Genomic DNA, 54,607 nt, shown 5'->3' with positions numbered 1-54,607 from the left:
CCGCATCAGGTCGGGACCGTCGATGCCGTCGGGGAAGCCGGGGAAGCCGGGGAAGTTCTCGACCTCGGTGGTCGTGGTGAGCGAGCCGCCCACGAAGATCGCGCCGCCGAGGACCAGGGGCTTGAGTTCGGCGCGGGCGGTGTAGAGGGCGGCGGTGTATCCGGCGGGGCCGGAGCCGATGATGACGACCTCGCGCACACCGGAGGCCGTGGCGGCGGGGTCCGGCGCCGGGGTCACGCCTCCTGCTTGGCGTCGATCTCGGCGATCAGGGCCTCGATCCGGGCCTTGATCTCGTCGCGGATCGGGCGGACGGCCTCGACGCCCTTGCCTGCCGGGTCCTCCAGGGCCCAGTCGAGGTATTTCTTGCCGGGGAAGATCGGGCAGGCGTCGCCGCAGCCCATCGTGATGACGTAGTCGGACGCCTGGACGGCCTCGGTGGTGAGGATCTTCGGCTTGGCCTCGGAGATGTCGACGCCGACCTCCTTCATGGCCTCGACCGCGGCCGGGTTGACCTGGTCGCCCGGGACGGAACCGGCGGAGCGGACCTCGATCCGGTCGCCCGCGAGGTGGCCGAGGAATCCAGCAGCCATCTGGGAGCGGCCGGCGTTGTGGACGCAGACGAACAGCACGGAGGCGAGCGGGCTGGAGGACATGGGCTTCCTTCAGGGCGGGGGTCCCCGCCGAATGCGGGGATACGGGTCCCAGAGATCAGTCCAGGCTGGTATCAGCCCGGAGTGACGTGAGAGTATCAGCCCATGATGACGTCAGTCGACACTGATCTGATCCGGGTTCTGGCCGACCCGCTCAGGCTCCAGATCGTGACCCTGCTCGCCCAAGAGACGCTGTGCACCACCCACCTGGTGGAGGAGACCGGTGCCAAGCAGACCAACCTCTCCAACCACCTGAGAGTGCTGCGCGAGGCCGGGGTCGTCGAGAGCGAGCCGTGCGGCCGGTACACGTACTACAAGCTGCGCCCGGACGTCATCGCCACTCTCGCCGGACAGTTCGCCGACCTGGCCGAGTCCGCCCGTACCGCCGCCGACAACAAGAGGGCCTGCCCGTGACCCGCACCGAAGCATCCGCGACCGCCGAGGAGTCCTCGATCGTCGCGAAGCTGTCGACACTCGACCGCTTCCTCGCCGTCTGGATCCTCCTCGCCATGGCCGTGGGTCTGGGCCTCGGCCGCGCCATCCCCGGCCTGAACGGCGCTCTGGCCAAGGTCGAGATCGGCGGCATCTCCCTGCCGATCGCCATCGGCCTGCTGATCATGATGTACCCGGTGCTGGCCAAGGTCCGCTACGACAGGCTCGACGCGGTCACCGGCGACAAGAAGCTCATGGTCTCGTCGCTGGTCATCAACTGGATCCTGGGCCCGGCGGTGATGTTCGCACTGGCCTGGATCTTCCTGGCGGACCTGCCCGAGTACCGCACCGGCCTGATCATCGTCGGCCTGGCCCGCTGCATCGCCATGGTCATCATCTGGAACGACCTGGCCTGCGGTGACCGCGAGGCCGCCGCCGTCCTGGTGGCGCTGAACTCGGTCTTCCAGGTCCTGGCCTTCGGTCTGCTCGGCTGGTTCTACCTCGACCTGCTGCCCGGCTGGCTGAACCTGGGCGACGGCGCACACCTCGACATCTCCATGGGGAAGATCGCCCTGAACGTCGTCATCTTCCTGGGCATCCCGCTGCTCGCCGGGTTCCTCACCCGCCGCGTCGGCGAGCAGAAGCTCGGCCGCGAGACGTACGAGTCCACCTTCCTTCCGAAGATCGGCCCTTGGGCGCTGTACGGCCTGCTCTTCACGATCGTCATCCTCTTCGCCCTGCAGGGGAAGACGATCACCTCCCAGCCGCTGGACGTGGCCCGCATCGCCCTTCCGCTGCTGGTCTACTTCGCCGTGATGTGGTTCGGCACCTTCGCCCTCGGCAAGGCGATCGGCCTGGCCTACGACCGCACCGCCACGCTCGCCTTCACCGCGGCCGGCAACAACTTCGAGCTGGCCATCGCGGTCGCCATCGCCACCTTCGGCGTCACCTCCGGCCAGGCCCTCTCCGGGGTCGTCGGCCCGCTGATCGAGGTGCCGGTCCTGGTCGCGCTCGTGTACGTCTCGCTCGCGTGGCGGCGGAAGTTCACCGCCGCCCAGCGGCTGACGGCAGCGCCGCAGGAGAGCTGATGAGCCGCCGCCCGGGCTGCTCCAGCGCGGCGCGGGAGAGCGTGGCGCTCGGCATCCGCCCGGTCCTGGTCCGCGGTTCATGCTCGGCCGAGCCCCGGGCGTACGCCGCCTGCTGCCCGCAGACCGCCGGCACGGTCGGCACGGTCGGCGCATGACCGTTCACCGGAGCACGGACGTGGTCGTGGTCGGCGGCGGCCAGGCAGGGCTCGCCGCCGGCTACCACCTGCGCCGCCTGGGCGTGGACTTCGTCGTCCTCGACGCCCAAGCCGAGCCGGGCGGCGCCTGGCAGCACACCTGGGACTCCCTGCACCTGTTCTCCCCGGCCGCCTACTCCTCCCTCCCCGGGCGCCTCATGCCGGTCCAGCCGGGGCAGGAGTGTCCGGACGCCGCGCATGTGGTGGCGTATCTGCGGGACTACGAGAAGCGGTACGAGCTGGACGTACGGCGGCCGGTCCGCGTGCTCGGCGTGCACCGGGACGGTGAACTGCTGCGCGTGGACACCGACTCCGGCATCTGGCGTGCGCGGGCGGTGATCAGCGCGACCGGCACCTGGTGGCGCCCCTTCCTGCCCGCCGTCCCCGGGCGCGGAGTCTTCGGCGGTCAGCACCTGCACACCGCCGAGTACCGACGGCCGCGGGACTTCGCCGGCCGTCGCGTGATCGTGGTCGGTGGCGGCAACTCCGGCGCGCAGATCGCCGCCGACCTCGCCTACGACACCGAGCTGCTGACCTGGGTCACCACGCGCCCGCCCCGTTTCCTGGCCGACGACATCGACGGCCGCGCCCTGTTCGACGTGGCCACCGCCCGCCGCCGCGCCCTCGACGCCGGCCGCGCCGACACCGGCGGGGTCGCCTCACTCGGTGACATCGTCGCCGTACCGCCGGTGCGTGAAGCCCGCGACCGCGGCCTGCTCAAGGCGAGCCCGATGTTCACCCGCCTCGTCCCCGGCGGGGTGGAATGGTCCGACGGCACCCGGGCCGAGGCCGACGCGATCATCTGGTGCACCGGCTTCCGCCCCGCCCTCTCCCACCTCGCGCCGCTCGGGCTGCGGGGGCGCCGGGGCCGTATCGCCACATCCGGCACCGCGGTGGTGGACGAGCCGCGCCTGCACCTCCTCGGGTACGGCGACTGGACCGGACCAGCCTCCGCCACGCTCATCGGCGTCGGCCGCCCGGCCAGGGATGCGGCGCGGAAGGTTGCTGAACTGGTGCGTTGACCCGACCCGGGCGGGTTTCCGGCGGCCGGTACAGCTCGGTGAGCCAGGAAGCGTGCGCACTCGACGACGCCCGGTCGGCGTCGATGCTCATCGCGCGGGGCTGCGCCGTTCGACGAGGACGACGTCGCGCCAGCGGCCGTGGTGGCGGCCGATGCGCTCGCGGGTGCCGATGACGCGGAAGCCGGCCCGCTGGTGCAGAGCGAGGCTGGCGGTGTTCTCGGGGAAGATGCCGGACTGGACGGTCCAGATCCCGGCCGCCTCGGTGGAGTCGATCAGCGCCTTGAGCAGAGCGGAGGCCACCCCGCGGCCCCTGGCAGCGGGGGCGACGTACACGGAGTGCTCCACGACGCCGGCGTAGGCGCAGCGGTCGGAAACCTTGGTGGCGGCGACCCAGCCGAGCACCGCCCCGCGCTCGTCGAGGGCGACGAAGCGGTGCTCGGGCAGCTTGGCGGCGTCGAACGCCTCCCAGGTCGGCGCGGTCGTCTCGAAGGTGGCGTCACCTTCGTCGATGCCCGCCTGATAGATCGCCAGGACCTCGTCGGCGTGCGCGGCGGCCAGCGGCACGATGGTCACGGTGGTCGCGGTGGTCGCGGTGGTCGCGGTGGAGCGTATGCCTGGGTTGAACACCCTGTCGTACCCCCATGGTTCCTCGTCCGAGTCAGGCCACCGTCGGTGCGGAGGTGAGCAGCTTGCCCATCGCGGCCAGCACGGACGGCTCCACGCGGTAGTGTACCCAGGTCCCGCGCCGCTCGGAGGTCAGGAGCCCGGCCTCCTTGAGCTTCCTCAAGTGGTGGGAGACGGTCGGCTGCGAGACGCCGACGTCGGAGATGTCGCACACGCACGCCTCACCGGCCTCGTGCGAGGCGACCGCGGAGAACAGCCGCAGCCGTACCGGATCACCCAGCGCCTTGAACATCCGCGCGGCGATCTCGGCCTCCTCCGCGGTGAACGGGCGCTCCGTGAGCGGCGGGCAGCACGGCGCCACGGCCTCGGATCCCTCGGCCTCGATCAGCGGTAGCACCTTGGCCTTCGACATCTATCTATGTTGACACACGTCGAACCAAGTGCGCGAGGGCCCATTCGAGCCCGACGAACGCCAGCCCCGGATGGGCGAGGGAGATACCGTCGCGTCGGCGTGGATGGCCGGCGGTGTCGAGTGCGCCGTCCAGGCCGGCGAGGTAGGGCAGGTCGGGCCGGTAGCCGGTGGCCAGGAGGATGGCGTCCACCTCCTCCCGCGTCCCGTCCGGCCAGGTGACCTCGGCCCCGTCGATGCCGGTGAACAACTCCCGCGGGTCCGGCGCCCCCTGGGCGAGCGCGGCACGGTAGCGGCCGTCGTCGATGACCAGCCGCGTCGGCGCAGTGCGCGCGAGGCGACCGAGGGGAGCCGCGTCCAGGCCGGTGCGGGCGAGCCAGAAGTGCAGGTCGCGGCCGAGGATGCGCTGCCGGGCGAACGGAGCCGGGCCGCGGTAGTCCGCGGCGTGCGGCACCGGGCCGGTGAAGCCCTCCAGCCCCGGCAGTGCGGGCCGGTGCTGACGGCCGAACGTGCCGGAGGCCGCGACCACGGCCCTCGCCGCCAGCCGGCCGCCGCTCTCCAGGTCGACCTCGAATCCATAGCGGTCCGGGTTCCCACCGGAGAACGGCATCCCCGGCAGCGCGCTGTACCGGGCGGGTGAGAACAGGGACCACCGCGTCGACATGCTCCATCACGGCCCCGTTTCGATGTCTGTCTATGTTGACGCCTGTCGAATCAGGTGGGAAGCTGACAGCGCAAGCCATCGACGGATGTCGAATCAAAGGGGAATCTCGTGGCTGTGTCCACTGACAGCGTGTCCACCACCGGCCAGGCGCCCGTCGTCGTCATCGGCGCCGGTCCCGTCGGCCTGGCCGCCGCCGCCCACCTCGTCGAACGCGGCCTCGAACCGCTGGTCCTGGAGGCCGGGCCCGCCGCCGGTTCCGCCGTGCGCGAGTGGGCGCACGTGCGGCTGTTCTCGCCGTGGGCCGAGGTCACCGACCCGGCCGCCGAGAAGCTGCTGGCCCCGACCGGCTGGGTGTGTCCCGACGGATCGACGTACCCGACCGGCGGCGACTGGGCCGAGCGCTACCTCCAGCCCCTCGCCGACGTCCTCGGCGACAAGGTCCGCTACGGCGTCACCGTGACCGGTGTCGCCCGCGCCGGCCGCGACCGCGTCGTCGACGCCGACCGGGACGAGCAGCCCTTCACCGTCCACACCCTGGGGACGGACGGCCGCGAGGAGCGGATCACCGCCCGTGCCGTCATCGACGCCTCCGGCACCTGGTCGACCCCCGGCCCGATGGGCGCCGACGGCCTGCCCGCCCTCGGCGAAAGGACCGCCGGCGACCGCATCTCCTACCGCGTCCCCGACCTGCGGGACCCCGCCGTCCGTGCCCGCTACGCGGGCAGGCGCACCGCGGTCGTCGGCTCCGGCGCCTCCGCCTTCACTGCCCTCGCCCACCTCGCTGACCTGGCGAAGGAGGAGTCCGGCACGCACGCGGTGTGGATCCTGCGCCGCGGCATCACCGGCTCTACCTACGGCGGCGGCGAGGCCGACCAGCTCCCCGCCCGCGGCGCCCTCGGCCTGCGCGCCAAGGCCGCCGTCGAGGACGGCCACGCGAGTGCGGTCACCGGATTCCGTACACAGGCTGTGGAAGGCGAGGGCGACCGGCTCGTCCTCCTCGCCGAGGACGGCCGGCGCCTGGATCCGGTCGACGAGATCATCGTGCTCACCGGCTTCCGCCCCGACCTGTCGTTCCTGCCCGAGGTCCGCCTCGGCCTCGACGAGCGCCTCCAGGCCCCGACCGCCCTGGCCCCGCTGATCGACCCGAACGTGCACTCCTGCGGCACCGTCTACCCGCACGGCGTGAACGAGCTGTCCCATCCGGAGCAGGGCGTCTACCTGGTCGGCATGAAGTCGTACGGCCGCGCCCCCACCTTCCTCGCGATGACCGGCTACGAGCAGGTCCGGTCCGTCACCGCCGCGATCGCCGGCGACCGCGAGGCCGCCGAGCGCGTCGAGCTGACCCTGCCGGAGACCGGCGTGTGCGGCGGCGCGGGCCTGTACGACGACGCCGACTCCGCCGACGCCGCTCCGGGCAGCGACGGCGGTGGCTGCTGCGCCGCCCCGGCCACCCTGCGGATCGGTACCGCCGCCCCGGCCGCATCCGGCGGCTGCTGACCCGTCAACCCGCCGCACCCCGCAGGAGGTATGCCATGTCCCGCGTACAACTCGCCCTCCGCGTCCCGGACCTCGACGCGTCCGTGGCCTTCTACAGCAAGCTGTTCGGCACCGAGCCGGCCAAACTCCGCGACGGTTACGCCAATTTCGCCCTCACCGAGCCCCCGCTCAAGCTCGTCCTGATCGAGGGCCGAGCGGGCGAGCCGACCCGCATGGACCACCTCGGCGTCGAGGTCGGATCGACCGAGGCCGTCCACGCCGCCACCACCCGCCTGAGCGAAGCCGGCCTGGCCACCACCGAGGAGAACGACACCACCTGCTGCTACGCCCTCCAGGACAAGGTCTGGGTGCACGGCCCGGGCCAAGAGCGCTGGGAGGTCTACGTGGTCAAGGCCGACGCCGCCTCCAGGGCGGGTTGAACAGGGTCAGGACCAGGGAAAGCCTTGGCTGAGCCCGAAGATCACGGTGAACAGGGCCAGTGCTCCCAGCGGGACGATCACGAACGAGTCGGGCCGTTCGCGCCGGATCGCGCCCCAGACCAGGGCGGCCAGCGGGCCGGTCAGCGCGGCGGCCATCAGGATCCAGCCCGCGCCCTTGTGACCGACGACGTGGAACGCGACGAACGCCGCCGTGATGAAGCAGAAGGGCGAGGCCCACAGGTGCTTCAGGGCGTCGGACATTTCGCTGGTCACGGGCTCTGCCGTACGCGGAGAGTCGTCGTTGTCGTTGTTCATGTGTGGTCCCCCCGGCCCGAAGGGTCATGCCGAGCCTCGATGCACGGGGAACGTAACACGCCGTAGATCATTTGGCGCGCGCCGGGTCAGTCTGGGCCGGTGTGGCTCGGTGCGGCCTGGCAGGCCGGGCACCACACCGTGGTCCGGCCCCCGACGCGGGACCGGCGCAGGGCGGTGTGGCAGCGCGGGCAGTGGGGGTCGGGGGCGTCCCGGTGGCCGGTCAGCCAGGAGTCACGGGGTGGGACGCAGCCGGCGGTGACCGCGGGGCGGAGGGTGCGGCGCATCTCGGTGTACAGGCGGTGGGCTTCGGGCCGCGTGAGGGCGTTGGCCGGGGTGCCGGGGCGCAGCCTCGCGCGCCACAGGATCTCGTCGGCCAGGAGGTTGCCGAGTCCGGCCAGGACCGACTGGTCGATCAGGACCGCCTTGAGGCGGCCGCGGTGGGACGCGAGCGCGCTCTCGAACTCCTCGCGGTCCACCGTCAGGGCGTCGGGACCCTGCCGGTCCAGCAGTCGTACGACGTCGGAGTCGTCGTCGGCCAGCCACAGGCCCTGGAGTTTGCGCTGGTCGCGGTAGCGGAGCTGGCGGTCGCGGGCGAGGGTGAACAGGACGCGGTCGTGGGGCTCGGGGGCGTCGTCCGGGTGGGCGCAGAGCAGCCGGCCGGTCATGCCGAAGTGCAGGAGCAGCGTGGGGCCGCCGGTACGGGCGAGCAGCCACTTGCCGTGCCGCTCCGCCCCGGTGACGCGCCGGCCCTCCAGGGCGTCGCGCAGCCGCCGCGCGCTCACGCCGTGCAGGACGCCCGCATCCCGCACGTCGACGCGGCGGATGACCCTGCCCTTCGCGCAGGACTGCAGTACGGTCCGGAAACCCTCGACGTCGGGGAGCTCGGGCATGGCGGACGGCCTTCAGCAGGGGATGCCGTACTTCTTGCTATGTGCCCGGTTCCAGGGGGATATTCACCTCGGGTCATTCACCTCGGGTCATTCACCTCGGGTCATTCACCTCCCCGGGGTGGCTCAGCGCCGCTTGAACTCCACCGGCCCCGCGTTCATCTCGACGGTGCCGTCCGGGTGGAGGACCGGGCGGCGCTCGGTCATACGGGCGCTGTAGGCCTCGACGTGGTGGATCGCCGCTCCGTCGGCGTCGGTGAAGTCGACGAGGGCGATGGCCACCCAGTAGCGGGTCTTGGTGTTCTCGTAGAGCGGGACGGTGACGGTGGAGCCGCGACCGTCGGTGACCACGACCTTCGCGCCGAAGCTGCGGAAGGACCCGAAGCCGTTGCTGACCGCGGAGTAGGCGCAGAGCAGGACGTAGCCCTGCTGGTCGGGGCGGACGATACGCAGCGTCTCGCGGCCGGGGACTCGGGCGTCGCCGTCGAGGTGGATGAAGGGGTGGTTCTTCAGGGAGCCGAGGCGCTTGTAGTAGACGACATCCGCGTCCTTGCCCTTCTTCGCCGTGCCCGAGTCGGGCGCGGGGCGCGCGCCCTTCTTCGGTGCGATGAGGGTGCCGGGCGCATGGTCGCCGCGTACCGCCTCGGAAGCCGGTACGAACAGGGCGTACAGGTCGAGGTCGGCGCCCCGCCTGCGGCGCTGGTCGCTGCCGCCGTCCCACTCCAGGGTCGCCGTGACCACGAGTTCGCGGTCCGCCTTGTCCAGGCTCATCGAGACCTGGCTGCCCTTGTCGAGGCTGATCGTGCCGAGCGGGGGCTTGCGCAGGCTCATGGGCGGAGCGGCGGGGGCGGGCGGCGGGGTGCGCCGCGCGGGCTCCTCGGGCTCCGTCGGCGCCCCCGGCTCCTCCGCCACGTCTATCCCGAAGTCGGTGGCGAGGCCGGCCAGGCCGTCGGCGTAGCCCTGGCCGATGGCGCGCAGCTTCCAGGTCCCGCCCCTGCGGTACAGCTCCATCAGGAGCACGGCGCGTTCGCCGTCGGTGAGGGCGGGCGGGCGGAACTGGACCGGGTCGGCGCCGAGTCGGGCGGCGCGGACGGTGACGTCCTTGACCTCGCGGAAGGTGCGGCCGGCGTCGTCGGGATCGCAGCTGCCGACCAGGACGACCCGGTCGACGTCCGCGGGCAGGGCGGCCGGGCTCATCTCGATCCGCTCGGGGCCCTCGGCATCGGCGGCGAGATGACGTACGGCACCGGACTCGGCGGACGGCTGGTTGTAGAAGACCAGGTCGTCGTCGGACCGCACCTTGCCGTCCGCCGCCACCAGCAGCGCGCTGAGGTCGACCGCGCCGCCCACGGTGTGCAGTTCGGCGACGACGGTCCCGGACCCCACCGCGATGTTCTCGCCCTTGCCCAGCTCAGGCATGCCGACCACCCCTCGACGATCCCCCGACGCTCCCAGTCCACCCTGTCACATCCACCCCGGCCCGGAAGGACGTCCGTACGGGTCGACGTCCCCGGTGGCGCCGGACCGGGGACCCCGGCGAACACCAGCCGACCGCCCCGACGGACACAAGTCACCCACGCCCAGCGGACCCAGGCCCACGCCCCAGTGGACACCGAACAGCCACCCTCACTAGGCACAGGCCGGCCACAACCGTAGTGGCCCCAAGCCGCCCACCCCCGGGTACCGACCGGCTCAGCGCGGCTCCCGTACCACCGCCGTCTCCCCGGCCGGGACGCTGACCGCGCCCGGCAACGCCTTGCCCGTGAGCAGTTCCGTGGCGTCGGGGGCGACCGCGACATGGGCGGGACGGTCGGTGTGGTTGATCAGGAAGAGGTAGTCGGCGTCCCGGCCCCGGCGCAGGACCGCCTCCACACCGGGCGCGGTCTCGCGCACCGGCTCGACACCCGCCTCCGTGCGGACGCGGTGCAGGAGCGCGGCGAGGGTGTCCGGGTCCGGCAGGGTGGCCAGGTACCACGTCACGCCCTCGCCGAGTGCGTGCCGGGTCACCGCCGGTACGCCGGTCAGCGGGCCGGTCGTGTAAGAGGTGATCGACTCGGCGCCGGCCAGGCGCACCCGCTCCGACCACAGGGTGCCGCTGCCGCCTCCGTCGAGGCCCACCGACTCTCCCGGCAGCAGCGGGAACAGCTCGTCGGTGCGGACGCCGAGCGCCTCCCGGAACGCGCCCGGGTAACCACCCAGCCGCACATGGCAGTTCTCGTCGACCGCGCCGCTGTGGAAGCCGACCGCCAGCGTGCCGCCCCGCTCGGCGAAGCCCGTCAGGTTCGCCGCGCTCTCGTCGTCCACCAGGTACAGGCTGGGGGCGAGGACCATGCGGTAGGCGGACAGGTCCGCGTCCGGGCGGACGAAGTCCACCGCGACGCCCGCCCGCCACAGCGGCTCGTACCAGGCGCGGACCAGGTCCTGGAAGCGCAGCTCGCCGCTCGGTTGCGAGGGGAGTTCCATCGCCCAGCGGGCGTTCCAGTCCCAGACGATCGCCACCTCGGCCGTGCCGACGCTGCCGCGCACCTCGGCCAACGCCCGCAGATCCGCGCCCAGTCGGACGACGTCCCGCCAGATCTGGCTGTCGGTGCCCGCATGCGGGAGCATCGCCGAGTGCCACTGTTCGGCACCGGCCTTCGCCGCCCGCCACTGGAAGTAGGCGATGCCGTCCGCGCCCCGGGCGACATGGGCCAACGCGTTCCGCCGCAGCTCGCCAGGGCCCTTCGCCCTGTTCACGGGCTGCCAGTTCACCGCGCCCGTGGAGTGCTCCATCAGCAGCCAGGGGCCGCCCGCGAGGGAACGGACCAGGTCACCGCTGAGCGCGACGTCGATCTCGGACTCGGGGTCGGCCGACTGGAGATAGTGGTCGTTGGAGACGATGTCCAGCTTCGGGGCCCAGCGCCAGTAGTCCAGCGCGTCGAAGGCGTGCATCACCATGAAGTTGGTGGTGGCGGGGATGGCCGGGGCCGCCTCCAGCAGCACCTCGCGCTCCGCCTCGTACAGCGACAGCAGCTCGTCGCTGCAGAAGCGGCGCCAGTCCAGCTGGTGGGTGGGGTTCGGGACGGCGCCGGTGGGGCGGGGCGGGAGGATCTCCTCCCAGTCGTAGTACCACTGGCTCCAGAAGCGCGTGCCCCAGGCGTCGTTCAGGGCGGTCAGGTCGTCCGCGTAACGCCGCCGCAGCCAGCGCCGGAAGGCGGCCGCGCTCTCGTCGCAGTAGCACTCCGCGTTGTGGCAGCCGTACTCGTTGTGGACGTGCCACATCGCCAGCGCCGGATGGCCCGCGTACCGTCCGGCCAGCGCCCGAGCCATCCGCAGGGCGGCCTCGCGGTACGCCGGGCTGCTCGGGCAGAAGGTCTGGCGGCTGCCGTACGACAGTCCCCTGCCGTCCCTGTCCACGGGCAGTGCCTCGGGGTGGGCGCGGAAGAACCACGCCGGGGGCGCCGCCGTCGGGGTCGCGAGGTCGGCCGCGATGCCGTGGGCGTGCAGCAGGTCGAGGACGCGGTCGAGCAGGGAGAAGTCGTACGCGCCCTCCTTCGGCTCCAGCAGCGCCCAGGAGAAGATGCCGACGCTGACCATGGTGACCCCGGCCTCGCGCATCAGGCGCATGTCCTCGGCCCAGACCTCCTCGGGCCACTGCTCGGGGTTGTAGTCGCCGCCGTAGGCGATGCCGGGGACGGACAGTTCGCGCTTCATCGGGCCACTCCCCCGAGGAGACGGCGGGTCGTGGTCACGCCCCACTCGTCCAGGGACAGCAGGCGGTCGCTGGACGCCATCAGGCCCCCGGTCGCCTCGACATGGGCGGCCCACTCCTCCCGGGTCTCCACCGCCGGGCGCGCCATCAGGCAGTCGGGGTCGTTGATCCAGAGGCGCCCGTGCTGCCACTGGCGGCCGACGCCCGTGAACTCGGCGGGAGCCTGGCCGGGCTGGCTGTAGTCGTCGTCCTCGGGGCGGCGGTGCGGCGCCGTGTCGGGGCTGACCCGCATCGCGTCGAACAGGCCGATGGACGCCAGCAGGGGCGCCCCGCAGCCCAGCAGGTAGGCGTCCGCGCCGATCGCCTCACGGATCAGGCCGATGCCCGCCCGGTAGGCCGCCAGCGCGTCCACGTCCGTGTCGTGCCGTACGCCGTCCAGGGCGCCCGCGTAGAGGAAGTCGACCTTGAAGTAGTCGTAGCCCTCGGCGCGCAGCGTCCGGAAGACCTCCGTCAGATACGCCGCCGCCTCGGGGTGCGTGGTGTCCAGGACGCGCAGGTCGTGGCCCCAGTTGCGGCCCGCGTGCGCGAAGCCGCCCTCGGTGTCGCGGACCAGCCACTCGGGGTGCTCGGTGGCCAGGTCGCTCGCCGGGTCGACCAGGAAGGGGGCCGTCCAGATGCCGGCGCGACGGCCCCGCGCCCGGATCGCGTCCGCGACGCCCGCGCGGGAGCGGAAGCGGCCGGAGAGGGTGAGCCAGTCGCCGAGGGCCTTCTGGTAGCCGTCGTCGATCTGGACGACGTCGATGGGCAGGTCGAGGGTCTCCATCGCACGCAGGTTCTCGTGGATGTCGTCCTCGGTGACGTCGGTGAAGTACTCGTACCAGGAGCACCACACCGTCGGCGCCGGGCGGGGGGTGGGCAGGTGGAGGCTGTCGGCCCAGTCGGCCAGCGCGGACTGGATGGTGGCGCCCGTCCACTCCTTCACCGGGCCGTCCGCGCCGACCTCCGCCCGGCCGTCCGTCACGTCCAGCCGGATGGAGGGGACCTCACGCGTCGGGTTCACCGCCGCCCACAGGCGCACCGGTGAGCCGTCGCCCGGATCGAGTGCGAGCAGGCCCTCGCCCTGGAAGACGCCCTCGGGGACGGTGACGCCGGGGCGGTAACAGACCGTCGCCCAGTTGGCGTTGGTCGGGCGGTACGGCTTGTCGCCGAGGGCGTAGGCGCCGGTGGGGCTCCAGGACTGCCAGCCCTCCTCGTGGACGCGGGCCTTGGCCTCGTCCACGGGCAGGGACGCGACGGGGGTGAAGGGGTGGTGCACGGGGGTTCTCTTTCGAACGGGGCCGAGGAACGGGGTGGTGGTCAGCCCTTGTTGGCGCCCAGGGTGAGGCCGCTGACGAACTGGCGCTGGAGCAGGAAGTACACGATCAGGACCGGGACGGCGGTGATCAGGGCGCCGGCGGCGATCAGGTTGGGGTCGGTGAAGTACTGCCCGGAGAGGTTGTTCAGCGCCGAGGTGATCGGCATGTTCTCGCCGGTCGAGATCAGTACGAGGGCCCAGAAGAAGTCGTTGTAGATCCAGATGGACAGCAGCGTCGCCAGGGCCGCCATCGCAGGCTTGCACAGCGGCAGGGTGATCTGCCAGTACAGCCGCCACACCGACGCGCCGTCGACCAGCGCCGCCTCGGTCAGCTCGTGCGGCAGCATCTTCATGTAGTTGCTCAGCACGAACGCGCAGAATCCCGACTGGAACGCGACATGGATCAGCACCAGGCCGAGCGCGGAGTCGTACAGCTTGCCGCTCATCGTGATGCCGGGCAGGTCGACGAGCAGGTACAGGCGGTACAGCGGGGTGATGATGACCTGCTGCGGCAGCAGGTTGCCCGCGGTGAAGACCAGCAGCAGGAACAGGTTGACGCGGAAGTCGAAGCGGCTGACGTAGAAGGCGACCATCGACGACAGGAACAGCGTCAGCAGCACGGCCGGCACCGCGATCAGCATGGTGTTGCCGAAGTAGTGCGCCATGTCCGACTGCGTGAACGCGTTCGTGAAGTTCTCGAACGTCAGCTTGTCGGGCCAGGAGACGTAGCCCTTCTCGGACGTCTCGGCGTACGGCCGCAGGGCCGCGTAGACGGCCCAGAGCAGCGGGGCGAGCCAGGCCAGCGCCATGGACGCGAGGAAGACGTGCAGCAGGATCCGGGCCGGGCGGACGGGGGTGCGCTTCTTGACTGCGAGGGCCGTGCTCATGCGCGCCGCTCCTTCCGGAAGGTGGCCACCAGATACGGGATGATCACCACGAGGGAGATCAGCAGCAGGACGACGGCGATCGCGGAGCCGTATCCGATGCGGCTGGACTCGCCGATGATGTTGTTGGTGACCAGGATCGAGAGCAGTTCGGTGCCCTCGGCGCCCTTGTTGAAGACGAAGACCAGGTCGAAGGCGCGCAGGGCCTCGATGATGGTGACGACCAGGACGATGGTGTTCGTCGGGCGCAGGGTGGGGAAGATGACGTTCTTGAACGTCTGCCACTCACCGGCCCCGTCCAGCGCGGACGCCTCCCGCAGCGCGGGGTCGACGCCCTTGAGGCCGGCCAGGTACAGGATCATCATGTAGCCGGTGTGGCGCCAGGACGCGGCGACGAGGATCGCCCACAGGTTGAGGTCCGGGTCGCCGATCCAGTCGATGTACTTGCCGGGCTCGTTGGCCCCGATCAGGCTGTTGATCAGGCCCGTGTCGGGGTTGTAGACGAGCTGCCAGACGAAGCCGATGACGGCCATCGACAGCACGACCGGCAGGAAGAACGCGGTCTGGTAGACGCGGCTGAAGCGGATCTTCTTGTCCAGCTGCACGGCCAGGAACAGGCCCAGCGGTGTCGGGATCAGGATCAGGACCACGAACCAGACGACGTTGTGCTCGACGGCCGGCCAGAACTGCGGGTTGTTGGTGAACAGTTCGCGGAAGTTGTCCAGCCCGACCCACTTGATGGTGTCGAAGCCGATGCCGTCCCAGGTGGTGAACGCCAGCCCGATCGAGGCCATGGCGGTGACCCAGACGAGGGCCACGTGCAGGATCGTCGGCAGCCCGGCCATCAGGCCGAGCGTGAGCCGGTCACGGCGGGTCAGCAGGCGCTTGTGCCCCTGCGGGACCCGCTTGTCGTCGGACGCGGTGCCCGGAGGCGGCACGGCGGCCGCCTCCGAGGATTTCGTGGGGGTGTTGGTCGTCATCTGGATCAGCCGGACGCGAAGATCGTCTTCTTCTGGCGCTCGATCGACGAGAGCATGCTGTCGACCTGCTTGGGGTCACGGATGAACTTCTGCAGCGCGGGCTGCATCACCGTGGAGGTGAAGTCCGGCCGGCTGTCGCGGTCCATGAACTGCGTCAGGGACTTGGCGCCGGAGATCATCTCGTACGCCTTCTTCTGCAGGGGGCTGTAGGAGGAGGTGTCGGCCTTGGTGGAGGCGGCGACGACGTTCGGGTCGGACTTGAGGTAGATCTCCTCGGCGGCCGGGGAGCCCAGGTACTCCAGCAGCTTCACGGCACCGGCCTTGTTCTTCGGGGCCTTGGAGAGCATGAAGCCGTCGGTGGGCGCCTCGACGGTGTCCTGGCCGTACGCCGGGTCGATCTCCGGGAAGGCGAAGAAGTCGAGGTCCTCGCGGTCGGCCGCGTTGGTGAACTGCTGGCCCACGAAGGTGCCCAGCAGGTACATGCCGGCCTTCTTCGACGCGAGCGTCTGGGCGGCGTCCTGCCAGGTGCGGCCCACGGCGCCGTCCTGGTGGTAGGGAAGGATCTCCGTCCACAGGTCGAAGACCTTGCGCACCTTGGCGTCGGTCCAGGAGGCCTTGCCGGCCATCAGCTCGACGTGGAAGTCGTAGCCGTTGGCGCGGAAGTTGATCTGGTCGAAGGTGCCGAGCGCGGGCCAGGCGTCCTTGTCGCCGAAGGCGATCGGGACGAGCCCGTCCTTCTTCATCTGCTTGCACAGGGCGACGAAGTCGTCCCACTTCGTGGGGACTTCATAGCCCTTCTCCTTGAAGACACTCTTCCGGTAGAAGACCGCCCACGGGTACGTGTACAGCGGTACGAAGTAGTACTTGCCGTCCTCGCCCTTGCTGAGCGCCTTCATCGCCTCGGGGAAGTTGCCCCCGATGGTCTTCCACACGTCGTCGATCGGCGTGGCCAGTCCCTTGGCCGCGAAGAACTGCATGCGGTAGCCGGCGAACCAGTTGAACACGTCGTCCGGCGTGCCCTGCAGATACGAGTTGATCTGCTCCTGGAAGGTGTTGTGGTCCTTGGTGTTCACGTCGACCGTGAGCCCGGACTGCTTCTTGAACGCCGCGTAGATGTCGGCGAACGCCTTCTTCGGCACCGCGTCCGACGCGTTGGAACCGACCGTGACGGTCTTCGGGTCGCTCGCGGAGCCCCCGCCGCCACAGGCACTGAGCAGCGGGATGCCCGCGCCGAGCAGCGCGGCGCCGCCGACACCGCGCAGCAGGGTGCGACGGCTGGGCGAGGGCAGGGAGAGACCGGAGGGGGAGAGGTCGTGCATCTACGGCTCCTGAGGGCAGGGTTCGATCATGAGGGTTGGCTCGCCGAAGTCCGTCGCAATCGATCAGAAATCAACTTGACCGAACACGGTGGCGCAATAACACCCGTTTGTCAGGTCATGCGTCAAGGGGTGTCGATCGCCGTTTCGGAAACGTGACTGACATCTCGAACCGGCCATCGACACCGCCGGTGATCGAACTCGCGGTCCTAGCGCACGACCACGGTCGTGGTCTCGCTCACCTGGTCGACCTCGGACGTCCGCACGGTCACCTTCATCTCCCAGGTGCCGGCGAGGGGCAGGTTGAGGAAGCTGTTGCCCCAGTAGCCGCCCTTGTCGGTGAGCTCGGCGTCGAGGGGGCCGATGTCCTTGGCCGGGAGCGTGAAGGAGACCCGCAGCTCGGGGACGACGGACACACCGCCGTCGGGTCCGTAGACGAGGGCCTCGATGGAGTTGTCGCCGACCCGGCCCGGATCCAGGGTGATCTGCACCTTGCCGCGGCCCCCGGGCGTGCCGACGTCGAAGGGCACGTCGGTGACGGAGGCACCGACCACGGCGGGCGCCCCGGCGGCGGCCTCGGCCTCCGCCCGTCCGGGCAGGGTGCTGGTGAGCAGCGTGGTGACAGCCAGCACCGCCGCACCCACGGCGACCTCGACGAGGACGGAGCGGCGCAGGGCCTGGCGGTGCGGGTCCGTGGGCGGCGGTACGTCGGTTCGTGGCGGGTCGGTCTGCGGCAGGTCGGCCCGTGACTGCTCGTTCTGCGGCAGGTCGGCCCGTGACTGCGCGTTCTGCGGCAGGTCAGCCCGCGACTGCGCGTTCTGCGGCAGGTCGGCCCGCGACTGCCCGTTCTGCGGCGGACCCCCGACCATCTCCGGGACCCTCTCCTCCACGACCGCCCGCGCGCCGACCGCCGCCAGCCGTGCCGTCCAGCGGCGGGACAGGGCCGCCGCGCCGAGGAGCAGGACCACCGCGGCCAGCTTCAGGGTCAGGAGCCTGCCGTACGCCGTGCCGGTGAGCGCGTCCCAGGAGCCGAGGCCCCGCCAGGACTGGTAGACGCCGGTGACGACCAGGACGGTCACGGAAGCGAAGGCCAGGCGCGAGAAGCGGGCCACCGCGGCCGGCGTCAGGTGCCCGCGGTACAGCGTGCCCAGCAGGGCCGTGAGGCCGCCCAGCCACACCGCCGTGGCCAGCAGGTGCAGCGCCGAGGACGTCATCGCGGCGGGCACCTGGATGCCCGCGGAGGCGTGCTCGCCGGCGGCCCAGGTCACGGCGAGGCCCACGGCGAGGGCGGCGCCGGACCAGCCGTAGGGCTTGCGGCGCCTGGACAGCTGTACGAGATAGACGGCGACCACCGGCAACAGGGCCAGCCGCGCCAGCAGGACCATGCCCGGGCGGCTGGTCAGGGTGCGGGTGAGGGAGTCGACGCCCAGGGCCCCCAGGGGCCCCTCACCCGTCTCGTACGGGGCGCGCAGCACCAGCAGGGCGAGGGTGGCGGCGAGGAGCGTCCACCAGCCGGTCCGCAGCAGCCTGGCGAGCAACGGGGTGTCCGGTGGGCGGCAGACCGCCATGAACGTCGCCGTGCCGATCAGCAGGGTCGCGGCGAGGTAGGCCAGATAGCGGGCGATGGTGTAGAGGCTCTTGGTCACCGGGTCCTCGGTGGGACCCGTGTCCACGGTGGCCGTGGTCAGGGAGCGTTCGCCGACGGAGAAGGTGAACGCGCCGGAGACCGGGTGGCTGTCGGCCGACACCACCCGCCAGGCGACGGTGTACGTCCCCTGGTCCAGCTTCGCGGGCAACGTCACCCGGGCCGTGTCGCCGCTGCCCTGCGCGTGCCGCGGCTCGCCCGTGCGCAGGCGGCGGCCGTCGGGGTCGAGGACGCGGAAGGAGTCGTCGAGCAGACCGACGGACTCCGTGAAGGTCAGGGTGAGGTGACGGGGGGCGGACTTGAGGAGGCTTCCGTCCTCGGGGTCGGTGGCGCGGAGGGCCGCGTGGGCCGAGGCGGGGCCTGTACCGCCGAGGAGGAACAGGACCAGCAGGGTGCCCAGCAGCACCAGCCTTGGAAGTCGCCGCCGCCCTCGACGCCCTTGCCGTCCGCCATCACACCTCACGCCACTTCTCCGTCGTCGCCCGTGCCACCTCGCGCTTACATACGGATGCGGGGCGTTCCGCGCTCACCCGGGTCACCCGCACATCTCGAACCAGAGCAGCTTCCCGGCACGACGGTCGAACGGGCCGTCGCCGAGGGCCACGCCGCCCCAGCAGTCGGCGTATTCCTGCACGGCGCCCGTACGCGAGGCTGGTGGGAGGAGTACCGCGACAACCTGCCTTCCGGGCTCCTCGATCTGGCGGAACTCGAATACCACGCCACGGCGATCCGCGTGGCCGTCACCGTGCACATGCCGGGGCTGCTCCAGACCTCGGAGCACGCCCGCGCCACGATGCGGGAAGCCGTTCCACCTCTACGTCCGTATGAGATCGAGCACCGCGTCTCCTACCGCGTGAAGCGCCAGGCCATCCTGTTCGAGGGCAACCCCACCCCCTACACGGCCATCGTCCACGAGGCAGCCCTGCGCATGGGCTTCGGCGGCACGGATGTCGCCCGTGCCCAGCTGCGGCACCTACGGGGCAACCCATCACGTGCGCGATCGGCCCTGTCCCACAGCTCGACACAGTGGTCCTGGACACCGACCATGGCTGCGAGTTCCTGGACGCAGAGGCTCAGTTGGACCGCTACCGCTCCGTACTGGACCGCATGGAGTCCCGCGCTCTTTCCGAGCCCGAATCCCGAGACCTGATCCACCGCCTCGCCGCCGAACTCTGAGGAACCCGCCATGTCCGAACTCACCTGGCAGAAGTCCACGTACAGCGCGGAAGCCGCCAACTGCGTGGAGATAGCCACCACCCCGACCACCATCCACGTCCGCGACTCCAAGAACCCGACCGGCCCCCACCTCACGCTCCGGCCCACGACATGGTCAGGCTTCATCTCACACACGATGGCCGCGAAGCTGTAATTCGCGCGCAAGTTCTCGCAAGTTCCTGTCGTCTCTCCGTCGTTGGGCACAAGATCGAGCCCGGACGCCCCACAACAAAGGCGGTGGCCGTGCCGACCTTGAGGACCGGCTGCGGCGCTGCGCCCGTTCCGCCGTCCATCTGGAGATCCGCGACGGGTAGATACGCTCGGACCCCAGATTCGCGGCCCGGCAGAACGGTGTCCGCAACCATCCCGCGGAGAGCGACCCGAAGCGCCGGCCATGGCTACCGCCTCCGCGATCCCCACCTCCAGTCGGCACTCCTGGCCAGCTCCCGCCCACGCAGGTCGGCTCGGCCTACCTGGTCTTCACGGCCGTGGACACCAACGGCAAGCAGCCGTCCGTACCGCCCAAGATCCCACGGGTGCGGTACGGACGGATGCGACCACGGTCGAGCCACGGCTCCATCGGGATTACGGCAGGTTGCGCCCATCACGATGCACTGAACCTGGTTCACCCAGCGTGATCTTTATGCGAGTACGCGCATAGTGGCGTTCCTGCATGGACGACCGTCGGCTCCCCTCATACCGTCGTGATCGGTGGGCCCAACCAGGGCCAGAAACGAGGGGGTTCATAGCCATGGCTCGTGAGGAACTGACCCGGCTTACCGGCAACGGCAACGGCACTTGCGGCGGTGAGGACTGCCCGAACGTCTACCGAACCGCGAGCGGCTCACTCGTCGTCCAGGGGAGCGTTTCAGAAGCCTTCACGCCACCGTCTGGCGAGGCCCTGGTGGAGATCCCGGAAGAAGTACTCAGGGAGGCCGTACATGTTCTTGGATGGTGACGAGTGGAGTCGTCGGTTCGCGGAGATCGAACAAGAGGCGTGGCGGCTTGAGACCCTGCCGCAGTATCTCGTGCCGCAGGAGGCGGAAGAGTTCGCAGCCTTCCGTGAGGGACGGCCACTGCCCCCGTACACGGCTTCCGCATACACAGAGCGCGTCTCACGTCAGCGCGCCGAGGGGAAGTACCACGGCCGAGTGCACATCGTGACACAACCGCTCTCTGACTATCTAAGATTCGAGTTCCGCTACTACGCGGTCCATGTCCGTGCGGGGGACGACATTCGCATTCTCGACGTAACCAATCGACCTAACCCTCTTGAGGGAGTTCCGGACTTCTGGATGTTCGACCGCAGAGAAGTCGTCCTCATGCACTATGAGGACGACGGCAGGCAGATCAACCGCGAGGTCTTCGAGGGAGATGTGTCTCCGTTCATCGAATACCAGCGGATCGCAGTGGCCGAGTCGGTCCCCTTCGAGGAGTACGTGAACGGTGGCCATAGAGCCTGACCAGCTTGACCAGTCGGGTCTGGAACTGGCAGCCATGCTCAAGCAGCTTCGCAAACAAGCCGGACTCTCAGGGGTCCGGCTTGCTGCGCGCTGCCATATGTCTCAATCGAAGATCAGCCGAATCGAAGGAAACAAACTCGGGCTGGACAGGAAGCAACTTGAACTCGCCGGGCTGGAGGCCGCCACCTCAGAATTCCGGTACTTTCTTCTATCCATGACCACGGGCCTGCTGGCGACGCCGGACTACATCAGAGAAAGCATCGCGTACGCTCCGCCGAAGCAGCAGGCAAAGACAGTCAGCCTGAAGCTTGAACGGCAGGCTGTGCTGCTCGATCGCTCCAAGCGCTTCACATTCCTCCTCACCGAGCAAGCCGTCAGATACCCACTGGTGTCACCAGACGCTATGGCCATGCAGATTGATCGGCTGGCCTCGCTCGCCCTGCAGGCAAACATTCGAATCGGCGTGCTGCCAATGGCTGTGAAGTTCAGCAATACCCCGCTAAGCACCTTCACCGTTTACGACGACCGCCTGGCAACCATTGAGACAGACCTTGGTGCGGCCGTCTTTCGAGACCCAAAAGACGTTCGTTCACTCCTCGACCGGTTCACCAGTTACGAGGGACATGCCCTCTTCGGCGACGAGGCACGAGGGTTGCTGAGCGAGTGGGCGTGGTCATTCCGTGAATGATCTTTATTCGACGACGCGAATACTCGGTGACGCCGCCAAGGAGCTGATCAACAAGGCGCTGGTCTTCTGGAGTACCGAATGAGCGCGGGTAACGTAAGCAGGGCTGAAGAAACCCGGACTGCCCGGGCCGGGCTTGTTCCGGCCGACGTGGTTGCGGCAGGTTCCGGGCCGTCACGACACGCTGGAGGCTCCCCCATCCTGATCACCGGACGAGTCAGGAAGGCGGCTGCGCCTGGGCGTCGGGGTGGAGGTAGCCGTAAGCGGCGGGGGCGGACGTAGCTGCTGCCGAGGGCGAATAGCGGCCGTTGCTGCGACTCCAGTCGTAATTCCCCCGGATCCAGCAGCGCAGGGATTCGACGTAGCGCGTGACGTCGGTGCGCTGGGCCTGAGTCAGGGCAAGCGCGCCGCAGAGTTCGGGGATCTGAGCCCTGAGGGTGAGGAACCGGTCGACGATGCGGTCATGGAGAGCGCGCACGACGTCCAGGGCCAGGTCACGGCCGTAGGAGTACTCCGCCATCAGGCAGGTCACCAGGTTCGGATCGCCGCGGGCCTCATCGGCGTCGAGTGAGTAGAAGTCGTTGACGATGAGGATCGAATCACCGGCGCACAGCCGCAGGGATTCAAGGTGGGTGCTGTGCCAGACCAGGGGCGGAATCTCTAGGTGGGCGACCCGTTCGGCAAGGTCGAAGCTGGGACGTACGCCTCCCGAGCTTCGATGGCTGTGCATGCGCTGCTCGGCATCCGGGCGGGTGCCGGCCCGCCGGTCGGCCTCTTCGGTCAGGTTGCCTTCCAAGTAGTCCAGCCAGTTGGCGGCAGCCCGCCATCGGTACCGCTGGGACATGCCGTGTGCCTGTCTGCGCCAGCAGTCGGCGAACGCCACCACGACCGGTGCGGCGCCATGGGCGGGGTCGGCGCCCGGTGGCTGATGCAGCAGGTCGATCAGCTGCTCGCACGCGGTGATCGCCGCAGTGGGCACGGTGCCGTGCGGAACGTCGAACTGGTCGTCGAAGAGGAAGAACCAGCCCATGACGTCGAAAGCGAGATCCAGGTCCTCACCGACCGCGTCGGGGAAGGTGTAGGCCGACAGCTCGGCGACTTGAGAGAACAGGTAGCGCCGGGCCATCTCTTCGCTGGTGATCAGCTGATGACGGCGTGCCCAGGCCAGATTGCGGTCCCGGGCGCCGATCCGGTCGGGGCTGACGGGGTGGGCCGGGATCGGCATGGCAAAGGAGAGTTCCTGCGGCATGGGCGGAGCTCCAGGGGATTACTCGAACGGGGCCCAACAGGCCCGGCGCCCACGACGGTTCGACCCGCGGCGCGGCCGGACCGCGCATGTGCGCGCTACGGCGCGAACGGTGCGCTCGTAGCCCTCAGCTCTATTGACACTCAATCCCCGTGCCACGGCAAGCGTTTTCGCACGCCACACCTCCCGCGCCCGGAGCAGGCTTCCCCCGGAGGGCCCCCGGAGAGCCGCCGGAGAGCTCCCGGAGAACCGGACGGCTGTCGGCGGGCTCGTGAAACCGGCCCGGGTCACCACGCGGCCCGCGCCGACATCCCGCCATCCACCACCAGGTCGTGGCCCGTGATCCAGGACGCCAGCCCCGACGCCAGGAACACGCACGCGTCCCCCACGTCCTGCGGTCGCCCGAGCCGCCCCACGGGAGCCGCCGCACGCCATCTGCGCACCCCCTCCGGCCACGCCTCCCCCAGCCCGTCCCGGTCGATCAGCCCGGGTGACACCGTGTTGACGCGGATTCCGAGACACCCGTACTCCAGGGCCGCCGCCCGGGCGTGCATCACCACCGCCGCCTTCGACGCGGAGTAGTGGGCGTGCAGGGGTGCCGGATGCGACGCCTCGATGGAGGCGATGTGCGTCACCGAGCCGCCCCCGTCCTGCCCCCGCATGACCTCGACCGCGGCCTGCGTGCACGCGAAGACGCTCGACAGGTTGGTGTCCACGACCGCCCGCCACTGCGCCACCGTCATCCCGGCCAGTTCCCGCGTCGGTTGCACACCCGCGTTGTTGACCAGCGCCGTCAACCGTCCGCCACCCCACTCGGCGGCCCCGGCGACCAGCCGCCGGCACGCGTCCTCGTCGGTCAGGTCGGCCCGCAGCACGAGGGCCCGGCCGCCCAGCCCCCGGATGCGCCGCGCCACCTCGTCCGCCGCGTCCACCCCCGTACGGCAGTGCAGCACGACCGCCGCGCCCTCCTCGGCGAACCGCGTCGCGATCCCGCGCCCGATGCCCCCGCCCGCCCCCGTGACCAGGGCGACCTGTCCTTCGAGGAGTCCGCTCATGGGCGGCACAGTGCCGCGATCCGGGCGGCTTCGGCGGGATAGCGCGCCGTCAGCTCCGCCAAGTCGCCGTGCTCGTAGTCCTCGTAGGTGAAGCCCGGCGCCATCGTGCAGCCGAAGAACGTCCAGGACCCGCCCGCCACCACCCGCGCGCCCATCCAGGTCCCGGCGGGGACGGTGAGCTGGACGTGCTGGCCGTGCAGTATGTCGGGGCCGAGGACGGCGGTGCGGGACGTGCCGTCGTGGGCGAGGAGCAGCATCTCCAAGGGGTCGCCCAGGTAGAAGTGCCAGACTTCGTCGGACGGAAGACGGTGCAGGGCCGAGTGGTCGTCGGCGGTGAGCAGGGCGACGATCGCGGTGCCCTGCGGCCGCCCGTCGGGCAGCTCGGGTCCCGTCCAGGTACGACGGAACAGTCCGCCCTCGCGCGGGATCGGCTCCAGCACGTAGTGCGCGACGAGTTCTTCAGGGGTCACTCCGGGAAGGCTACTCCCTGCTGAGGAAGGCGAGTTGGGCGCGCTTCTGCGGGATGTGCACGTCCGGCAGGTCGACCTCCGGCAGCACGACCCGCGGACCCGCCGTGAAGCCCTGCTTCAGGAAGCGGGCGACGGCCTTGGCGTTGCGCACGTCGGGGTCGACGACGACCCGTCGGCGGTCCAGGGTGCCGAAGACGTACGCCGTCATGACGGTCAGCAGCGCCGACGTCCAGCCGGGCCGCGCGCCCCCGCGGCCGGCCGGCGCGAGCAGCAGGTGGACGCCGATGTCGCCGGGGCGCACGTCGTAGCACTCGCCGACACGGTCGGCCTCCGGCTCGTACGTCTGCAGGAGCGCGACCGGCTCGGCGTCCCGTACGACGAGGAAGGCGTGATGGGTGTCGAGGGTGTCCATATGGGCGTAGATCTCGGCCACCTGGTCCTTGGTCAGGCCGTTCATGCCCCAGAAGGCGGCCCGTTCCTCACTGACCCACCCGTGGATCACCTCGGCGTCCCCGTACGGGTCGAGGGGCAGGACGCGGACGGTGCCGAAGCCGTCGACGGCCTGCTCGTGGAGGGGTTCACGGACGGCGGCGCGGTGGGCCGCGGGCTGCTCAGACATCGGTTTCCTCGGTGAGCCGGGTGAAATCGGTGACGACCGGAACCAGCTCTCCCCGGATCCACAGGGGAAGCTGGTCGCGGTGGTGGGGTGAGCCGGGGACGCCGCAGGCGCCGAGCGGGACCACCCAGCGGCTGGCCTCGCGGTCGGCCAGGTCCCAGACGTAACGGGCGGCCGGGCCGCGGGCGCTCAGATCGGTGAGGCCGGGCACGGCGGAGGTGCACAGCACGCAGTCGTGGTCGCCGGACAGGCCGGGTTCGTCGTACGACGTGTCGGCGGGCAGGGCTCGCCAGGGGGCTAGGCGGTGGGTGTCGCCCCAGGTTCGGCGGGTTGCCGCGGACTGTCCGGCTGATTGTCCTGCAGACTGCCCGACTGGCTGTCCTGCAGACTGCCCGGCTGACTGTCCGGCTGACTGCCCTGCAGACTGCCCGGCGGCCGCCCCGGCCACCTCCTCGACCGCCGCGCGTACGGCCTCGGCGCGGTCGATGCCGTACAACTCCTCGGCGCGCAGCAGGTGTTCGAGGGCGAACCCGACGCGCGGGAGCAGAGCCAGCCAGGGGAGGAAGACCTCCGGGTAGGCGGGTGGGGTGGACAGCGCGGCGAAGGCGGGGTGGGCGGCGAGCCGGCGTACGACCGCGCCGCGGACCGCCGCGTAGACGGCGGCGGCCTCGCTGTCCGCATCCATGTGGCGGTCCCAGGCCAGCAGTGTCTGCCGGACGCGGTCGGCCTCGGGGGTGAGGGCGTCGAGGGCGCCCAGGATGTCCAGCAGGGGTTTCGCCGAGGCCAGTCGGGTGTCCATGTGGATCGCCGGCATGTCGGCGGCCGACCAGTGGTCCTTCTCGCCGAGCAGGGCCGTGATGCGGTCGGCGCGATGGGGCGGGGCGAACTCGACGCCGAGCGGGGCGGCGAGGCCGCGCTGGTTGGCCATGGCGGCGACGCCGTCGGTGAGCCCGCCGCGGGGCGTCTCGTGCCAGCCGTGCCAGTCGTGGCCGGGCTCCCAGGCGGGCACCAGCCGGGTGCGGTTGGCCTCCGAGCGCACCGGCACCTTCCCGGCGACCCGGTGCAGCAGACCGCCCTCGGTGTCGGCGGCCTGGACGACGTTGACGGGCTCGGCCCACAGGTCGACGGCACGGTCGACGTCGGCGACCCGGCGGGCGCGCAGCAGCGGGAGGAGGGCTCCGAAGCCGAGGTCGGCGGTGACGCGGGGCGGGTGGCGGAGGGCCAGGGCGAGGGGCGGGGCGAGGGGCGGGGCGAGGGGCGGGGTGTGGTCGTCCCGGGCGTCGGCGAGGCCACCGGAGAAACCTTCCTGCAGGTCGGGGAGACCTTCCGGCCCTCCGATGATCACCGGCCCGCGTTCGGTCTCGATCACCTCGATCTCGACCGGCTCCTCCCCCGCCACCTCCACGACCTCGGTGTGCCGCGTCGCACGCCGCCACACCCCGTCCGGACCCAGGGCCTCCACCCCCGCCCCCGTACGCCGCAGACGCTCCCGGTACAGGTCCTGGTAGTCGGCCATGGCGTTGGTGATGGCCCAGGCGACCGTGCCGGTGTGGCCGAAGTGGGCGATGCCCGGGACGCCGGGGACGGCGAGGCCGACGACGTCGAACTCCGGGCAGGAGAGGTGGATCTGCTGGTAGACGCCGGGGTCCTCGATGAAGCGGTGCGGGTCACCGGCGATGATCGCGTGCCCGGTGACGGTCCGCTCGCCGCTCACCAGCCAGCCGTTGCTGCCGGAGGTGCCGGGGCCGTCGGTGGCGAACAACCCGACCGCGTCGGCGCCGAGATGCCGTACGACCTGCTCGCGCCAGAGCTTGGCCGGGAAGCCCGCGAAGAGGATGTGGATGCCGAGCCAGACGCCGAGCGGGGTCCAGGGCTCCCAACGGCCGGGCGCGAGCCCGGTCCTCGCGAACTCCGGAGTGCGGCGGGCACCTTCGGCCAGGGCCTCGTTCACCCCGTCGACGTACGCCCGCACCCACGCCGCCGTCTCGGGGTCCCGTCTCTCCAGCTCGGCGAAGCAGCGTCTCGCGGTGTCGTCGAGTCGGGCCCGTCTGACGAAGCGGTCCCAGGGCAGGGCCTCGGCGCCGAGGAAGGACGCGGACGTACCCTGGGCCCGGTGCCGCTCCACCTCCAGCTGCCAGGCACGGTCGAGGGCGGTGACACGGCCCTGCACACGGGCGAGTTCGTTCACCCCGTCCGCGCGGAGATGCGGAATGCCCCAGGCATCACGGAAGATCTCGCCGGTCACCTGTGCCCCTCCTTTGCTTTAGGTTAGCCTTGCCTAAGTAATTGGTGCAGGAATCGTACGTGAAGGGTGAAGACGCCATGGGGCAGGGGCACGGCTGGGAGGGCGCGGTCCTGAAGCTGCTGCGCGCCAAGGACTTCGTGTTCACGGTGACGGGCGCCGAGGACGTCACCGAGCACTACCGCCGCGTCCACCTCACGGACGGCGGCATGCTGGCGGTGACCGGCGTCCACCCGACCATGTGGGTCCGCCTCTGGTTCGACAACGCGGGCAAGCCCCACCAGCGCGCCTACACCCTGGTCGACCCGGACCCGGTGGCCGGCACCTTCAGCCTGGAGTTCGCCCTGCACGAGGGCCGCGCCAGCGACTGGGCGCGCACCGCGAAGCCCGGCGACACCATCGAGGCGACCGTCCACGGCACGGGCTTCTCCGACCCCGACCCCGCCCCCTCCCACGTCTTCGCGGTCGCCGACACCGCCTCCCTCCCCGCCCTCAACTCCCTGCTCACCGCCCTGGACGGGGCCCCGGCGACGGTGTGGTTCGAGGGCGAGAGGGACGGCCTGCCCTTCCGCGCCGAGGACTCCCGCCACGACGTCCGCACCCTGCCGCGCCGCGACGCCGGCGCCCACCTGGTCGCCCAGGTGAAGCAGGCGCTGCCCGACCTGCTCAAGGGCACCCCGGACCCGTACGTCTGGATCGCCTGCGACACGGCGACGACCCGGGCCCTCACCTCGTACGTCCGCAAGGACCTGGGCGTGCCGAAGCAGCGGGTGAACGCGCTCGGGTACTGGCGGCCCTGACCCGGCGTCGAGGACCGTACGACTTTCCGAGGGCCGTACAACCATTCCCATGACTCATGCGTCGAGTGGGACATCCGTTGCACGAGTCGAGGAGTCCCGTTGCGCAGAGCAGTCACGGCGGCAGCCGTGCTCACCGCGTCCGTCGCCGTCACGCTCACCCCCGTGACATCGTCCGCCGCCGCCCCCTACAAGGGCGCCAACACGTCGGCCGTCCAGGACGACTTCAACGGCGACGGCTACCGCGACCTGGCCGTCGGGGCGCCGGGCGCCGCCAACGGCACGGTCGAGGAGGCCGGTTCGGTCGTGGTGCTCTACGGCTCGGCGTCCTCGGTGAGCACCACCCGCCGCACGGTCATCACCCAGGCGACCACCGGGATCCCCGGTACCGCCGAGGAGTCCGACCGCTTCGGCAGGACGGTGGCAAGCGCCGACCTGGACCGGGACGGCTACGCCGACCTGCTCGTCGGCGCCCCGGGCGAGGATGTCGGTGATGCCGAGTCGCGGGGCTCGGTGACCGTGGTGTGGGGCGGTCCGAACGGGCTGACGGGCGGCGCGAACATCGCCCCTCCGGCCGGGTACGGCGAGGGCAGGATCTACTGCCGCTTCGGCATGTCCATCGCCGCCGGCGACATGAACGGCGACGGCGCCCCGGAGGTCGGCATCGGCTCGGGCTGCAACATCGCGTCCTACAGCGGCCCCTTCACCCGCACCGGCCAGGCCGCCTCCCGCTATCTGGAGTGGCGGGAGAACGCCCGTGGCGTGGTGATGGGCGACGTGAACGGCGACGGCAAGGCGGAGCGCTTCTACCTGGCCGGCCCCACCGACGGCGACATCCGCGGACCGGTGACCCTCGACGCCGGCGCCCCCGGCTCCGACGACCCCTTCGTCAACCAGGGCGTCGAACTGCCGTACGCCGACGGCCACGCGGGTCAGATCGGCGACGTCAACGGCGACGGCTACGGCGACCTCGTCACCGGTGTCGCGGGCGACGACTCCCACTTCAACGCGCCCACCCCGGCGGCCCGACGCGGCGGCGAGATCCAGGTCCTCTACGGCAGCGCCCAGGGCATCACCGCCGAGCAGAAGCCGAAGGTCTTCCACCAGGACACGGCCGGCGTCCCCGGCAGCGCCGAGTGGGGCGACTGGTTCGGCCAGTCCCTGAGCATCGGCGACGTCGACGCCGACGGGTACGCCGACGTCCTCGTCGGCGCCCCCGAGGAGGCCATCGGGTCGCGCGCCTCGGCGGGCACCGCCGTCCTGCTGCGCGGCTCCGCCGCCGGCCTGACCACCGCCAAGGCGGCCGGCTACACCCAGGACACGGCGGGTGTGCCGGGCTCCGCCGAGACGGGCGACCAGTTCGGCGCGGCCGTCCACCTCGCCGACCTCAACAAGGACGGCAGGGCCGAGACGGTGGTCGGCGCACCCGGCGAGAACACCGACGGCTGCGTCTGGGTCGCCCGCGGCGCGGCCTCCGGCCCGGTCACCAGCGGCTCGGTCAACCTGTGCGGCAAGAGTGCCGGCATCACGGTCCGGGGCATGGACGCCGGCTTCGGCGCCGCGCTCACCAGCCCTCACGTGGAGATGTGACGCAGGCCACGGCATGATCGGGGTCATGGACGTCACCCTTCACCTCGCCCAGGACCCCGAGGCCGACGCACTCCTCGGCCGCAGTCCGCTCGCCGCGCTGGTCGGCATGCTGCTGGACCAGCAGGTTCCGATGGAGTGGGCGTTCAAGGGGCCGCGCACGATCGCCGACCGGCTCGGCGCGGACGACCTGGACGCGCACGACATCGCCGCGCAGGACCCGGACGCCTTCGCCTCCCTGCTCTCGCAGAAGCCGGCCGTGCACCGCTACCCGGGCTCCATGGCCAAGCGGATCCAGCAGCTGTGCCAGTACCTCGTCGAGCACTACGACGGTGACGCCGAGCTCGTCTGGAAGGGCGTCGGCGACGGACGGGAGCTGCTGCGCCGGCTGGAGGAGCTGCCCGGCTTCGGCAAGCAGAAGGCGCAGATCTTCCTGGCGCTGCTGGGCAAGCGGCTGGGCGTACGGCCCAAGGGGTGGCAGGAGGCCGCGGGCGCCTACGGCGAGCCGAAGTCCTTCCGCTCGGTCGCCGACATCACCGGACCCGAGTCGCTGGCCAAGGTGCGGGCGCACAAACAGGAGATGAAGGCGGCGGCCAAGGCGGCGAAGGCGGCCCGCGAGTAGCGTCCGGCGTCAGTCGAGTGGCCCGTCCCGGATGGCGGGGCGGGCGGCCTCGTTCCCAGCATGGAGCATGACCGAGGCACCGACCGGCTCGCCCGGGGGCCGGGACTACGACGACCGCCGGGTCCATGCCGGCCATCCGCACGGGCCCCGGACCTTCCGCGAGCCGGGGACACGCCACGAACCCGAACCGCCCTTCGAGGGCCCCCTGTACGCCCTCTCCCGCGCCGCCTGGCAGATCGTCCTGCTCACCGGTGTCGCCTCCCTGGTCCTCGGCGTCCTCATGCTGGCCCGGCCGGGCGCCTCACTCTTCGCCTCCGGTGTCCTCTTCGGCCTCTACCTCCTGATCAGCGGCGCCTTCCAGCTGGTCGCCGCCTTCGGTACGCACCGGACGACCTCGCTGCGCGTGCTGGCGTTCGTCAGCGGCGCCCTGTCGGTCCTCCTCGGCCTGCTCTGCTTCCGCCGCCCGATGCAGTCCGTCCTGCTGCTCGCCCTGTGGATCGGCATCGGCTGGCTCGTCCGCGGCATCACCCAGACCCTGGCCGCCGCCTCCGACACGTCCATGCCGGCCCGCGGCTGGCAGATCCTCCTCGGCGTCGTCACCTTGGTCGGCGGGATCGTGCTGATCGACTCCCCGATTCGGTCGGTCACCGTGCTCACGCTGCTCGGCGGAGGGTGGCTGGTGGGGGTCGGCGTCGTCGAGATCGTCACCGGCATCCGGATACGGGAGCGGGCCCGGCAGGTCCCGCACGCGCTGTGATACGCGCCGCGCATCCCTACGCCGTGCGGGCGGATCTCACCTCCGACGCGATGACCGCCGTACGGTCGCCGGGGAGATGACCTTCCGTGAGCACCGCGCGAAGCCTCCCGCGCAGCCGTGCCTGGCTGCGGGTCCTCGTGCTGCTGCTCGCCCTGCTCGTGCCGGGCGCCCACACCCAGGCGCACGCCGTGCCCGTCGTGGCCGGTGCCCTCGGCGAGGCCGCCGAGCACGACGTCCTCGACACGGTCCTGCGGCCACCGGCCCGCGCGGACCGGCGCGGCACCGCGGCGCTGCGTCCCGCACCCCTGCCCAGGCCCGCGCCCCCGCCCGGCGTCCCGGTACGCCTCACGCGCCCCGCGCCGCCGCTGCCGCCGTACCTCCCGCCCACCCTCCGCACTGTGGTCCTGCGCTGCTGACCGACCCCGCGACGAGGTCAGTCAGGACGACACGAGGAGCACAGTCATGCCCACCGACCACTACGCCGTCCTGCGCGCCCTGCTGCGCGCGGAGGCCGCTCGCAACGCCCCGAAGCCGCAGGTGAAGCAGGAAAAGCCACAACAGCCCCCGAAGGAACGCCGGCACGGCTGACCCCGCGGCGGCGGAGGCGGGCCCCCACGGGCACTCCCGCCTCCGCCGCACCGCCCCGAAACACCTGCACGCCGGCCCCGGCACCCCCCTGGGGGACGCCCCTGGGGGACGCCCCTGGAACACGAGCTGAAGACGAGCTCCCACCGGCCAACGCCCTCGCGAGAACGGCGACGACCACCGCACACCCGGCCACCCCACCCGGTCGCCGCCCCGAACCGCGGGCAGGCCATGGAAGCAGCCGGCCCTGGACAGAGGGCGCGGTTGTCGCTGGGCGGACACGGGAGACCCGCAAGACCGACCGCGGCCCAAGATCCGATGCCCGCGCCGTCCGCCCGGCCCACTGCCGCGCACGTTCAACGGACCCGACGAGTTCCACGGCGCCGTACACCGCCCGGCCCCGCGCATGGCCCCCGGCCACTCACGCCACTCCACCGGCCGGACGCCCTCATGCGCGCCCGCTCCGCCCCCGGCCACTGCTCCAGCCCGATCCCCACCGGCACCCCTCCACCCACGCCTCGCCGCCCCGGACGCCCCGGTCCCGGTCCGCCCCCGTCCGGTCCCCACCCGCCTCCGTCCCCCACACCCCCGACCGCGCCCCGCGCCGACTTCTGCTGACGTGGGTTCGGGTCCGCGCCGCCATTTCCGCGCCGCCATTACGGTCCGGTCCCGCGCGCTGTCGAATCCTTCGGGCCCTCCGACATCCGGTCGTCCGACATGTGTTCGGTTCGGCCCGAGCCGCCACGTACGGGTTCCGTTCAAGCCCGTTCCGGGTTCCGATCCGGACGCGGTTCCCTCGCCTCACGGCGATTCACCCCGTTTCGCCCCTGCTTTTCCGGCGTCGCACTCCGTCGCCATGGCTGCGCCCGGAACGTCTTGACCGGTAGGCTTTCCGTGTGATCTTCAAGCGCATCGGAAACGGCCGGCCGTACCCCGACCACGGCCGGGAAAGCACCCGGCAGTGGGCGGACGTCGCGCCGCGCCCGGTCCGCCTCGATCAGCTCGTGACGACCAAGGGGCAGCTCGATCTGGAAACCCTGCTCGCCGAGGACTCCACGTTCTACGGCGACCTCTTCGCGCACGTCGTGAAGTGGCAGGGCGACCTGTACCTCGAGGACGGCCTCCACCGCGCCGTGCGCGCGGCGCTGCAGCAGCGTCAGGTGCTGCACGCGAGAGTCCTGGAACTGGACTGACCGGGGCCGGCACCCCGCCCGTCAAGCTGTTGGCCCTTTCGGGTTGGACTGAGCGGCATCTGATGATCATCTAGTAGGCATCGCCGCTCGGGCGCACTACGCTGCGCCCATGAGCATGCTGACTCCCCCGGGCATGGGCGGCCAGTACCGGATCAAGGGGGACAAGTACCCGCGGATGCGCCGTCCTCGGCGGCGCGGCAGGCTCGTCGTCCTCACCGTCGCCTCCGCAGCCGCCCTGGGCATGATCGGCTGGGGCACCTTGCAGCTCATCGATGTCTTCAGCGGCGGCAGAAAGGCTTCGGCAGCCGGTCCGAAGGCCGACTGCGGGACGAAGACGACCCCCTCGGCCGCGGCGACGGCCCCACTGCCCGAGCCGGGCGGGATCACCGTCAACGTCTACAACGCCACCACCCGAAGCGGCCTCGCCAAGCAGACGGCGGACGAACTGAAGAAGCGCGGCTTCAAGATCGGCGATGTCGGCAACGCGAGCAAGGAGTTCGACAAGAAGGTCAAGGGCACCGGGCTCCTGCTGGGCCCCGACTCGTCGCTGAACACCTCACTGCCGGTGCTCGCCACCCAGCTCTCCGCGGCCGAGCGCCGCACCGACGCCGCCCGCAAGGGCAAGGACGTCGACCTGATCATCGGCAGCGCCTTCAAGGAGCTGACGAAGAAGAAGGACGCCGACAAGGCACTGGCCGCACTGGCCAAGCCCGAGCCGACGCCCCGCGCTTCCCGGAATTCCTGCTGATCGCACCCCTGCGGTGAAGGGGCGCTCCTGCTCGGCCCCTACCGCGCGCTACTCGGCCGCGCCGTAGAGACGATCCCCGGCGTCGCCCAGCCCGGGGACGATGTACCCGTGCTCGTTCAGGTGGTCGTCCACGGCCGCCGTCACGACCGTCACCGGCGTCCCCGCCAGCTCCCGCTCCATCAGCTCGACGCCCTCGGGCGCGGCGAGCAGCACCACGGCCGTCACATCGTCCGCGCCGCGCTTGATCAGCTCCTGGATCGCCGCGACCAGCGTGCCGCCCGTGGCGAGCATCGGGTCGAGGACGTACACCTGACGGCCGGAGAGGTCCTCCGGCATGCGGGAGGCGTACGTGGAGGCCTCAAGCGTCTCCTCGTTGCGGATCATGCCCAGGAAACCCACCTCGGCGGTCGGCAGCAGCCGGACCATGCCGTCCAGCATGCCGAGGCCGGCCCGCAGGATCGGCACCACCAGGGGGCGCGGGTGGGAGAGCTTGACGCCGGTGGTGTCGGTGACCGGGGTCGTGATGTCGACCGCTTCGGTGCGCACGTCCCGCGTGGCCTCGTAGGCGAGCAGGGTGACCAGTTCGTCGGCGAGCCGGCGGAAGGTCGCGGAGTCGGTGCGCTGGTCGCGCAGCGTGGTGAGCTTGTGGGCGACCAGGGGGTGGTCGACGACGTGGAGACGCATGTCCACAACAGTAACCGGGCCCGGTGTGCCCGACGTCCCACGCTGAGCGAGCCCAGGGCCATCGCTTGACCCTCGCGGTGGCATCAAACCCCCCATCGGAGGGAAAGTGGGAGGGACGTACCGGGAGGGACGTACCGGGGGTGGTGTGCCTATGCCGAAACCTGAGTCCCCGGCGGATCCCACGCCGGGCTCGCCGGACTCGCCGGAGCAGCCCGACGCGGCGCGTCGCCGGCGCCGCGCCCAGTTCCTGCGGGAGCTCGCCGAGGCCCGCGCCCTGCGGGACCGCGTCCAGCCGCGCCGTGCCAAGGCGGCCCGCCTGCGGCACGCGCTGCGCATGCGAACGTTCCGCTGGTAGAGCGAGGCAGCGGGGAAGATCCGCGGCTTGCCGTGGTGTTGGAGCGGTGGGCGTGCGTGGAACACGTGGAAAAGCCGCGTACGATCCGCACGTGGCGGCGACGAGTGCGCTGGTGAGTCCTTCATGGGCGTGCTCGCGGACCCCCTCGGGGCAACGCGATCGAAACTGCCGGACACAGGGAGCCGAAGACGTCCCCTGAACGCCTTGTTTCTGCCACGATTCCGAGTGGGTGGGGCTCGGACCCCGAGCCTGACCGCCCGCAACCTCCGCCGGGGGGACCCCCAACCGGCACGCCTATGACCAGTGGGAGAGTCACGGTGTACTTCGCCGCACTGCTCGCGCGCACCGAAGACGGGTGGGAAGCGAGCGACACAGAGCTCGACGATGTGGAAACCCTGTCGGATCTGGCCGACCTGGCCCGTGAAGCCTCCCCCGACGAGGACACGGTGCTCGTGCTGATCGAGCAGGAGGACGCCTGGTTCGGCGTCGTCCGCGTGGACGGCGAGGAGGACCCGCGCATCTACGTCTCGGACGCCGCCGCAGCCGCCCGCAGCAGCTACGGAGAGATCCTGCTCACCGACGAACTGCTCGGCAGAGAGCCCGGCGACGACGGCCCCGACCTGGACGCCCTCGACCTCGACGGCACCGAGGAGCCGGACGGCGACTCCGACGACGACGAGGACGGTGGCACCGCCGAGGCGGTCCCGCACAGCCCCGTCGGCGACAGCGAGATCCTCGACGACCTCGGCGTCAGCGAGAAGGAGCTGAAGGCCCTGGACGCCGATGACGCGCTCAACACGATCGCCGAGGCGCTGGGCGCCTCGGAGGTGCTGGAGACCGTCCGCTGACCTCGCTCGATCAGGGGCCGGCGCCCGAGGTGCCCGACCCCGTACGCGACCGCTGGCGGCCCGCGATGCGACTCGCCCTGGACGAGGCCGCACGGGCCGTCCGGGGCGGCGACGTCCCCGTCGGCGCCGTCGTGCTGGGCGCGGACGGGACGACCGTGCTCGGCGTCGGCCACAACGAGCGCGAGGCGACCGGTGATCCGACCGCGCACGCCGAGGTGCTCGCGATCCGGCGTGCCGCCGCGAAGGCCCGCGAATGGCGGCTGTCCGGCTGCACGCTCGTCGTCACGCTGGAACCCTGCACGATGTGCGCCGGCGCCATCGTGCAGTCCCGCGTGGACCGGGTCGTCTACGGGGCCCGGGACGAGAAGGCCGGCGCGGCGGGCTCCCTCTGGGACGTCGTCCGCGACCGGCGGCTCAACCACCGGCCCGAGGTGGTCGAGGGCGTGCTCGCCGCGGAGTGCGCCCGTCTGCTCACGGAGTTCTTCCGGGATCGATGAGCCGAGCCTTCGCGAATACCGATTTCAGAGCATGGGCGGGCGTGCTGTAAGGTCTCCCTCGGTAGCGTGTCCGAGCGGCCGAAGGAGCTCGCCTCGAAAGCGAGTGTGGCGCAAGTCACCGAGGGTTCAAATCCCTCCGCTACCGCTGAAGAAGGGCTCCGCCGACAGGCGGGGCCCTTTGTGCTGTTGATCTATCGAGAGGCCCGAAGGTTACACTCACCGCCGGTGACACAAGACCCTTTCGGCTCTTTCGGCTCATACGGCACAGCAGCACAGGGGAGGCCGCGATGGCGGTGAATTCGAAGAAGATCGCCGTCTATCTGCTCGCGGTCTTCGTGCTCTACGTGATCATCACGGACCCGGCCAAGGCCGCCGACTACGTCCAGGTAGGGTTCGAGGGCATTTCGGACGCCGCCAAGGCCATCGGCGACTTCATGACGTGGATCGCCAACGGAGGCGACAGCTAGGGAGTACTCATGATCCGGCACCTGGTCCTCTTCAAGCTCAACGAGGGTGTCGAGCGCGACGACCGGCGGGTCCTGGAGGGCGTCGAGGCCTTCCGCTCGCTCGAGGGCCGGATCCCGGAGATCCGGCACTGGGAGCTCGGCTGGAACATCAGCGACCGCCCCATCGCCCACGACTTCGCGGTCAACTCCGCCTTCGACGACGCGGCGGCCCTGCGCAAGTACGTGGAGCACCCCGAGCACCAGGCGGGCGTCGCCCTGTGGCGGGAGTTCGCCACCTGGGTGATCGCCGACTACGAATACTGAGCCTCGATCGCCCCCGCATCCACCCGCATCCCCCCGGACCCCCCAGAGCCCTCCGCTGTAACAGCGGGGGGCTTTCGCGTGTCTTACGCGGTGATCCATCCCCAACACGGGATTATGCGGTACTTGAACACAATGAACTGTCTTGTGATGCTATGACCGCTTTTGACGGATGAGTTGATGGATCACGAGGTGGAGTTGACCGTGCCGGCCAGTACTGCGCCTCAAGCCCCGACCCCGGAGGCCCCGAGCGAGGAGGACACCCCCGCGGCCGCGCCGCCCCGCAGTCGTGGAGCCGACACCCGGGCGCTCACCCAGGTGCTCTTCGGCGAGCTCAAGCAGTTGCAGCCGGGCACGCCGGAGCACAACCGCGTGCGCGGGGCGCTCATCGAGGCGAACCTCCCGCTCGTGCGCTACGCGGCCGCCCGCTTCCGCTCCCGCAACGAGCCGATGGAGGACGTGATCCAGGTCGGCACCATCGGGCTCATCAACGCCATCGACCGCTTCGACCCGGACCGGGGCGTGCAGTTCCCGACCTTCGCGATGCCGACCGTCGTCGGCGAGATCAAGCGCTACTTCCGCGACAACGTCCGCACGGTCCACGTACCGCGCCGGCTGCACGAGCTGTGGGTCCAGGTCAACAGCGCGACCGAGGACCTGACGACCGCCTTCGGGCGGACCCCGACGACCGCCGAGATCGCCGAGCGGCTGCGCATCACCGAGGACGAGGTGCTCTCCTGCATCGAGGCCGGACGGTCGTACCACGCCACCTCCCTGGAGGCCGCGCAGGAGGGCGACGGGCTGCCCGGGCTGCTGGACCGGCTGGGCTACGAGGACCCGGCCCTGGACGGCGTGGAGCACCGGGACCTCGTCCGGCACCTGCTGGTGCAACTCCCCGAACGCGAGCAGAGAATCCTTCTCCTGCGCTACTACAGCAACCTCACCCAGTCGCAGATCAGCGCGGAACTCGGGGTGTCCCAGATGCACGTCTCGAGGCTACTCGCGCGTAGCTTCCAGCGGCTGCGCTCGGCGAACCGCATCGACGCGTAACCGCAAACAGGAGCGACCGGTCACCGGCACGAGCGAATCGCTCACCAGGGCGGATCCCGACAGTTGTGTGCCGAAAAACCGTCAGACCCCCTTTGTCCAGGGCCGATTCGGATCTCACATGTCGACATGTCACTACAGCGTGTTGCCGACATGTGACATTCTTCGGGAAGCGCGTTTGCCGCGGCTTCGGCTCCGGTATTCAGGTGAAGGCTGACGTTCCTCGATCGGAGCGCCCGCCGCGACCGTCCCGCGACCCAAAGGGGGTGGCATGTCCGCAGACCAGGGCAGCTCGAAGGTGCTCACGCTCACAAAGAGCGAGTCCGCGCCCGACGCCGCGCTCGACGACGTTACGGCCCTCGCGGCCGCCGAGGCCGAGGCCCTCCCGGCCGCCGACGTCCCGGCCTTGCCGGCCTCGGTGAACATCGACACCCGCACCCTCTCCCGCTCCCTGTTCCTGCGGCTCGCCGCCCTGGACGAGAACAGCCCCGAGCGCGCGTACGTCCGGGACACCCTGATCGAGCTCAACCTCCCCCTCGTGCGCTACGCGGCGGCCCGCTTCCGCTCGCGCAACGAACCGATGGAGGACATCGTCCAGGTCGGCACCATCGGCCTGATCAAGGCGATCGACCGCTTCGACTGCGAACGGGGCGTGGAGTTCCCGACGTTCGCGATGCCGACCGTCGTCGGCGAGATCAAGCGGTTCTTCCGCGACACGTCCTGGTCGGTGCGGGTCCCGCGCCGCCTCCAGGAGCTGCGCCTGGCCCTCACCAAGGCCAGCGACGAGCTCTCCCAGAAGCTGGACCGCTCTCCGACGGTGACCGAACTCGCCACCGTGCTGGGCGTGTCCGAGGAGGACGTCGTCGACGGCCTCGCGGTCGGCAACGCCTACACGGCCTCCTCGCTGGACTCCCCGGCCCCGGAGGACGACGGCGGCGAGGGCTCCCTGGCCGACCGGCTCGGCTACGAGGACAGCGCGCTGGAGGGCGTCGAGTACCGCGAGTCCCTCAAGCCGCTGCTGGCCAAGCTCCCGCCCCGCGAGCGGCGGATCATCATGCTCCGCTTCTTCGCCAACATGACCCAGTCGCAGATCGGCGAGGAGGTCGGCATCTCCCAGATGCACGTCTCCCGACTGCTCACCCGGACACTCGCACAGCTGCGAGAGGGCCTCATCTCCGACTGACCCCTTCATATTTGACGGAGCGTCAGCCACCATGGCCGGATGCTTCGGTCACCGTGGACGACCTGGACACCTGGCCGTCGGCGCGCCCTGATCGGCGCGTCGGCGGCCGTCGTCTGCCTCGGCGGGGCGCTGGCCGCGTGCGGGGGCGGCGGGGATGGCGACGGGTACGTCGCGACCGGGGCGGCGGGCGGGCCACCGAGCCTCTCCGGTACGGCGGTCCTGCCGACGGGCGAGGTCACGCTGGTGCCGCTCGACGGGCCGGCGAGCGGCGGCGGCGCGCGGGCCGGTGAGGGCGGTGGCGGCAACTCCCACGGGCGGGACGGGAGTCAGGTGACGGTGCCGCCCCCTCCGGCCGTGGCCGAGCGCTCCGCCCAGCCACCGAGCGACGGCCCCGAACCCGCGGTCACGCCGACCGACTCCGCCGCCGCCCCGCCGAGCGGTTCACCCACGCCCTCGGCGCCCACAGCACCGGACGCGCCCACAGCACCTGACGCGCCGGCACCACCGGACGCGCCCGCAAAGCTCACCGTGAGCGACCCGGCACGGGAGCCCACCGACCGGCGCTGGTGCGAGAAGGTGACGCTCGTCCTCCACAACTCCGGCGGCACAGCCGTGCGTTCGGGCACCGTCACCTTCGGCACCCACATCATCGGCGCGCTCGGCATCGACTGGGGGACGATCGAGTCGACGGAGGAGCTCCCGGCGCCGATCGGGGCGGGGGCACGCAAGGAGAAGACCTGGACGGTGTGCGTCGACGCCTGGAGGGTGCCGTTGGGCATGCGCATCGAGACGCGGGACGTCACCGTCCGGTGGGAGTAGGGACCGTACGCCCTACTTGCCGAACGCCAGCCAGGCCACGGCCGCGACGACCGCGACGGCGACCACGACGCCGAGGATCAGGCCGATACGGGGGCCACTGGAGGCCGCCTGCTGACGACCGCCCTGCGGTCCCTCGTCGACGAACGCGCGGAACATCTGGGTGCTGCCTGCGGGGTCGTGGTTGCCCTGGGGGCCCTGGGTGTTAGCCATGGGCTGAGACCCTAGCGAATCCGCCCGTTCGGCCCAAGTGGGGGCTCCGCCCCTGCACAGGGGTCCACAGAACCCCCCTCACCTGGACATTTACGGTCGCAATACTTGCCTTTGCCAAGTTTTTGCCCCATCACCCACCCCTTTGTTTGCCTGTAGCAACCAATCAATCCTATGGTTGCCCTAAGCAACAAACACGGGAGGTGTGATGGCCGAACAGGCGCAGTACGAGGAGCTGGTCCGCCAGTTCAGCGCCTTCGGCGCCGTGAAGCGGGAGCTGGGGCGGACGCTGCCGTCCGACTGCCCCGCGGGTTCCGCCGCCGTACTGACGTTGCTGGCCCGCCACGGGGAGATGCGCATGAGCAAGCTCGCCGAGCTGCTCGCCGTGGACATGTCGGTCACCAGCCGCCATGTCGCCCACGTCGCCGAGCGCGGCTGGATCGAGCGCTCCCCCGACCCCGCGGACAAGCGCAGCCGCATCCTGCACCTCACCCCGGCCGGCGAGGACCGGGTGCGGGAGATGTCCCGGCGGACCACGCACCTGCTCGCCGAGCGGCTGAGCGACTGGACCGACGACGAGGTCGCCCAGCTCACCCGGCTCATGACCCGGCTGCGGGCGAGCTTCGACGACTGCCGGTCCACCACCCGGACGCCCGCGCCTCCCGACCCCGAAGAGTCCACCCGTACACCCGCGATCACCCCGTAAGAGAAGGAAGCCCATGGCAACGACCACACCAGCCGGTGTGCGGGCCCACGCCAAGCACTCGGGAGGCCCGTCCGCCCACGGCGCTCCGATGTCGCACCGGCAGATCATGGAAGCGCTGACCGGGCTGCTGCTCGGCATGTTCGTGGCGATCCTGTCGTCGACGATCGTCTCCAACGCCCTGCCCGACATCATCAAGGACCTCGGCGGCGGCCAGAGCGCCTACACCTGGGTGGTCACCGCGTCGCTGCTGGCGATGACCGCGTCCACCCCGCTATGGGGCAAGCTCGCCGACCTCTTCTCCAAGAAGCTGCTCATCCAGCTCGCGCTCGTCGTCTTCGTGGCCGGCTCCGCGCTGGCCGGTCTGTCGCAGAACGCCGGGATGCTCATCGCCTTCCGCGCGGTGCAGGGCATCGGCATGGGCGGCCTGTCCTCGCTGGCCCAGATCATCCTCGCGGCGATGATCTCCCCGCGTGAGCGCGGCCGCTACAACGGCTACCTCGGCGCCACCTTCGCCACCGCGATGGTCGGCGGCCCGCTGATCGGCGGCGTCATCACCGACACCGACTGGCTCGGCTGGCGCTGGTGCTTCTACGTCGGCGTGCCCTTCGCCGTGATCGCCCTCATCGTGCTGCAGCGCACCCTGCACCTGCCGGTCGTCAAGCGGAAGGTGAAGGTCGACTGGGCGGGCGCCTTCTTCATCACCGCCGCGGTCTGCCTGCTGCTGGTCTGGGTCACCTTCGCCGGGGACAAGTACGACTGGCTGTCCTGGCAGACGTACGCGATGACCGGAGGCGCGCTCGCGCTGCTGCTGGTCTTCGTGCTCGTCGAGACCAGGGCGAGCGAGCCGATCGTCCCGCTGCGCCTGTTCCGCAACCGCACCCTCACCCTCGCCTCGCTGGCCTCCCTGTTCGTCGGCATCGCGATGTTCGCGGGCACCATCTTCTTCAGCCAGTACTTCCAGCTGGCCCGCGACAAGTCCCCGACCATGTCCGGCGTCATGACCATCCCGATGATCCTCGGCCTGTTCGTGTCGTCGACCGTCTCCGGCCAGGTCATCACCCGCACCGGACGCTGGAAGGCATGGCTGGTCTCCGGCGGTGTGCTGGTGACGGCGGGCCTCGGGCTGCTGGGCACCATCCGCTACGACACCGAGTACTGGAAGGTCGGCGTCTTCATGGCCCTGCTGGGTCTCGGCGTCGGCATGATGATGCAGAACCTGGTCCTGGCCACGCAGAACCAGGTGGACCCGAGCGACCTGGGCGCCGCCAGCTCGGTGGTGACCTTCTTCCGCTCCCTCGGCGGCGCCATGGGCGTCTCGGCCCTGGGCGCGGTCCTCAGCCACCGGATCACCCACTACGCCGAGGAGGGGCTCACCGAGCTCGGCGTGCGGGGCTCCTCGGGCCACGGGGAGATCCCGGACCTCGACGCGCTGCCGGCTCCGGTGCGCACGGTCATCGAGAGCGCGTACGGCCACGGCGTCGCGGACGTCTTCCTGTACGCCGCGCCGCTCGCCTTCCTCGCCCTCCTGTTCGCCCTGTTCATCAAGGAGGTCCCGTTGAGGACGAAGGGTGCCCTGGCCCATGCCGCCGAGTCCGACGCGCCGCGGGCGGCGGAGCCCACGGCAGCCGCGCCGACCGCCGCGCCGGTCGCCGCGCAGCAGCGGGTCCTGAGCTGGGCCGACGCCTCCTCCGAGGAGGTCGGCGGTGCTTCCGGCGTCCCGGTGCGCGGCTTCGTCCGGGGTGCCGAGAGCGCGCCCGTGCCGCAGGCGGCGGTCACGCTGATCTCGCTGGCGGGACGGCAGTTGGGCCGGTCCGTGGCGCAGGCCGACGGGGCGTACGCCGTCGACGCGCCGGGCGCGGGATCGTACGTCCTGATCGCCTCCGCCGACGGTTTCCAGCCGCAGGCGTCCACGATCGTCGTCGGCGGTGACGAGCCGGTGACGTACGACATCCTGCTCAGCGGCACCAGCGGGCTGACCGGTGTGGTCCGGGCCGCGGGGAGCGCGTCGGCCGTCAAGGACGCGATGGTGATCGTCACCGATGTCCGCGGGGATCTGCTGGCCACCGCCGCCACCGGTGAGCAGGGCGAGTTCTCCTTCGCCGAGCTGGTGCCGGGTGCCGTGACCGTCGCGGTGAACGCCGCCGGATTCCGGCCGCGCGCCCTGCCCGTCGAGATCGGTGGCACGGGGGTCACCCGGATCGAGGTCGACCTGGAGGCCGGTGCCCAGGTCCAGGGCGTCGTACGGGCGCCGCACGGTCCGCTGGCCGACGCCCGCGTGACCCTGGTCGACGCGGCGGGCAACGTCGTCGGCACGGCGACGACCGGTGCGGACGGGGCGTACGCCTTCACCGACCTGGACGGCGGCGAGTACACGGTCATCGCGACGGGCTACCCGCCGGTGGCCACCGCTGTGACGGTGACCGGCCCCGGCGTCGACGACCACGACATCGAACTCGCCCACCCCGGCGAGTAGTCACACCCCCCGGCCCGTGGCGAGGGGCGCGCTCCGAGCGGAAGGGCGCCGCCGCCACGGGCCGTTTCTTTGAGTTCGAGGAGTTACGTGAGATGGGACTGACCGCGAGGATCCGTACCCGGGACGGATGGGCCGTGTCGCACGCGGTCGTCACGGTGACCGACATGACCGGCACGCAGGTGCTGCGGGCGGAGGCGGACGCCGAGGGGGCCGTACGGGACCCGCATCCGCTGCCCCCGGGCGCGTACACCGTCATCGTCACCGCCGTCGGCTACGCGCCCGCCGCCGCGAGCGCGATCGTCACGGCGAGCGGGAGGGCCGAGGTCGGCACGGTGACGCTGGCCCGGCAGGGCGGCACGGAACTGCCGCCGCCGGGGCCCTGGACCATCGACCCGGCGCACTCCAGCGTGGCCGCCGTCGCCCAGCACCTGGGCATCTCCAGCGTGCACGGCCGTTTCACCCACTTCTCCGGAGCGATCGAGATCGCGCCGGACGACGTCACCAAGTCCCGGGTGGAGGCGGTGATCCGGGCCGACTCCATCGACACGGGCAACGGCATGCGGGACGGGCATCTGAAGTCGCCGGACTTCCTGGACGTGGAGCAGTACCCCGAGATCACCTATCGCTCGACGGGCGTCACGGCCGCGGCCGGCTCCGACCGCTGGACGGTGCACGGGGAACTGGGCATGCACGGTGTGCTGCGGGCGGTGGACCTGGACCTCGCGTACCTGGGGACCGGGGCCGATCCGTGGGGCGGGACGCGGGCGGCGTTCCGGGCGACGACGGAACTGCACCGGGACGACTTCGCGATGAACTACAACCAGGTGGTGCAGGCGGGCATCGCGGCCATCGGGACGACGCTCAAGGTGGAGCTGGACATCCAGGCGGCGCGGGGGGAGTCGCTGCCGCAAGGGTGAGCACGACAGGGTCACGCTGATCGGGCCGACGTGAGCCTAGGCTGAGGCCATGGCACCGAACATCGCGACCAACACCCGCGTCTCGCTCGACGAGCTGCTCGACTTCGTACGGCCCCGTCACCGCGCCATCCTGTTGACCCGGCGCGCGGACGGCAGCCCGCAAGCCTCGCCGCTGACCTGCGGGGTCGACGACTCGGGGCGGATCGTGGTCTCCACGTACCCCGAGCGGGCCAAGACCCGCAACGCGAAGCGGGACCCGCGGGTGAGCGTCCTCGTCCTCAGCGACGACTGGGACGGGCCGTGGGTGCAGATCGACGGGACGGCCGAGGTGATCGACGCGCCGGAGTCCGTGGAGCCGCTGGTCGAGTACTACCGGAACATCGCCGGGGAGCATCCGGACTGGGACGAGTACCGGGCGGCGATGGTGAAGCAGGGGAAGTCGATCATCCGGGTCACGCCGCGGAAGTGGGGTCCGGTGGCGACCGGCGGGTTCCCCGCGCGGCTCGTTCAGGGGGACTGAGGCGACGACGGGGCGCTGCGCGCCACCATGGCCTCGATGCCCGCCACCAGCAGGTCCAGGGCGAAGTCGAAGTCCCGCTCCCACATCTCCTCGACCGTGTCGCCGCCGCGGGCCGCCATGAGTTCCGCGGCGTCCTGAACGACGTCGGCGGCCTCCGGAGCCTGTGTCACCGTGCTCATGGCGTGCTGGAAGTAGTCGTCCGGGGTCATGCCGAACGCCGTGCTGCGGGCGATGAAATGGCCCTCGATCGTGCCGAAGCCGTACACGAACTGGAAGACGGCCGAGATGGCGGCCACCAGACCGTGCGCGGGCAGTCCGGTCCTGCGGATGATCTTCTGCATGACGCGGGAGAAGGCGAGGCTGTTCGGGCCGATGTTGACGTAGGTGCCGATCAGCGGCGACAGCCACGGGTGGCGGACCAGCAGCGCCCGGTACCCGCGAGCCAGGGCGCGCAGCTGGACCCGCCAGTCCTCGTCGGTGTCCGCGTCGGGCAGGGTCAGTTCGCCGAAGGCGGCGTCGAGGGCGAGTTCGAGGAGGTCGTCCTTGGTGTCGACGTACCAGTAGACGGACATCGCGGTCACGTTCAGCTCGGCGGCCAGCCGCCGCATGGAGAACTTGGCCAGCCCCTCGGCGTCCAGCAGCCGCACGGTCACCGCGACGATACGGTCCCGGTCGAGCCCGGATGGCTGTGCCCCGCCGCGACCGCCTCGGCGCTCCTTGCCGTCCAGCCAGACGCTGGTACGCGCACCCCGCTCGGCCGACCTCACCATCGCGCACCTTCCTCGACCTCGTTCACTTGCAAGGATGCTAGGGCGCAACAGGCCCTAGGCCGCAGCCGGCCCGAGGGACGCAAGCCAAACCGCCCGACCTCTCAGGCAGACTCTGCCCGCTCGGCCCGCCGCAGCAACGCCGCCGCGACGACACCGCCGAGCAGCACGGCAACCGCCCCCACCAGCTGACTGGTCTCCAGGCCGGAGGCGAACGCCTGCGTGATCCGCGCCCGCTCCGCATCCGACCCCGCCTCGGCCAACGCCCCCGGCAGGGACACCGCCGCGACCGGAATCAGCGCGGCGAAGCGGGAGTTGAGCACAGCCCCGAGCACCGCGACGCCCAGCCCCTGCCCGAACTCCGTCACCGTGCCGTTGATACCGGCGCCGACACCGGCCTTCTCCGGCGGTATCGCGCTCATGATCGCGTGGGCCATCGCCGGGCTGGCGACCGCCGCTCCCGCGCCGATGAGCACCAGACCCAGCAGCGTGCCCGGGTACCCGTGCTCGGTGAGCGTCGCGATCGAGGCGAGGCCGGCGGCCATCGCCGTCATGCCGAGCCCGATGGAGACCGGGGTGCCGAGCTTGCCGGACCACTTCGCCGCCAGACCGGTGAAGTTCAGGGCCACGATCATCAAGGCGAGCGGCGCGGTGCGCAGCCCCGCCTCCAGAGGCCCGTATCCGAGGACGAACTGCATGTGCTGGGTGAGCAGGAACAGCGAGCCGCCCATCCCGAAGGTGATCAGCACCGCCCCCGCCACGGCTCCGGTGAACCGCTGGTTGCGGAAGAAGTGGATGTCGAGCATGGGATACGGGATCCGGCTCTCCCAGTACGCGAACGCGGCCAGCACCACGACCGCGACGGCGGCCGTCGCCAGCACCCGGCCGGACGTCCAGCCGTGCTCGGGTCCGGAGATGATCGCGAACACCAGCGAGGCCATGCCGATGGTGGACAGCACGGCGCCGAGCAGGTCGGGCCGGTCGCCCCGCGGGTTCTTGGACTCGGGCACCAGCATCACGACCGCCACCAGGCCGAGCGCCGCGACCGGCAGGTTGATCAGGAAGATCGCCCCCCACCAGAAGTGGTCCAGCATGAAGCCGCCGATGAGCGGTCCGGTCGCGAAGCCCAGCGAGTTCACGGCGGCCCAGATGCCGATCGCCTTCGCCTGCTCCTCGGGCGCGAAGATCTGCATCGCCACGGCGAGCGTGGTGGTCATCAGCAGCGCGCCGCCGACACCCATGCCGGCCCGCGCCGCGATCAACTGGCCGGAGCTCTCCGCCAGTCCGGCCACCAGCGAGCCGATGCCGAACAGGGCGAGGCCCGTCACCAGCATCTTCTTGCGGCCGTAGCGGTCGGCGGCGCTGCCCGCGGTCAGCAGCAGGCCGGACTGCACCAGTGAGTAGGCGTTGATCATCCACTGGATGTCGGAGGTGGCGGCGCCCAGTTCGCTGGTCAGCGAGGGGATCGCCACGTTCAGGATCGTGTTGTCGAGCAGCACGGTGAGCTGGGCCAGACAGATGACACCGAGGATCAGCCAGCGCTGCGGGTGGCCTTGGGGCGGGGTCTCGGCCGCTGCGGCCTGTTCCTGGGAGGACGTCGTCATGTTGTACACCGTAGAACAGCTCCCATACAGCGTACAACTCGGTTTTCCGCCGTACGGCGAAGGCGGTGGCCCGGGACTGCCGCGCGCCCCGGGCCACCGCCTTCGCGACGTCAGCCGCTCGTCTGCCGCGTCAGGTCGTAGAAGGTCGCCGAACCGACCGTGACCCGCTTGAAGTGGGCCTCGACCCATTCAGTGATCTGCGCGGACGAACGGTCGCCGCCGCCCATGCCGCCGAACATTTCACCGCCCATGCCGCCGAACATGCCGCCGGCGATGAAGTAGTGGATCTTGCCTTCCGTCACGTACCGCTTGAACTCGGCCAGGGTCGGGGACGGGTCGCTGCCGTTGAAACCGCCGATCGCCATGACCGGATCGCCGGTGGAGAGCTGATAGCTCGCGGCGTTCTGGGCGCCGATGGCCGCGGCGGCCCAGGTGTAGTCACTCGCGTTCTCCTCCAGCAGTTCCTTGGCCTTCGCGCTGACACTGGCGCCGTTGAGCAGACCGCTCATGCCGCCGCCCGCCCCCATGCGTTCACCGCCACCGGGGAAACCGCCACCGGGCATGCCGCCGCCGGGGAAACCATTGCGGGGGAAGCCGTTGCCGTTCTGCTGGTTCTGCCCGCCCGGCTGGTTGTTCCGGCCCTGCTGGTTCGGGACGGGCATGCCGCCCCCGCCGGGGCCCTCCATGCCGCGTCCGCCGCCGAATCCGCCGAATCCGCCCGCGACAGCCGGACCCGCGGTGACGATCGAGCCGACGTGACCCTCGTTGACCGTGGTGAGGGTGTACGCGGTCGGGCCGGCCAGAGCGGCGGCCAGGCCCAGGACGACGACTCCCGACGCGAGTCGACGCCCCATCCTGCCTGCGAAGATCAGGCCGAGGGCGGCGACGAGGCCGCCGACCAGCACGAGCCACCGCAGCCAGGGCAGGTAGTCCGAGGAGCGGTTGAGCAGGACGTAGCCCCAGACCGCGGTGGCCGTCATGGCGGCCGCCAGGGTCAGCGACGCCCACGCCCTGTCGCGCTTCTCCCAGAGCAGCGCCGCGCCAATGCCGATCAGCGGGGCGATGTAGGGGGCGAGGGCCACCGTGTAGTACTCGTGGAAGATGCCCTGCATGTAGCTGAAGACCAGCACGGTCGTGATCAGCGCGCCGCCCCACACCAGGAACGAACCGCGCGTCACCGACGCGCGCTTTGCCTTGCGCGTGGCCACCAGGCCCGCGACCAGCAGGATCAGCGCGGCCGGGAGCAGCCAGGAGATCTGGCCACCGACGCTGGAACCGAACAGGCGGTCCCAGCCACTCTCGCCCCAGCTGGGGCCGTTTCCACCGCCGCCACCGCCACCGACGCTGCCGGTCTCCTCTCCGTTGAGCCGGCCGAGGCCGTTGTAGCCGAAGGTCAGCTCCAGGAAGGAGTCGTTCTGCGAGCCGCCGATGTACGGGCGGGAGGAGGCGGGCCACAGCTCGACGACCGCGACCCACCAGCCGCCGGAGACGACGATCGCGGCCAGGCCCGCGGCCAGCTGACCGATGCGCCTCTTCACCGGCACCGGCGCGCAGACGCCGTACACGAGGGCGAGCCCCGGCAGGATCAGGAAGGCCTGCAGGGTCTTGGCGAGGAACGCGAGGCCGATCACGACACCGGCCCACACCAGCCACTTGGTACGGCCGTCCTCCAGGCCCCGGATGACGAGGTAACAGGCCACGGCCATCAGCAGGGCCAGCATCGCGTCCGGGTTGTTGAACCGGAACATCAGCGCCGCGACGGGGGTGAGCGCGAGCACCGCGCCCGCGATCAGTCCGGCCGCGGGGCTGAACCGACGGCGGACGGCCGCGTACACCACGGCGACCGTGCCCACGCCCATGAGCACCTCGGGGACGAGGATCGCCCACGAGCTGAGGCCGAAGATCCTCACCGACAGGGCCATCGGCCACAGGGCGGCCGGGGGCTTGTCCACGGTGATGGCGTTGGCCGCGTCCAGCGAGCCGAAGAAGAACGCCTTCCAGGACTGGCTGCCGGCCTGAACGGCCGCCGAGTAGAAGGAGTTGGCGTAGCCGGAGGCGCTCAGGTTGTAGAGGTAAAGGACGAAAGTGGCGAGCAGGAGCCCGAGGAGGGCCGGGCGGGCCCAGCGCGGGTCCTCGGGGCGGCCGCGCCACAGCCGCCGTACGAACGGCTGCTCGGGCGCACCGGAGTCGGGGGCCGGGGCGGCGGGCGGGGGCGAAGGCGGCGGCCCCCAGGTGCCGGGGCTCGTACCTCTGCCGGTGGTCGTCGTCGGGTCGTCGTGGGTGGTCATCGGGAGTCCCTCATGTCGGTGTCGTACGTGGGCCGGGGCGAGCGCCGCGGCAACGGGCCGTGGCTCCAGGGCAGTTGCTCAGTGGCGTACGTCGGCGGGGGCGGGGCGGAGGAGGCGACCACCGTCGACGGGGCGTCGGGCCGGTCCGGGAACACCCACGCCCGGAAGAGCAGGAAGCGCAGCACCGTCGCCGCGAGGTTGGCGGCGATCAGGACCGCCAGTTCGGTGGAGTGGGCCGGGTCGCCGCCGGCCGCGTCCAGGGCCACGAGCGAGCCGCTGGTCAGGGCGAGGCCGATGCCGAAGACGACCAGGCCCTGCGCCTGGTGCCGTACGACGCCGCCCCGGCCGCGCACGCCGAAGGTGAGGCGCCGATTGGCGGCCGTGTTGGCGATCGCGGAGACCAGCAGGGCCAGCGCGTTGGCGGTCTGCGAGCCGGTGAAGACGCGGAAGCCGCTGTAGAGGAGGAGATAGAAGAGGGTGGACAGGGCGCCGACGACGCAGAAGCCGACGAGTTGGCGGGCCAGGCCCTTGGGCACGTCCTTGATCTCACGGTCCCGCGGGTCGTCGCCGAAGGGGCGGGTGAGCCGGTCCAGCGGGAGCGAACCGGTGGCGAGGGCCTTGCCGACCCGCCACACGCCCTTGAGGTCGTCGGTCGCCGTCCTGACGAGGTGGACCGTGGAGTCGGGGTCGTCGACCCAGTCGACCGGGACCTCGTGGATCCGCAGCCCCGCGCGCTCGGCCAGCACCAGCAACTCGGTGTCGAAGAACCAGCCGGTGTCCTCCACCAGCGGCAGCAGCACCCGGGCCACGTCACGGCGTATGGCCTTGAAGCCGCACTGGGCGTCGGAGAAGCGGGCCTGGAGGGAACCGCGCAGGATGAGGTTGTAGGAGCGGCTGATGAACTCCCGCTTGGCGCCGCGCACCACGCGCGAGCTGCGGCTGAGCCGGGAGCCGATCGCGAGGTCCGAGTGACCGGAGATCAGCGGCGCCACCAGCGGAAGCAGGGCGTTGAGATCGGTGGACAGGTCCACGTCCATGTAGGCGAGGATCGGGGCGTCCGAGGCGGCCCAGACGGTGCGCAGCGCCCGGCCGCGGCCCTTCTGCTCCAGCCGGAAGGACGTGACCTCCGCGATCTCCGCCGCCAGCCGCGCCGCCACCCGGGGCGTGGTGTCCGTCGACGCGTTGTCCGCGATCGTGATGCGGAACGCGTACGGGAACGTGCGCGTGAGGTGGTCATGCAGTCTCCGCACACACGGCCGGAGGTCCTTCTCCTCGTTGTAGACGGGGATCACTACGTCCAGGACAGGCGTATCGGCGGCTCCGGCCGGGAGGTGCTCCCGCGCCGGCAGGGTGCCGGGAGAAGAGTCGGTTCGCATGGCACCGACTGTCGTCAGGCGCCCTGTTCCGCCCATGTGGTGACGCTGTGCTGTGCCTGTGAGTGCTGTCGCCGACTCGTTTCGGGGCTCGGCGGCAGCGGGAGCGCCGGCAGCCGCACCGTGAACACGGTGCGTCCGGGCACGCTGTCGACGGTCACGGCACCGCCGTGCGCGGTCGCCACCGCCTGCACGATCGCGAGGCCCAGGCCGGTCGAGCCGGAGGCACGGGAGCGCGAGGAGTCGCCGCGCGCGAACCGTTCGAAGACGCGCGGCAGCAGGTCCGGGGAGATGCCGGGGCCGTTGTCCGCCACGTCCACGCACAGCCAGGTGCCCCGGCGTCGGACCCGCGCCGTGACCGTCGTACCGGGTGGTGTGTGGGTACGGGCGTTGCCCAGCAGGTTGACGAGGACCTGTTGCAGCCGGGCCGCGTCCGCGGACACGAGCGCGGGCTCCTCGGGCAGGTCGAGGCGCCAGTTGTGGTCCATGCCGGCCGCGCGGGCGTCGCTGATCGTGTCGACGACGAGCGGTACGAGGTCGGTCGGCTCGAACTGGAGCGGGCGGCCGGCGTCCAGCCGGGCGAGCAGGAGGAGATCCTCGACGAGGAGGGTCATGCGCCCGGCCTCGGACTCGATACGGCCGAGGGCGTGCCGGGTGTCGGGGCCGACCTGTTCGCTGCCGCGTCTGGTCAGCTCGGCGTACCCGCGGATGGAGGCGAGGGGGGTGCGCAGCTCGTGGCTGGCGTCCGCCACGAACTGCCGTACCCGTGTCTCGCTCTGCTGGCGGGAGTGCAGGGCGGCGTGGACGTGGTCCAGCATCCTGTTGAGCGCCGCTCCGACCTGGCCGACCTCGGTGTGCGGGTCGGTCTCCGACTCCGGGACGCGCTCGTCGAGGTTCACCTCTCCGGTGTGGAGGGGGAGTTCGGAGACACGGGTGGCGGTGGCGGCGACCTTGCGGAGGGGGCGGGTGGCCACACCGACCAGGACCGAGCTCGCGATACCGGCGGCCACGAGGGCGGCGGCGGTGACGCTGGCCTCGATGAGGACGAGGGTGTTGAGGGTGCTGTTGGCCTCCTCGGTGGGGAGGGCCACGTAGTAGCTGCCGTTTCTGCCGGTCTCGTACGCCACGCGGTACACACCGCGGGCGCCCAGGTCGACCGTGTGCTTGTCGTCGTCCCGGGAGACGCGGTTGAGCGCCTCGGTCTCGGACTCGGTGAGGTTGCCGGCCACTCGCCCGCTGTAGTCGGCGTTGTCCGGGTCCTTCTCCCCGATCCTGGCCGCGGTGATGGCGCCCTCGTGGACCTCGGCGATGATCGTGCCGACCGGGACCGGGCCGTACGTGACGAAGTCACCGATCTCGCGGGGCAGGATCCTCTTGGGGGCGGCGTCGCTCCTGTCGGGGCGGCCGCCGGGAGGCCCGCCGGTGCCGGCCGCCTGCCCGACGGCCTCGGTCAGCTTCTCGTCCAACTGCGCGTACAGATGCGTACGCAGCGCCAGCGTCGTCACCGTGCCGATCACCGCGGCCACGACGGCGACCAGCACCAGGGACGCGACGACGAGCCGCGCCCGCAGCGTGCGCGGCTGCCCCAACCGCCGCTGCCCCTGCCGCGTACGCGTCCGTCGTCGCCCGCTCATGACGCCGCGGGCTTGATCAGGTAGCCGGCACCACGCCGGGTGTGGATCATCGGCTCACGACCGGCGTCGATCTTCCGCCGCAGATAGGAGATGTACAGCTCGACGACATTGGCCTGCCCGCCGAAGTCGTACGACCACACGCGGTCGAGTATCTGTGCCTTGCTGAGCACGCGCCGCGGATTGCGCATCAGGAACCGCAGCAGCTCGAACTCGGTGGCGGTGAGGTGGATGTTCTCCCCGGCCCGCGACACCTCGTGGCTGTCCTCGTCAAGCGTCAGGTCCCCGACGACCAGCACCGAGTCGGACCGCCGGTCGCCGGCCCCGGAACGCCGGATGAGCCCACGCAGCCGGGCCACGACCTCCTCCAGGCTGAACGGCTTGGTGACGTAGTCGTCCCCACCGGCCGTGAGCCCGGCGATACGGTCCTCGACAGCGTCCTTGGCGGTCAGGAACAGCACCGGCACCTCCGGGAGTTCACGCCGCAGCCGCCCCAGGACGGCCAGCCCGTCCATGTCCGGCAGCATCATGTCCAGGACGACGGCGTCGGGCCGGAACTCACGCGCGGCCTGGACGGCACCGGTGCCGTCCCCCGCACTCCGGATCTGCCATCCCTCATAGCGAAGGGCCATGGACAACAGCTCGGTGATCGACAGCTCATCGTCCACCACAAGCACTCGGACGGGGCTCCCGTCCGGCCTCAGCAGTTCGGTGCGCCCCTGGGGCGAGGTCGTGGTCATGCCGGCCACGATGTCGGTGCCCTCTGAGAACACGCTTTCTGCAATCTGTGATTTCCCTGAGAAACGCACAGGAGCCTCAAAGGGGGCACCTGGGTGATCGACACGAGAGGCCCGCGCGGTCGCGCCGGGGCGCACGGGGGCCTCTCGTTCCGAACTCGCCGATCAGCCCCGCCGGTTGGGCGCGAAGCGAACCGGTATGTACTGGTCGTACAGCCGCTCGTTGGTGGCCGTGAAGTCGGCGCGGGTGACGATGGCGCAGCGCACGTTCACGTCGCAGACGACGCCGTCCTTGATCTCGGGCCGGATGTTCTCCAGCGTCGTACGGAACTTGCCGCCGTCCTTGTACGGGAGCGTGATGCCGGGCGTACCGGTGCCGCTGTCGGTGATCCGCCGCGACGACCCGTCCTTGGTCTCGGCGCCGGGGAGACAGGGGCCGGGCAGGGTGGTGTACGTCGTCGGATCGCCGACGCGGACGCCCTCCGGGATCACGCAGAACGCGAGGAAAATGCCTTGGGTCCGGTTGTAGCCGGCGCCCTTGACCTGCACGGTGCTGCGACCGGAGGTGGGCAGCACGGTCGGGCCGGCGGCCAGCTTCAGGTGGAAGGTCTCGTTGTCGGCGGTGGTGACGGTGCGGTGCGCGTGGCCGCCGAACGGGGCGGCGGTGGCGGTGGCGGTGGCGGTGGCGGTGAACGCCAGGGTGAGACCTGCGGCTGCGGCTACGGCGAGGGCACCGCGTGGCCGCTTGTTACGCGGGGAGCCGGCGAGGGAGCCGGTGATGGGCTTGGTGGACGACTGGGCCGGCGACTGGGTGGGGGGTCGCATGAGACGGAGGTCTTCCTCTCACTTATGCGCTCCTCGTGAACGCTCTTGATCGCCATGCCTAGAACACGACTGATCAGTAGGCAACGGAGGGCGCATTCCTTTACGTTTCAAGCACTGTATCCCTACATGCTCGCTCACATCAGGCCGCATCCCCCGTCAGGTCAGTCAGCCGTGCTGCCGACCATGAGGATCTTGATGGCGATGCCGCCGCCGTCGATCTCGTCGGTGGCCCTGTACGCACCGACATGCAGCCGCCTCAGGCCGCTAGGGGCTGTCTTTAGTTGTGATCAAGCCCGGCGTCGGGTGTCAGTCCGGTAGGACTGTGCTGTGACGCGTGCGCAACTCACCGATAGCGAGTGGGAGTTCATTGCTCCGTTTCTGCCGGTAGGCAGGTTCGGCCCGTACCCCGAGCGGCTGCGCGAGCAGTTCGAGGGGGTGATCTGGCGGTTCCGGACCGGCAGCCAGTGGCGGGAGATGCCCGAGCGGTTCGGCGCCTGGCAGACCGTCTACAACCGCTTCATGCGTTGGCGCGACGCGGGCGTCTTCGAGGCCCTGCTGGAAGAGGCGATCGCCGAGGCCGCCCGCAGGGACGAGATCGACATGTCGCTGGTCAGCGTGGACTCCGCCACCACACGGGCCCATCATGATGCGGCCGGCATGCGGGTCAGCGAACAGACCCTGGCGGCACTGGAGGAGATGGCCTCGCACAAGGGGGAACGTCCGGGGAACAAGGCGGACAGGACGGCGAAAGCGATCCGGCCCGCGCCGAACGCCGACGCATCCGCCTGAGACGGCGGGCCCGGCTGAAGGCCGCTCTGCCCGGCCGGTCCCGCGGCGGGCTGACCAGCAAGATCCACCTGGCCGCCGACCGGCGCTGCCGGCCGATGGCGCTTCTTCTGACCGCCGGGCAGGCCGCCGACAGCCCCCAGTTCATCGCCGTCCTGAACAAGGTGCGGGTCCGCCTGCCCGTCGGCCGTCCCCGCACCCGGCCGGCCGCCGTGGCCGGC

57 protein-coding genes, 1 tRNA gene and 4 pseudogenes (1 of these 62 cut by a window edge) are annotated in these 54,607 nt (G+C 71.0%); 34 read left to right on the top strand and 28 right to left on the bottom strand.

What is annotated here, in order from left to right:
* Positions 1-237 (bottom strand): annotated as a pseudogene (locus ABZ078_RS16730) (FAD-dependent oxidoreductase) (its annotated part extends 243 nt beyond the left edge of the window); the annotation flags it as partial.
* A complete protein-coding gene (locus ABZ078_RS16725) occupies positions 234-653 on the bottom strand; it encodes an arsenate reductase ArsC (RefSeq protein WP_356575868.1) in 420 nt (139 codons plus the stop codon). The pseudogene ABZ078_RS16730 and the gene ABZ078_RS16725, both read right to left, overlap by 4 nt.
* 102 nt (positions 654-755) lie before the next feature.
* Here ABZ078_RS16725 and ABZ078_RS16720 point away from each other — a divergent pair, with 102 nt between their 5' ends.
* Genes ABZ078_RS16720 through ABZ078_RS16705 form a run of 4 tightly spaced genes read left to right on the top strand, consistent with a single transcriptional unit; the run spans position 756 to position 3,386 of the window.
* Positions 756-1,064, top strand: a complete 309-nt coding sequence (locus ABZ078_RS16720) for a metalloregulator ArsR/SmtB family transcription factor (protein WP_356575866.1) — start codon at positions 756-758, stop codon at positions 1,062-1,064.
* A complete protein-coding gene (gene arsB / locus ABZ078_RS16715; protein WP_356575864.1) occupies positions 1,061-2,170 on the top strand; it encodes an ACR3 family arsenite efflux transporter in 1,110 nt (369 codons plus the stop codon). Before ABZ078_RS16720 ends, arsB begins: the two co-directional genes overlap by 4 nt.
* Positions 2,170-2,325 carry a hypothetical protein gene (locus tag ABZ078_RS16710; protein WP_356575862.1) on the top strand — a complete coding sequence of 52 codons (156 nt, stop codon included), beginning with the start codon at positions 2,170-2,172 and terminating at the stop codon, positions 2,323-2,325. The genes arsB and ABZ078_RS16710 overlap by 1 nt, the downstream gene beginning before the upstream one ends.
* Positions 2,322-3,386, top strand: coding sequence for an ArsO family NAD(P)H-dependent flavin-containing monooxygenase (locus tag ABZ078_RS16705; protein WP_356575860.1), 1,065 nt, complete (start codon positions 2,322-2,324; stop codon positions 3,384-3,386). The genes ABZ078_RS16710 and ABZ078_RS16705 overlap by 4 nt, the downstream gene beginning before the upstream one ends.
* Before the next feature lie 87 nt (positions 3,387-3,473).
* Here ABZ078_RS16705 and ABZ078_RS16700 read toward each other — a convergent pair whose 3' ends face one another.
* From ABZ078_RS16700 to ABZ078_RS16690, 3 genes are all read right to left on the bottom strand, one after another.
* Positions 3,474-3,959, bottom strand: coding sequence for an N-acetyltransferase family protein (locus tag ABZ078_RS16700; protein ID WP_356575859.1), 486 nt, complete (start codon positions 3,957-3,959; stop codon positions 3,474-3,476).
* An 85-nt stretch (positions 3,960-4,044) separates the two neighbouring features.
* Positions 4,045-4,422, bottom strand: coding sequence for a metalloregulator ArsR/SmtB family transcription factor (locus tag ABZ078_RS16695; RefSeq protein ID WP_356575857.1), 378 nt, complete (start codon positions 4,420-4,422; stop codon positions 4,045-4,047).
* Between the two features lie 4 nt (positions 4,423-4,426).
* Positions 4,427-5,083: a hypothetical protein gene (locus tag ABZ078_RS16690; protein WP_356575855.1), complete on the bottom strand. Its 657-nt coding sequence runs from the start codon at positions 5,081-5,083 to the stop codon at positions 4,427-4,429.
* Between the two features lie 114 nt (positions 5,084-5,197).
* Here ABZ078_RS16690 and ABZ078_RS16685 point away from each other — a divergent pair, with 114 nt between their 5' ends.
* Positions 5,198-6,580: an FAD-dependent oxidoreductase gene (locus ABZ078_RS16685; protein ID WP_356575987.1), complete on the top strand. Its 1,383-nt coding sequence runs from the start codon at positions 5,198-5,200 to the stop codon at positions 6,578-6,580.
* A gap of 35 nt (positions 6,581-6,615) precedes the next feature.
* The gene (locus tag ABZ078_RS16680) at positions 6,616-6,999 is read left to right on the top strand and encodes an ArsI/CadI family heavy metal resistance metalloenzyme (RefSeq protein ID WP_356575853.1); all 384 of its coding nucleotides are present in this window, start codon (positions 6,616-6,618) and stop codon (positions 6,997-6,999) included.
* A 6-nt stretch (positions 7,000-7,005) separates the two neighbouring features.
* On the opposite strand, the gene ABZ078_RS16675 is transcribed toward ABZ078_RS16680, so the two are convergent.
* The 9 genes from ABZ078_RS16675 to ABZ078_RS16635 all read right to left on the bottom strand — a co-directional run bounded on the left by ABZ078_RS16675 (position 7,006) and on the right by ABZ078_RS16635 (position 18,477).
* Positions 7,006-7,314, bottom strand: coding sequence for a hypothetical protein (locus ABZ078_RS16675; RefSeq protein ID WP_356575851.1), 309 nt, complete (start codon positions 7,312-7,314; stop codon positions 7,006-7,008).
* Positions 7,315-7,400: 86 nt separating this feature from the next.
* Positions 7,401-8,204 (bottom strand): DNA-formamidopyrimidine glycosylase family protein, encoded by an 804-nt coding sequence (locus ABZ078_RS16670; protein WP_356575849.1) that lies wholly within the window; start codon positions 8,202-8,204, stop codon positions 7,401-7,403.
* A 123-nt stretch (positions 8,205-8,327) separates the two neighbouring features.
* A complete protein-coding gene (locus tag ABZ078_RS16665; RefSeq protein ID WP_356575847.1) occupies positions 8,328-9,620 on the bottom strand; it encodes a TerD family protein in 1,293 nt (430 codons plus the stop codon).
* A 273-nt stretch (positions 9,621-9,893) separates the two neighbouring features.
* Positions 9,894-11,894 (bottom strand): beta-galactosidase, encoded by a 2,001-nt coding sequence (locus tag ABZ078_RS16660; protein WP_356575845.1) that lies wholly within the window; start codon positions 11,892-11,894, stop codon positions 9,894-9,896.
* A complete protein-coding gene (locus tag ABZ078_RS16655; RefSeq protein WP_356575843.1) occupies positions 11,891-13,207 on the bottom strand; it encodes a glycoside hydrolase family 36 protein in 1,317 nt (438 codons plus the stop codon). Before ABZ078_RS16655 ends, ABZ078_RS16660 begins: the two co-directional genes overlap by 4 nt.
* Before the next feature lie 41 nt (positions 13,208-13,248).
* Positions 13,249-14,133 (bottom strand): carbohydrate ABC transporter permease, encoded by an 885-nt coding sequence (locus ABZ078_RS16650; protein WP_356575841.1) that lies wholly within the window; start codon positions 14,131-14,133, stop codon positions 13,249-13,251.
* Entirely contained in the window at positions 14,130-15,110 is a 981-nt protein-coding gene (locus ABZ078_RS16645) for a sugar ABC transporter permease (RefSeq protein WP_356575839.1), read from the bottom strand. Before ABZ078_RS16645 ends, ABZ078_RS16650 begins: the two co-directional genes overlap by 4 nt.
* A 5-nt stretch (positions 15,111-15,115) precedes the next feature.
* On the bottom strand, positions 15,116-16,429 hold the full coding sequence (locus ABZ078_RS16640; protein ID WP_356575837.1) for an ABC transporter substrate-binding protein: 1,314 nt from the start codon (positions 16,427-16,429) through the stop codon (positions 15,116-15,118).
* Positions 16,430-16,635: 206 nt separating this feature from the next.
* Positions 16,636-18,477, bottom strand: a complete 1,842-nt coding sequence (locus tag ABZ078_RS16635; RefSeq protein ID WP_356575836.1) for a copper resistance protein CopC — start codon at positions 18,475-18,477, stop codon at positions 16,636-16,638.
* A 102-nt stretch (positions 18,478-18,579) separates the two neighbouring features.
* Between ABZ078_RS16635 and ABZ078_RS16630 the strand changes: the two are divergent.
* From ABZ078_RS16630 to ABZ078_RS16605, 6 genes and pseudogenes are all read left to right on the top strand, one after another.
* Positions 18,580-19,247 (top strand): annotated as a pseudogene (locus ABZ078_RS16630) (DUF5753 domain-containing protein).
* 10 nt (positions 19,248-19,257) lie between these two features.
* Entirely contained in the window at positions 19,258-19,440 is a 183-nt protein-coding gene (locus tag ABZ078_RS16625; RefSeq protein WP_356575834.1) for a DUF397 domain-containing protein, read from the top strand.
* A 292-nt stretch (positions 19,441-19,732) separates the two neighbouring features.
* Positions 19,733-19,819 (top strand): annotated as a pseudogene (locus tag ABZ078_RS16620) (acyl-CoA thioesterase); the annotation flags it as partial.
* A 218-nt stretch (positions 19,820-20,037) separates the two neighbouring features.
* The gene (locus tag ABZ078_RS16615; RefSeq protein ID WP_356575832.1) at positions 20,038-20,244 is read left to right on the top strand and encodes a hypothetical protein; all 207 of its coding nucleotides are present in this window, start codon (positions 20,038-20,040) and stop codon (positions 20,242-20,244) included.
* Positions 20,228-20,749: a DUF6879 family protein gene (locus ABZ078_RS16610; RefSeq protein ID WP_356575830.1), complete on the top strand. Its 522-nt coding sequence runs from the start codon at positions 20,228-20,230 to the stop codon at positions 20,747-20,749. Before ABZ078_RS16615 ends, ABZ078_RS16610 begins: the two co-directional genes overlap by 17 nt.
* Positions 20,733-21,437 carry a helix-turn-helix transcriptional regulator gene (locus tag ABZ078_RS16605; RefSeq protein WP_356575828.1) on the top strand — a complete coding sequence of 235 codons (705 nt, stop codon included), beginning with the start codon at positions 20,733-20,735 and terminating at the stop codon, positions 21,435-21,437. Before ABZ078_RS16610 ends, ABZ078_RS16605 begins: the two co-directional genes overlap by 17 nt.
* A gap of 214 nt (positions 21,438-21,651) precedes the next feature.
* On the opposite strand, the gene ABZ078_RS16600 is transcribed toward ABZ078_RS16605, so the two are convergent.
* The 5 genes from ABZ078_RS16600 to ABZ078_RS16580 all read right to left on the bottom strand — a co-directional run bounded on the left by ABZ078_RS16600 (position 21,652) and on the right by ABZ078_RS16580 (position 27,066).
* Positions 21,652-22,683 (bottom strand): pentalenene synthase, encoded by a 1,032-nt coding sequence (locus ABZ078_RS16600; protein WP_356575826.1) that lies wholly within the window; start codon positions 22,681-22,683, stop codon positions 21,652-21,654.
* Between the two features lie 284 nt (positions 22,684-22,967).
* Positions 22,968-23,735, bottom strand: coding sequence for an SDR family NAD(P)-dependent oxidoreductase (locus ABZ078_RS16595; RefSeq protein WP_356575825.1), 768 nt, complete (start codon positions 23,733-23,735; stop codon positions 22,968-22,970).
* Positions 23,732-24,205 (bottom strand): cupin domain-containing protein, encoded by a 474-nt coding sequence (locus ABZ078_RS16590; protein ID WP_356575823.1) that lies wholly within the window; start codon positions 24,203-24,205, stop codon positions 23,732-23,734. Before ABZ078_RS16590 ends, ABZ078_RS16595 begins: the two co-directional genes overlap by 4 nt.
* A 10-nt stretch (positions 24,206-24,215) precedes the next feature.
* Positions 24,216-24,824 carry a GNAT family N-acetyltransferase gene (locus ABZ078_RS16585; RefSeq protein WP_356575821.1) on the bottom strand — a complete coding sequence of 203 codons (609 nt, stop codon included), beginning with the start codon at positions 24,822-24,824 and terminating at the stop codon, positions 24,216-24,218.
* Positions 24,817-27,066 carry a penicillin acylase family protein gene (locus tag ABZ078_RS16580; RefSeq protein ID WP_356575819.1) on the bottom strand — a complete coding sequence of 750 codons (2,250 nt, stop codon included), beginning with the start codon at positions 27,064-27,066 and terminating at the stop codon, positions 24,817-24,819. Before ABZ078_RS16580 ends, ABZ078_RS16585 begins: the two co-directional genes overlap by 8 nt.
* 77 nt (positions 27,067-27,143) lie before the next feature.
* Between ABZ078_RS16580 and ABZ078_RS16575 the strand changes: the two genes are divergently transcribed.
* The 8 genes from ABZ078_RS16575 to ABZ078_RS16540 all read left to right on the top strand — a co-directional run bounded on the left by ABZ078_RS16575 (position 27,144) and on the right by ABZ078_RS16540 (position 33,352).
* Positions 27,144-27,863, top strand: coding sequence for a siderophore-interacting protein (locus ABZ078_RS16575; protein ID WP_356575985.1), 720 nt, complete (start codon positions 27,144-27,146; stop codon positions 27,861-27,863).
* A 99-nt stretch (positions 27,864-27,962) separates the two neighbouring features.
* On the top strand, positions 27,963-29,450 hold the full coding sequence (locus ABZ078_RS16570) for an FG-GAP-like repeat-containing protein (RefSeq protein ID WP_356575818.1): 1,488 nt from the start codon (positions 27,963-27,965) through the stop codon (positions 29,448-29,450).
* Positions 29,451-29,475: 25 nt separating this feature from the next.
* Positions 29,476-30,069 (top strand): HhH-GPD-type base excision DNA repair protein, encoded by a 594-nt coding sequence (locus ABZ078_RS16565; RefSeq protein ID WP_356575816.1) that lies wholly within the window; start codon positions 29,476-29,478, stop codon positions 30,067-30,069.
* Between the two features lie 67 nt (positions 30,070-30,136).
* Entirely contained in the window at positions 30,137-30,826 is a 690-nt protein-coding gene (locus ABZ078_RS16560; protein WP_356575814.1) for an HdeD family acid-resistance protein, read from the top strand.
* Between the two features lie 86 nt (positions 30,827-30,912).
* The gene (locus tag ABZ078_RS16555; RefSeq protein ID WP_356575812.1) at positions 30,913-31,242 is read left to right on the top strand and encodes a hypothetical protein; all 330 of its coding nucleotides are present in this window, start codon (positions 30,913-30,915) and stop codon (positions 31,240-31,242) included.
* Between the two features lie 46 nt (positions 31,243-31,288).
* A complete protein-coding gene (locus ABZ078_RS16550; protein ID WP_356575811.1) occupies positions 31,289-31,414 on the top strand; it encodes a hypothetical protein in 126 nt (41 codons plus the stop codon).
* Between the two features lie 893 nt (positions 31,415-32,307).
* Positions 32,308-32,604 carry a type II toxin-antitoxin system VapB family antitoxin gene (locus ABZ078_RS16545; RefSeq protein WP_003999914.1) on the top strand — a complete coding sequence of 99 codons (297 nt, stop codon included), beginning with the start codon at positions 32,308-32,310 and terminating at the stop codon, positions 32,602-32,604.
* A 109-nt stretch (positions 32,605-32,713) separates the two neighbouring features.
* Positions 32,714-33,352 carry a LytR C-terminal domain-containing protein gene (locus ABZ078_RS16540; protein ID WP_356575809.1) on the top strand — a complete coding sequence of 213 codons (639 nt, stop codon included), beginning with the start codon at positions 32,714-32,716 and terminating at the stop codon, positions 33,350-33,352.
* A 48-nt stretch (positions 33,353-33,400) separates the two neighbouring features.
* On the opposite strand, the gene upp is transcribed toward ABZ078_RS16540, so the two are convergent.
* The gene (gene upp / locus ABZ078_RS16535) at positions 33,401-34,036 is read right to left on the bottom strand and encodes a uracil phosphoribosyltransferase (RefSeq protein ID WP_356575807.1); all 636 of its coding nucleotides are present in this window, start codon (positions 34,034-34,036) and stop codon (positions 33,401-33,403) included.
* Between the two features lie 151 nt (positions 34,037-34,187).
* On the opposite strand from upp, the gene ABZ078_RS16530 reads away from it, so the two are divergent.
* The 9 genes from ABZ078_RS16530 to ABZ078_RS16490 all read left to right on the top strand — a co-directional run bounded on the left by ABZ078_RS16530 (position 34,188) and on the right by ABZ078_RS16490 (position 39,552).
* Complete coding sequence (locus ABZ078_RS16530) at positions 34,188-34,391, top strand: hypothetical protein (protein WP_356575805.1); 204 nt, start codon at positions 34,188-34,190, stop codon at positions 34,389-34,391.
* A gap of 317 nt (positions 34,392-34,708) precedes the next feature.
* Positions 34,709-35,239, top strand: a complete 531-nt coding sequence (locus tag ABZ078_RS16525) for a hypothetical protein (RefSeq protein WP_356575984.1) — start codon at positions 34,709-34,711, stop codon at positions 35,237-35,239.
* A gap of 65 nt (positions 35,240-35,304) precedes the next feature.
* Complete coding sequence (gene tadA, locus ABZ078_RS16520; protein WP_356575982.1) at positions 35,305-35,736, top strand: tRNA adenosine(34) deaminase TadA; 432 nt, start codon at positions 35,305-35,307, stop codon at positions 35,734-35,736.
* A 60-nt stretch (positions 35,737-35,796) separates the two neighbouring features.
* Positions 35,797-35,881 (top strand) — tRNA-Ser (locus ABZ078_RS16515).
* A gap of 142 nt (positions 35,882-36,023) precedes the next feature.
* A complete protein-coding gene (locus ABZ078_RS16510; protein ID WP_356575803.1) occupies positions 36,024-36,203 on the top strand; it encodes a hypothetical protein in 180 nt (59 codons plus the stop codon).
* 9 nt (positions 36,204-36,212) lie between these two features.
* Positions 36,213-36,506 (top strand): Dabb family protein, encoded by a 294-nt coding sequence (locus ABZ078_RS16505; protein WP_356575801.1) that lies wholly within the window; start codon positions 36,213-36,215, stop codon positions 36,504-36,506.
* Positions 36,507-36,683: 177 nt separating this feature from the next.
* A complete protein-coding gene (locus tag ABZ078_RS16500; protein WP_356575799.1) occupies positions 36,684-37,553 on the top strand; it encodes an RNA polymerase sigma factor SigF in 870 nt (289 codons plus the stop codon).
* A 268-nt stretch (positions 37,554-37,821) separates the two neighbouring features.
* Entirely contained in the window at positions 37,822-38,733 is a 912-nt protein-coding gene (locus ABZ078_RS16495) for an RNA polymerase sigma factor SigF (RefSeq protein WP_356575798.1), read from the top strand.
* A 39-nt stretch (positions 38,734-38,772) separates the two neighbouring features.
* Positions 38,773-39,552 carry a hypothetical protein gene (locus ABZ078_RS16490; RefSeq protein ID WP_356575796.1) on the top strand — a complete coding sequence of 260 codons (780 nt, stop codon included), beginning with the start codon at positions 38,773-38,775 and terminating at the stop codon, positions 39,550-39,552.
* 12 nt (positions 39,553-39,564) lie between these two features.
* On the opposite strand, the gene ABZ078_RS16485 is transcribed toward ABZ078_RS16490, so the two are convergent.
* The gene (locus tag ABZ078_RS16485; RefSeq protein WP_356575794.1) at positions 39,565-39,762 is read right to left on the bottom strand and encodes a hypothetical protein; all 198 of its coding nucleotides are present in this window, start codon (positions 39,760-39,762) and stop codon (positions 39,565-39,567) included.
* Between the two features lie 205 nt (positions 39,763-39,967).
* Here ABZ078_RS16485 and ABZ078_RS16480 point away from each other — a divergent pair, with 205 nt between their 5' ends.
* From ABZ078_RS16480 to ABZ078_RS16465, 4 genes are all read left to right on the top strand, one after another.
* Positions 39,968-40,465, top strand: coding sequence for a MarR family transcriptional regulator (locus tag ABZ078_RS16480; protein ID WP_356575792.1), 498 nt, complete (start codon positions 39,968-39,970; stop codon positions 40,463-40,465).
* A gap of 13 nt (positions 40,466-40,478) precedes the next feature.
* The gene (locus tag ABZ078_RS16475; RefSeq protein ID WP_356575790.1) at positions 40,479-42,938 is read left to right on the top strand and encodes an MFS transporter; all 2,460 of its coding nucleotides are present in this window, start codon (positions 40,479-40,481) and stop codon (positions 42,936-42,938) included.
* Between the two features lie 92 nt (positions 42,939-43,030).
* Positions 43,031-43,855: a YceI family protein gene (locus ABZ078_RS16470; RefSeq protein WP_356575788.1), complete on the top strand. Its 825-nt coding sequence runs from the start codon at positions 43,031-43,033 to the stop codon at positions 43,853-43,855.
* Positions 43,856-43,904: 49 nt separating this feature from the next.
* Positions 43,905-44,375 carry a PPOX class F420-dependent oxidoreductase gene (locus ABZ078_RS16465; protein WP_356575786.1) on the top strand — a complete coding sequence of 157 codons (471 nt, stop codon included), beginning with the start codon at positions 43,905-43,907 and terminating at the stop codon, positions 44,373-44,375.
* On the opposite strand, the gene ABZ078_RS16460 is transcribed toward ABZ078_RS16465, so the two are convergent.
* From ABZ078_RS16460 to ABZ078_RS16430, 7 genes are all read right to left on the bottom strand, one after another.
* A complete protein-coding gene (locus ABZ078_RS16460; RefSeq protein WP_356575784.1) occupies positions 44,363-45,145 on the bottom strand; it encodes a TetR/AcrR family transcriptional regulator in 783 nt (260 codons plus the stop codon). The genes ABZ078_RS16465 and ABZ078_RS16460 overlap by 13 nt on opposite strands.
* 101 nt (positions 45,146-45,246) lie before the next feature.
* A complete protein-coding gene (locus ABZ078_RS16455; protein ID WP_356575782.1) occupies positions 45,247-46,746 on the bottom strand; it encodes an MFS transporter in 1,500 nt (499 codons plus the stop codon).
* Between the two features lie 110 nt (positions 46,747-46,856).
* Complete coding sequence (locus ABZ078_RS16450; RefSeq protein ID WP_356575780.1) at positions 46,857-49,034, bottom strand: glycosyltransferase family 39 protein; 2,178 nt, start codon at positions 49,032-49,034, stop codon at positions 46,857-46,859.
* On the bottom strand, positions 49,031-50,410 hold the full coding sequence (locus ABZ078_RS16445; protein WP_356575778.1) for a bifunctional glycosyltransferase family 2/GtrA family protein: 1,380 nt from the start codon (positions 50,408-50,410) through the stop codon (positions 49,031-49,033). The genes ABZ078_RS16450 and ABZ078_RS16445 overlap by 4 nt, the downstream gene beginning before the upstream one ends.
* Before the next feature lie 14 nt (positions 50,411-50,424).
* Positions 50,425-52,041, bottom strand: a complete 1,617-nt coding sequence (locus ABZ078_RS16440; protein WP_356575776.1) for a HAMP domain-containing sensor histidine kinase — start codon at positions 52,039-52,041, stop codon at positions 50,425-50,427.
* Positions 52,038-52,778 (bottom strand): response regulator transcription factor, encoded by a 741-nt coding sequence (locus tag ABZ078_RS16435; RefSeq protein ID WP_356575774.1) that lies wholly within the window; start codon positions 52,776-52,778, stop codon positions 52,038-52,040. Before ABZ078_RS16435 ends, ABZ078_RS16440 begins: the two co-directional genes overlap by 4 nt.
* Positions 52,779-52,940: 162 nt before the next feature.
* A complete protein-coding gene (locus ABZ078_RS16430; protein ID WP_356575772.1) occupies positions 52,941-53,600 on the bottom strand; it encodes a hypothetical protein in 660 nt (219 codons plus the stop codon).
* A gap of 327 nt (positions 53,601-53,927) precedes the next feature.
* Between ABZ078_RS16430 and ABZ078_RS16425 the strand changes: the two are divergent.
* Positions 53,928-54,607: pseudogene (locus tag ABZ078_RS16425) on the top strand (IS5 family transposase); the annotation flags it as partial.

Source organism: Streptomyces sp. NPDC006385 (assembly GCF_040612485.1).
Classification (GTDB): domain Bacteria; phylum Actinomycetota; class Actinomycetes; order Streptomycetales; family Streptomycetaceae; genus Streptomyces.
This window is presented reverse-complemented; position numbering and strand designations above follow the sequence as displayed.

Excerpts from the sequence above, each read along its gene's own strand:
- ABZ078_RS16725 (WP_356575868.1), bottom strand. The coding sequence starts at position 653 with ATGTCCTCCAGCCCGCTCGCCTCCGTGCTGTTCGTCTGCGTCCACAAC.
- ABZ078_RS16720 (WP_356575866.1), top strand. The coding sequence starts at position 756 with ATGATGACGTCAGTCGACACTGATCTGATCCGGGTTCTGGCCGACCCG.
- ABZ078_RS16710 (WP_356575862.1), top strand. The coding sequence starts at position 2,170 with ATGAGCCGCCGCCCGGGCTGCTCCAGCGCGGCGCGGGAGAGCGTGGCG.
- ABZ078_RS16705 (WP_356575860.1), top strand. The coding sequence starts at position 2,322 with ATGACCGTTCACCGGAGCACGGACGTGGTCGTGGTCGGCGGCGGCCAG.
- ABZ078_RS16695 (WP_356575857.1), bottom strand. The coding sequence starts at position 4,422 with ATGTCGAAGGCCAAGGTGCTACCGCTGATCGAGGCCGAGGGATCCGAG.
- ABZ078_RS16690 (WP_356575855.1), bottom strand. The coding sequence starts at position 5,083 with ATGTCGACGCGGTGGTCCCTGTTCTCACCCGCCCGGTACAGCGCGCTG.
- ABZ078_RS16680 (WP_356575853.1), top strand. The coding sequence starts at position 6,616 with ATGTCCCGCGTACAACTCGCCCTCCGCGTCCCGGACCTCGACGCGTCC.
- ABZ078_RS16675 (WP_356575851.1), bottom strand. The coding sequence starts at position 7,314 with ATGAACAACGACAACGACGACTCTCCGCGTACGGCAGAGCCCGTGACC.
- ABZ078_RS16670 (WP_356575849.1), bottom strand. The coding sequence starts at position 8,204 with ATGCCCGAGCTCCCCGACGTCGAGGGTTTCCGGACCGTACTGCAGTCC.
- ABZ078_RS16665 (WP_356575847.1), bottom strand. The coding sequence starts at position 9,620 with ATGCCTGAGCTGGGCAAGGGCGAGAACATCGCGGTGGGGTCCGGGACC.
- ABZ078_RS16660 (WP_356575845.1), bottom strand. The coding sequence starts at position 11,894 with ATGAAGCGCGAACTGTCCGTCCCCGGCATCGCCTACGGCGGCGACTAC.
- ABZ078_RS16650 (WP_356575841.1), bottom strand. The coding sequence starts at position 14,133 with ATGAGCACGGCCCTCGCAGTCAAGAAGCGCACCCCCGTCCGCCCGGCC.
- ABZ078_RS16645 (WP_356575839.1), bottom strand. The coding sequence starts at position 15,110 with ATGACGACCAACACCCCCACGAAATCCTCGGAGGCGGCCGCCGTGCCG.
- ABZ078_RS16640 (WP_356575837.1), bottom strand. The coding sequence starts at position 16,429 with ATGCACGACCTCTCCCCCTCCGGTCTCTCCCTGCCCTCGCCCAGCCGT.
- ABZ078_RS16625 (WP_356575834.1), top strand. The coding sequence starts at position 19,258 with ATGTCCGAACTCACCTGGCAGAAGTCCACGTACAGCGCGGAAGCCGCC.
- ABZ078_RS16615 (WP_356575832.1), top strand. The coding sequence starts at position 20,038 with ATGGCTCGTGAGGAACTGACCCGGCTTACCGGCAACGGCAACGGCACT.
- ABZ078_RS16610 (WP_356575830.1), top strand. The coding sequence starts at position 20,228 with ATGTTCTTGGATGGTGACGAGTGGAGTCGTCGGTTCGCGGAGATCGAA.
- ABZ078_RS16600 (WP_356575826.1), bottom strand. The coding sequence starts at position 22,683 with ATGCCGCAGGAACTCTCCTTTGCCATGCCGATCCCGGCCCACCCCGTC.
- ABZ078_RS16595 (WP_356575825.1), bottom strand. The coding sequence starts at position 23,735 with ATGAGCGGACTCCTCGAAGGACAGGTCGCCCTGGTCACGGGGGCGGGC.
- ABZ078_RS16585 (WP_356575821.1), bottom strand. The coding sequence starts at position 24,824 with ATGTCTGAGCAGCCCGCGGCCCACCGCGCCGCCGTCCGTGAACCCCTC.
- ABZ078_RS16575 (WP_356575985.1), top strand. The coding sequence starts at position 27,144 with ATGGGGCAGGGGCACGGCTGGGAGGGCGCGGTCCTGAAGCTGCTGCGC.
- ABZ078_RS16565 (WP_356575816.1), top strand. The coding sequence starts at position 29,476 with ATGGACGTCACCCTTCACCTCGCCCAGGACCCCGAGGCCGACGCACTC.
- ABZ078_RS16560 (WP_356575814.1), top strand. The coding sequence starts at position 30,137 with ATGACCGAGGCACCGACCGGCTCGCCCGGGGGCCGGGACTACGACGAC.
- ABZ078_RS16550 (WP_356575811.1), top strand. The coding sequence starts at position 31,289 with ATGCCCACCGACCACTACGCCGTCCTGCGCGCCCTGCTGCGCGCGGAG.
- ABZ078_RS16540 (WP_356575809.1), top strand. The coding sequence starts at position 32,714 with ATGAGCATGCTGACTCCCCCGGGCATGGGCGGCCAGTACCGGATCAAG.
- upp (WP_356575807.1), bottom strand. The coding sequence starts at position 34,036 with ATGCGTCTCCACGTCGTCGACCACCCCCTGGTCGCCCACAAGCTCACC.
- ABZ078_RS16530 (WP_356575805.1), top strand. The coding sequence starts at position 34,188 with ATGCCGAAACCTGAGTCCCCGGCGGATCCCACGCCGGGCTCGCCGGAC.
- tadA (WP_356575982.1), top strand. The coding sequence starts at position 35,305 with ATGCGACTCGCCCTGGACGAGGCCGCACGGGCCGTCCGGGGCGGCGAC.
- ABZ078_RS16510 (WP_356575803.1), top strand. The coding sequence starts at position 36,024 with ATGGCGGTGAATTCGAAGAAGATCGCCGTCTATCTGCTCGCGGTCTTC.
- ABZ078_RS16505 (WP_356575801.1), top strand. The coding sequence starts at position 36,213 with ATGATCCGGCACCTGGTCCTCTTCAAGCTCAACGAGGGTGTCGAGCGC.
- ABZ078_RS16500 (WP_356575799.1), top strand. The coding sequence starts at position 36,684 with ATGGATCACGAGGTGGAGTTGACCGTGCCGGCCAGTACTGCGCCTCAA.
- ABZ078_RS16495 (WP_356575798.1), top strand. The coding sequence starts at position 37,822 with ATGTCCGCAGACCAGGGCAGCTCGAAGGTGCTCACGCTCACAAAGAGC.
- ABZ078_RS16490 (WP_356575796.1), top strand. The coding sequence starts at position 38,773 with ATGCTTCGGTCACCGTGGACGACCTGGACACCTGGCCGTCGGCGCGCC.
- ABZ078_RS16485 (WP_356575794.1), bottom strand. The coding sequence starts at position 39,762 with ATGGCTAACACCCAGGGCCCCCAGGGCAACCACGACCCCGCAGGCAGC.
- ABZ078_RS16480 (WP_356575792.1), top strand. The coding sequence starts at position 39,968 with ATGGCCGAACAGGCGCAGTACGAGGAGCTGGTCCGCCAGTTCAGCGCC.
- ABZ078_RS16475 (WP_356575790.1), top strand. The coding sequence starts at position 40,479 with ATGGCAACGACCACACCAGCCGGTGTGCGGGCCCACGCCAAGCACTCG.
- ABZ078_RS16470 (WP_356575788.1), top strand. The coding sequence starts at position 43,031 with ATGGGACTGACCGCGAGGATCCGTACCCGGGACGGATGGGCCGTGTCG.
- ABZ078_RS16465 (WP_356575786.1), top strand. The coding sequence starts at position 43,905 with ATGGCACCGAACATCGCGACCAACACCCGCGTCTCGCTCGACGAGCTG.
- ABZ078_RS16460 (WP_356575784.1), bottom strand. The coding sequence starts at position 45,145 with ATGGTGAGGTCGGCCGAGCGGGGTGCGCGTACCAGCGTCTGGCTGGAC.
- ABZ078_RS16455 (WP_356575782.1), bottom strand. The coding sequence starts at position 46,746 with ATGACGACGTCCTCCCAGGAACAGGCCGCAGCGGCCGAGACCCCGCCC.
- ABZ078_RS16450 (WP_356575780.1), bottom strand. The coding sequence starts at position 49,034 with ATGACCACCCACGACGACCCGACGACGACCACCGGCAGAGGTACGAGC.
- ABZ078_RS16445 (WP_356575778.1), bottom strand. The coding sequence starts at position 50,410 with ATGCGAACCGACTCTTCTCCCGGCACCCTGCCGGCGCGGGAGCACCTC.
- ABZ078_RS16440 (WP_356575776.1), bottom strand. The coding sequence starts at position 52,041 with ATGAGCGGGCGACGACGGACGCGTACGCGGCAGGGGCAGCGGCGGTTG.
- ABZ078_RS16435 (WP_356575774.1), bottom strand. The coding sequence starts at position 52,778 with ATGACCACGACCTCGCCCCAGGGGCGCACCGAACTGCTGAGGCCGGAC.
- ABZ078_RS16430 (WP_356575772.1), bottom strand. The coding sequence starts at position 53,600 with ATGCGACCCCCCACCCAGTCGCCGGCCCAGTCGTCCACCAAGCCCATC.